Source organism: Oerskovia sp. 140933, assembly GCF_059651515.1.
In genome coordinates, this window is the sequence record NZ_JAMXIO010000020.1 from 1 (window position 1) to 57,671 (window position 57,671).

Below are 57,671 nucleotides of genomic sequence, written 5' to 3' on the forward strand. Positions count from 1 at the left end.
GGCTCAACCACTACAACCTGGAACGACCCCACCTCGGCATCGGCGGCCTACGACCCATCGACCGAATCAACAACGCAACGGGTCAGTACACCTAGAGCGCGGCCAACCGCTCGGCGAGGTCCGGCCCGTCCTTCTCGACGTCGAACGTGAAGTCCGAGTAGTAGGCGCTTCTCGACCAGGTACGTTTCCGCGGGACGTCAGCCGGGCAGTAGTAGTAGTGAAGGCTCCCCCCCTGGGCAGCGGCGATGAGGTATTCATTCATCGCGTCGTAGCCCTCGGGCGAGATCACGAACCGAGGGATATCGTCGCGCGCGAAGATCGAGGAGAGCATGCCGCTGCCTCCGTATCCAGCGATAGCCTCGGCCCCGGCGAAGAGCGCCGCCTGGTCAGGGATGCTCAACCGCTCGGGGAACACCTTGACGAAACCGTGCCTGGCGAAGAGCGCCTCGACCTCACGACCGTTGTGGCACTGCCGCGTGAGAGTCTCGGCCCGGCCGACGAAGAACCGGCGCGGCAGGTCCTGGCTGCTCGACCGCGTCAGCAGGCTGTCACGGAGATCGTGCCAGGTCCCGCGGATGTGGGGATGTACAACGCTCGGGTTCGAGAAGAGGGGGGTGACGCTCACGAGGCGCTCGACCCGGCGGGGTCGATCGAGCACCTCGATCCTGTCTTCGCCGATCCCGTAGGCGTCGAGCATGTCGACGAACCACCTCGGGAGCGTCGACGTGCCGTCGGACGGCGACACGAGGGCCTTGAGGTCGGGATGCTCGTCCAGGGCATCCCGCCAGCCCCAGAGCTTCGAGACCACCTCGGTAACGAGATGCCCGAAGACCTTCGAGACCTCGCTGTCCAGGTCGTAGTAGGTGCCAGCGAGGGGCTCGAGTTCGCCCATGCCACCCCGGAGCTGCACATACCGAGGGCTTGTGTCGAGGAGCTGATCCGACCGGATACGCGCATGACGATACAGACGAAATGTCTCGGGCAGGGCCAAGCCGTCGTGGACCCGCAGAAGCCGCGGCGCTGCTGCGACTCCTGCGTAGGTCCGCACGCGCCGCTCGGGAACCTGGATCGACCCGACGAAGTGTCGCCCTAGGTCGGGACGGTTGGTTGTCACGTTCACCCTGGTCTGGAAGTCGAAGGACTCCTCGACCCGACGTTCCTCGAGCCACCCCCCGCGCCGTCCGCGAACAATCGGCTCGAGGGGCGTGTCCTCGCGCACCTTGGCCAGGTGCTCGCCCTCCTTCGTCAGGAGCAGAAGTCTCGGGTAGAAGACGGACGCACGCATCGCCGCCGCGAGCGCTTCCGCGTCGCCACGAGGCGGGGTGTCGACCAAACTGAGGTCGACCTTGACTCGCTGGATCCGCTGCACCAAGCCGAGCACATCCTCGCCGGGGATGTCGACCATGGAATCGATCGTCAGTCCGTGGAGGTCCTCGACCGCGTACACGCCGCCGTCGGCCACCGCGAAGAGGCACTCGCGCAGCAGGCGCCTCTTCTCCGACTTCAGGTGGCGCCCGTCGTCGACGAGCAGGTCGATGTCGGCGATGCCCGCCAGCGCGTCGAGGACCCCGTCGACGTCCTCCACCGGCTGCACACGCAACGTCGCCGGGTCGCCGGGTCGCACGGCACCGGGCACGAAGCTCAGGACGTGCACGTCGGCCTGCGGATAGCGTCGGGCGAACGCGAGGCCGGTGGCCCGCGGGTGCCGACCCGCGACGACGACGATCGAGCGCGGCGACCTGCCCAGGTCCTCCAGGGCGGACTCGTAGTGCCTGAGGTGGTCGTGCCCGAGCGACGACTGGTCGAGGTCGAGCGCTCGACCGATCTCGTCGAGCGAAGGGGGCTTCGTCGGCACGGTCGGGCGCGACACGACCCTGCGCAGTGCCGCAGCGAGCCGGGTCACGCGGTGCGCTCGAATCGGCTCGGCAGGGGGAAGAGCTCGTCGAGCAGGTCGACCATGGATCGCTCCTTCGGTGATCCGACGGTGCCGTCGGTGTCGTTCAGGCAGAACACGTCGACGTCGCGGAGGCGGCGCAGGCGGTTGAAGGTCAGGACGGCCTCGGGGCGCGCGATGTCCTGGTAGACGTACGAGACGTCCCCCGGGACGGCCCGAGCCGTCGCGTAGGCGTAGTAGTGGTGGAGCGCCGAGGCGATCGAGTGGTCCTCCGGGTGACGGAACCTCGACGCGGAGGCGGCCTCGAAGATCTCCGGGAACCTCTCCTCCATCTCGTCCAGCACTGCCCTGCTCTGAGGGTGAGGGGTGTGCTTGAACTTCTGCGTGATGGTCCGTCCGAACGTCCGCTCGACGAGCTCTCGGTTCTGCTTGGCAGCCGACAGCACGGGCAGGTCTCGTGGGCCGGGCGGGTCCAGGTCGAGGACCGCGGTCGAGAGGAAGAACCGGGTCAGGCCGTCCCCCTCGAAGAAGAGCTCCGGTGACGTGGGACGCCCGAAGAAGATGTCGTCGTTCATGTACAGGTAGCGGTCCGACAAGCCGTCGATGTGATGGAGCTGGGACTCGATCGCATGCGAGTTGAAGACCGGGAGCCTGGTCGGGTCCGTGAAGATCTCCCGGTGGTCGACGACGCGCACGCGCGGGTTCGACGTGTCGAGCCAGGCGGGCACCTGCCGGTCCGTGACGATGTAGACGTTGCGGACCCAGCTCGCGTACATCTCGACCGACCGCAACGAGTACCTCAGCTCGTCCCGCGACGCGAAGCGCGAGTCCGACACCGCCGTCTCGTTGAGCTGCCCGGCCCCGACGCCGTGGAGCGCCCGGTCCTTCCGTGCGAGCCACTCGGGGTCGGCGCCGTCGACCCAGGTGTAGACGAGGTCGACGGGCCCCGCGACGTCCCCGAGCCGGGCCAGCTGCGAACCCGGCCACCGTCCGGGCGAGCTCTGAGCGGCGGCCCACCTGCTCGGCGTGAGGTACCGGACGACCGTGTTGCCCTCGGGAGCGATCCGGGTGCCCTCCACGTGCTCGCCACCGTCGGCACGGGCGAGGCCCGTGCTCGCGAGCTTCCACCCCTCGACGACGACCGCGGACGCGGCGTCGGTCAGGTCCCTGCCCGACGGGGCGCTCAGGACCCGGAACAGCGACAGCCTGCGGAGAGGTTCGCGAACGGACGTCCTGCGCAGGACCTTGGCCGCGTCGACCGTACCGCCGTCGGGCCCGACGGCCCGCCACGTCCCCGAGGAGACGAGCGTGCCCAGGGCCGAGAGCACGGCACCCGCGCTCTCCGCGGGCACGGCGATCTTCCGGTCGACCCCTCGGTGGTGCGGCAGCACGACGTGCTCGACGCCCGCGGCGACGAGAGCGGCGCTCACGAGTGCGACGTTCTCCTCGACCACCTCCCGGTGGTCGAAGCGGTCGACGACCTGCGACGCCCCGCCGCGGCCGGCGGCACGCACCTGCCACGTGAGCTCGCCGTGCAGCAGCCGCGAGAGGAAGAGCCGGGTCGAGATGGGGAGACGGTGCCCGATCGCGGTCCGAAGACTCATTCGATGAACTCGTTCGCGCGCACGAGGTCTTCCGAGAAGTCGATCTCGACCGCGTACAGGTCGCTGATGTCCACCGGGACGAACCTGAGGCCGTCGGCCGCGATCGCGACCTCGATGCCCCGCTCGAAATAGTCCGTGTCGTCGGCCTCGTCGAGGCGCGCGATCAGCGCCGCCTTCCCCGACGACGCGACGAAGTTGATGCCGACGGCCTCGCCCAGCCCGTCCACGACCTGCTTGGAGAGCTGAGCGACCCCGCCGGCCCCGTCGACCGTGTACTTGACCTCCTCGTCGCCCACCTGGGCCGTGTTCACGCACACGAACGAGGTCTGCTGCTCGACCAGCGGGATGACACGGCGGAGCACGTCCGGATGGAAGACGACGTCGCCGTTCATCCAGAGGACCGGTCGGCTGCCCGTGGCCTTCATGGCCTTGAGCAGGCTCTTCGACGTGTTGGTCCGGTCGTAGACCTCGTTGTAGGCGAAGGCCACGTCGGGGGCGGCCTCCATGAGGAGCTCGTGCTTGAACCCCACGACCAGCATGACCTGGGCGTCGGGTCCGAACGCCATGCGCACGTTCTCGAGCTGCTGCGCGAGGATCGTCCGACCGTCCCGCAGCGGGGTCAGCGGCTTGGGGGCTGCGCCGCCGAGCCTCGTCCCCATGCCTGCGGCGAGGACGACGACCTGGAGGTCGTCGCGCTCGGAGGGCGCCGTCAACGGCCTGCCCTCGCCAGGGCGATGCGATCCATCTCCTGGTCGCGGACCTCGATGAGGTGGTCGCAGGCCTCGACGAAGCGACGCGTCGAGGCTCCGGGAGTGATGTCACCGAGGTAGTACTCGGTGAGGCGCGCCCGCTCCGCCACGAGCGGGTCGTTCTCGAGCTGCTGCGTCAGCAGGTCCACGGCCGCGTCGACGTCCTGTGCCTCGAGCGAGGGCACGAGTTCCGTCAGGGGGGTGCGCGCGATGAGCGCTTCCTCTCCGACGGGCCGCGTGACGACGAGCGGCTTCCCCGACGGGAGCCAGTCCATGGCGACGCCTGAGACGTCGCACACCAGGACGTCCCCGGAGGCGAACGACGTGGCGACCTCGACGCCCACGTCGACGCGGTGCCCAGCGGTGGGCGACGCGTCGGCGGCAGCCTCGATCAGGGCCCGGATCGCACGGTCGGCGTCCCCGTAGGTCGACAGCCGGACCCCCGTGAGCGGGTGGGGGCGGTAGACGACGCGGTAGCGACCGTCCTCGAGCAGCGCGCGGACCAGCCCGGGGCCGTGCGACTCGACCGAGCCGTACGCCGCCGAGGGTTGCGCACCCTCCCACGTCGGGGCGTAGAGGACCGTCCTGCGAGAGCTGGTCTCGGCAGCGGCCATGACCGCCTGACGCTGCAGCGTCTGCTCGTCGACCTGAGGCCTCCCGACGGCGATGCACCGGCTCGCGGCGTCGTACAACGCCGAGTACGTGGCCATCCTGTCGATCGCGGCCTGGCCGGCGACGAAGGAGAAGTCGTAGGCCTTGGTCTGGTTGGAGACGGTGACCGTCTTGTCGCTGTCGCCGTGCATCAACGAGACGTGCACCAGCTGCCCGAACCGCAGGTTGGAGAAGTTCTCCGGGTTGTGGTTGACGTACAGGGCGAGCTTGACGGAGCTCCTGGACAGGAGGTCGTCGATCGTCGTGTAGCGGGCGACCACGATCACCGGGAGGTTGACCTTGGCACGGACGGCGCGTGCGGTCCGTGAGTCCTTGAGGACGATGACCACGGGGTGCTTCGCGTCGAGCGCCCGGAAGGTCGGGTACCACTGCTCGATCTGGTACAGGGCGTCCGGCGTGTCGGCGAAGTAGACCATGACGGTCTGCTCGAGCGTCGTCCCCAACAGCTCGTCGTCCTGTCCCAGGCCGTCGGGCATCCCTCCGGGGAGCAGTGCCAACCTGCGGACGATCTTTCCGCCGGCTCGTCGGACGGTGCGGCGAAGGCTCGTTCCTCGCGCCTTGGTGACCATGTCATTCCTTCGCTGGGGGTGCTGTCCGCAGGACGATGTACGGGAAGATGGTACCGACAGTCCGGTATTTCTCAGTGGCCCGAGGCCTGCTCGCCACGCGCCGCGTCACGTTCCCGGTGCTTGGCACGGATGAACTCCGCGTAGGCAGCCGTCACGTCGCCGACCGGCCCGTCCATGACGAGTCGCCCGTGGTCGAGCCACATCGCGCGCGTGCACATGCTCGCGACGGTGGCGATCGAGTGGCTCACGAGGAAGACCGTCGAGGCGTGGTCGCGGATCGCGTCCATGCGTTCCTTGCTCCGCTGCCGGAAGTCGGCGTCCCCCGTCGCGAGGGCCTCGTCGATCATGAGGATGTCCGGGGTCGCCGCGGCCGAGATCGCGAACCGGAGCCGTGCCGCCATCCCCGAGGAGTAGGTGCGCATCGGGAGGTACACGGAGTCGCCGATGCCCGAGAACTCGACGATGTCGTCGAACCGGGCGTTCACCTCCTTGGGGCTCAGCCCCATGGCCAGGCCGCCCACCATGATGTTGCGCTCGCCGCTGAGCTGGCTCATCAGGACGGCGTTGACACCGAGGAGCGACGGCGCGCCCACCGAGTACACCGACCCTCCGCTCGAGGGCACCAGGCCGGCGATCGCACGGAGCAGCGTGCTCTTGCCTGAGCCGTTGATCCCGAGGATCCCGATGGCCTCGCCCTGTCGCGCGACGAAGGACACGTTGCGGATGGCCTTGACCTCGTGCACCGCGCCGACGTGCTGGCGTCCCCGTCCCACGACGCGACGCAGGAGCGATCCCGCCGTCTCTGTGGGAGCGTGGCCCCCTCCGACGATCCGATAGGTGACCGAGAGATCGTCGACCACGAGCGACGGCTCGCCGACCTCCTTCTGCGTCGCGACCTGGTCGAGGTCCTCGGCATCGACCTCGAAATCGATCTCGTCAGTCACGTCCGTACCTCTCCTCTCCTCGCCAGAAGTACGTGAACCCGCCGACGAGCGCCACGAGCGCCCATCCGGCCCCGACGATCCACGTCACGGGGTCGGTCGTGATCGAGGGTTCGTTCAGGATCGCGGAACGCGCCAGGTCGAGGTACACGGCCACCGGCTGGTAGGTCAGGATCGCATACAGTGCTGGCGAGCTCTCCGACGAGACGTAGCTGTCGATGCTGAAGATGACGCCCGAGCCGTACATCACGAACCGCATGACGAACGGGATCACGTTCGCGACGTCGGGAGCGACGGCCACGAGGCGGCCGGCGATGAACGCGCAGCCTGTGCTGAACACCCACAGGAGGCCGACGGCCGGGGCGAGGAGCAGCCATCTCCATCCCAGGGGGACGGCTCCCATCCCCGGGACGAGCTGGCTCACCAGGACGACCACGCACATCACCACGAGCGCGGGCAGGAGGGTGGCCAGCTGCGCGAGGACCCCGGCGACTGGCAGCACGGCGCGGGGGAAGCGCAGCGACCGGACGAGGCTCGCGTTGCCCGTGATGGACCGGCTGCCCGCGCTGACGGACGCGTCGAAGAAGCGGAAGATGAACGTTCCCACGACGATGAACGCGATGACGTTCTCGGTGCCGGCGCGCGCCCCCATCAGGAACCCGAAGATCGCGATGTACACGATCGCGTTGAGCAACGGGTTGAGGATCGTCCAGAGCTGCCCGAGGTACGTCGTCTGGTTCTCGGCGTACGCCTTCGAGGTGGCGAGCACGCGGATGAAGGCCCGCTTGCCCCAGAGGTCGCGGACATAGGTCCTCAGAGGCGGTCTGGTGCCGACGGGCGCGAGCCCGTGCAGCGCCGCGTACCGGGGTGCGTCCGCCAAGCGGTTCTCCAACGGTGGCGGCACGAGCGCAGCCGAGGTCGGGCCCGCATCGGACCGGGTGGAACCCGACGGTGGAACGGTCATAGGACGTGCATTTCCTCTTCTGCTGTCGTCCAGCTCGTCATCGACCGTCGAGGACGGTGGAAGGTCTCGTCAGTGGGGCTGGGCGGTGAGGGGTCGGGCTTCCGCCTCGAGGAGGACGGGGATCCCGTCACGCACGGGGTAGGCCAGCGGTCGGTCGGGGTCCGTCGACCAGAGCTCCGGTCCCTGGTCCGGCCCGGTCCCGTCGACGAGCGTCGCGCCCGTCACGGGGCAGCGCAAGGACTCTCGCACCCACGCGTCGATCTGCACGCCCATGGCGTTCTCCTTCGGGTAGTGATCCGCGGTCCGGCCGCAGGCCGGTGCCAGTCTAGGCGCTCCGGGGAGCAGCACCGGCGCGCGGTGGCCGGATCCGGCAAGGCCTGCGGGTGGCGCGGTCGCGGGACGAGCGGTCCCGGGCGCACCGACGGCGGGTCGGGCGCCACGGGCCGGGCGTCGTCGAGACGGGCGCTCCTCCGCGCTCAGCCCTCGCGCACGAGCGACAGGACGTCGTCGCGCACCTTCTCCATGATGTCCTCGTCGGCGGCCTCGACGTTGAGCCGCAGGAGCGGCTCCGTGTTGGACGCACGCAGGTTGAACCACCACTGCGGGTGGGAGTCCCAGTGGGAGACCGTGAGGCCGTCGAGCTCGTCGACCTCGACCGGCCCGGCGCCCTGCTCGGTCACGTAGGCCTGGACCACGCGGGCGCGGGCGGCCGGGACGTCCTCGACCTCGGAGTTGATCTCCCCGCTCGCGGAGTAGGGCTCGTAGACCTCGCCGAGCGCCGACAGGGGGTGCTGCTGGCCGCCCAGGGCTGCGAGCACGTGCATGGCCGCCAGCATGCCCGTGTCGGCGAAGAAGAAGTCGCGGAAGTAGTAGTGGGCGCTGTGCTCGCCGCCGAACACCGCGTCGTGGTCGGCCATCTGCGCCTTGATGAAGGAGTGCCCCACGCGCGTCCGCACGACCTTCGCCCCCGCGGCGGACATGAAGTCCGGGACGGCGCGCGAGGTGATGAGGTTGTGGATGATCGTCGGGACGCGACCGGCGGCGAGCTCACGCTCGACCTCCCGCAGCCCCACGAGGGCGGTGATCGCGGACGGGGAGACGGGGTCGCCGTGCTCGTCGATCACGAAGCAGCGGTCGGCGTCGCCGTCGAACGCGAGCCCCAGGTCCGCGTCGTGCTCGACGACCGCGGCCTGCAGGTCCACCAGGTTCTTGGGGTCGAGCGGGTTGGCCTCGTGGTTCGGGAACGTCCCGTCCAGCTCGAAGTACAGGGGGACGATGTCGAGCGGCAGGGCCTCGAGCCCGGCCGCGGTCCCCAGCACGGCGGGGGCCGTGAGGCCGCCCATCCCGTTGCCCGCGTCGATCACGACCTTGAGGGGCCGGATGCCCCGCAGGTCGACGAGCGAGCGCAGGAACGCCGCGTAGTCCGCGAGCATGTCGCGCTCGGTGATCTCCCCGCGGTCGGCGACGGGTGCGGGGAGCTCGCCGTCGAGGTACTCCTGCGCCAGGTCGCGCACCGTGACGAGCCCGGAGTCCTGGCCCACGGGGCGGGCGCCCGCACGGCACAGCTTGATGCCGTTGTAGCGCGCGGGGTTGTGCGAGGCCGTGAACATCGCGCCCGGGACGCCCAGCGCACCCGACGCGTAGTAGAGCCCGTCGGTCGAGCACTGCCCGATCAGCAGCACGTCCACGCCGGCGTCGGCGAGCCCCTGGGCGAACGCGTCGACCAGTCCGGGTCCGCTGTCGCGCATGTCCCGCCCGACGGCGACGCGCGGGCGGGCGCCCGGCTCGCCCTCCGTCGCGGTCGCCTCGGGCAGCGCGACGACGCGTGCGAACGCCGCGCCGATCGCGCGGGCGACCTGCGGGTCGAGCTGGTCCGGGACCGTACCGCGGACGTCGTAGGCCTTGATGAGCTGGGTCAGGTCGATGGGCACGGTCTCAGCGTAGCCGCGTCGGCGGCCACGAGGACGCCGACGTCTGCCCTCGGGCTACTGCCCGGTGCGGGCGTAGCGCTCCTCGGTCGAGACCTTGGCAGGGCGCCACCACGCCTCGTTGGCGCGGTACCAGTCGACGGTCGAGGCCAGGCCGGCCGCGAGGTCGGTGAACCGGGGCTCCCACCCGAGCTCGGTGCGCAGCCGCGTCGAGTCGATCGCGTAGCGCAGGTCGTGCCCCGCGCGGTCGGCCACGAACTCGATCTCGTCCGCGCCGCGTCCGAAGATCGCGAGGAGGTCGCGGACCACGTCGAGGTTGGACCGTTCCCCGTCGGCGCCGATCAGGTAGGTCTCCCCCGGGGTGCCACGCTCGATGATGGTCCAGACGGCCTCGTTGTGGTCGTCCACGTGGATCCAGTCGCGCACGTTGAGACCGGCCCCGTAGACGCGCGGCGCCCGACCCTCGATGAGCTCGGTGATCTGGCGCGGGATGAACTTCTCGACGTGCTGGAACGGGCCGTAGTTGTTCGAGCAGTTCGAGATCGTGGCGTGCACGCCGAACGACCGCACCCAGGCCCGGACGAGGAGGTCGCTCGACGCCTTGGTGGCCGAGTACGGCGACGACGGCTCGTACGCCGTGGTCTCGGTGAAGCGGTTCGGGTCGTCCAGCGCGAGGTCGCCGTAGACCTCGTCGGTCGAGACGTGGTGCAACCGGGTGCCGTGCCGTCGCACGGCCTCGAGCAGCGTGAACGTGCCCACCACGTTGGTCCGGACGAAGGGCGACGGGTCGACGAGCGAGTTGTCGTTGTGCGACTCGGCGGCGAAGTGCACCACCACGTCGGCACGCGAGACCAGGTCGTCGACGAGGTCGGCGTCGGCGACGTCCCCCCGGACGAACGTGACGTCGTCGGACACGCTCGCCAGCGACGACAGGTCACCCGCGTACGTGAGGGCGTCGAGGACCGTGACCTGCGCGTCGGGGCGCCGGGCGACGGTCGACCTGACGAAACTCGAGCCGATGAAGCCCGCACCACCCGTCACCAGGACACGCACGAGGACCTCCAGGGTGGGCAGTCGGTGCCCGCGGGAGCGGGGCAGGACCACGCGGTCCCGTCGCGGGCCAGCCTAACCGGAGCCGCGGCCCGTCCTCGGGCAACCAGGCGATTTCACCCGCCAACGGGTGCACTCCGGCAAGGAGGCATGGGACTCTTCCGGGATGAAGGGGATCATTCTCGCCGGTGGATCGGGCACACGGCTGCACCCGATCACGCTCGGCACCAGCAAGCAGCTCCTGCCCGTGTACGACAAGCCCATGATCTACTACCCGCTCTCGACGCTCATGCTCGCGGGGATCACGGAGGTCCTCGTGATCACGACCCCGCACGAGGCCGAGCCGTTCCGGCGCCTCCTCGGCGACGGGTCGCAGTTCGGCATCTCGATCAGCTTCGCCGTCCAGCCGAGTCCCGACGGGCTCGCGCAGGCTCTCGTGATCGGCGCGGACTTCCTCGACGGGCAGCCGGTGGGCCTGGTGCTGGGCGACAACATCTTCTACGGGCCCGGCCTCGGCGACCAGCTCCAGCGGTTCGGCCAGGTCGACGGGGGCGCCATCTTCGCGTACCACGTGGCCGACCCGTCGGCCTACGGGGTCGTCGAGTTCGACGCCGACGGCCGTGCGGTCTCCCTCGTCGAGAAGCCCACCGCGCCGCGGAGCCACTTCGCGGTGCCGGGACTGTACTTCTACGACGCCGACGCCGTCTCGATCGCCGCCGGTCTGCGCCCCTCGGCGCGGGGGGAGTACGAGATCACCGACGTCAACCGGCACTACCTGGAGCAGGGCCGGCTCCACGTCGAGGTCCTGCCCCGCGGCACGGCCTGGCTCGACACCGGGACGTTCGACGCGCTCAACGACGCCGGCGACTACGTCCGGGCGATCGAGCAGCGCCAGGGGCTCAAGGTCGGGGCGCCCGAGGAGATCGCGTGGCGTCGAGGGCTCCTCTCCGACGACGACCTCGCGGCCCGCGGGCGGGCGCTCGAGAAGTCCGGCTACGGCCGCTACCTCCTGGACCTCCTCGCCGACCGGTGACGCCCCGCGCTCAGGAGGCGGTCAGGACCTCCGCAGCCGCCACCCGCCACCGGTCGCGCCAGTCCGCGATCGGCGCGATCCCCGACCGCTCGAGGTCGTCGTGGGCGAGCACCGACCATGCGGGCCGGGCCGCGGGGCGCGGGAACTCGCCGCTCGTGCAGGGGCGCACCCGGCCGTCGGGAAGCCCCGCCGAGCGCGCGACCTCCGCGGCGAACTCGAACCAGGAAGCCTTCCCGCTCGACGTCCCGTGATACGTGCCCGACGGAGCGCCGGCGTCGACGAGCCGAACCACGAGGTCCGCGAGGTCTCGTGTCCAGGTGGGCTGTCCGACCTGGTCGTCGACGACGTCCACGCGCTCCCGGTCCGCGGCGAGCGCCGCGATGGTGCGCGGGAAGCATCGTCCGTGGCGCCCGTACAGCCACCCCGTCCGGACGATCAGGTGGTCGTCGTGCGCGGCGCGGACGGCGCGCTCGCCCTGCTCCTTGGTCCGGCCGTAGGCGCTGCGGGGCGCGGTCGGCGCCGTCGTCGGGATCGGTCCGTCCTCCCGGGTGGACGCGCCGAACACGTAGTCCGTCGAGACGTGCACGAGGCGGGCGCCGACCTCGCGCGCGGCCGCCGCGAGCACCCCGGGAGCGGTGGCGTTGACGTCGGCCGCCCGGGCCTCGTCCGTCTCGGCCGCGTCGACGGCCGTGTAGGCCGCGCAGTTCACGATCACGTCGGCACCCTGGGAAGCACGCAGCACCGCCGCGGCGTCGGTGACGTCGAGCTCGTCCCGCGTGTACGCGACGACGTCGTCCTCCTCGCGGCCGGCGAGCCGCCCCACGAGCTCGGCGCCGAGCATCCCTCGCGCCCCCGTCACCACCCAGCGCACACGTGCCCCTCTCGATCCGTGGTCAGGCACGTCGACGACGTACCCTCGACGACGGACTACTCCGACGTCATCCTGCGGCCCGCCACCGGGCCGCGCCTGCCGAAAGGTTACCTGTGCTCGTACAAGAACTGACCGTCCCTGGTGCGTGGAGCCTGACTCCTGCACAGCACCGCGACGACCGCGGGTACTTCCTCGAGTGGTTCACCTCGGGTTCCTTCCAGGAGGCCACGGGCCACACCTTCGGGCTCGCCCAGGCCAACCTGTCGGTCTCGGACGCCGGTGTCCTGCGCGGCGTGCACTACGCGGACGTCCCCCCGGGGCAGGCCAAGTACGTGACGTGCCCGCGCGGAGCGGTGCTCGACGTGGTCGTCGACCTGCGCACGGGTTCGCCCACGTTCGGGCAGCACGACACGGTCCTGCTCGACGACGTCGACCACCGCGCGGTCTACCTCTCGGAGGGCCTCGGGCACGCCTTCATGTCGCTCGAGGACGGGTCGACCGTGATGTACCTGTGCTCCACGGGCTACGCACCGGACCGGGAGCACGGGATCGATCCCCTCGACCCGCTGCTCGACATCTCGTGGCCGACACTCGATCGCGCCGGGCAGCCGCTGACGCCGATCCTGTCGCCCAAGGACGAGCAGGCCCCCGGTCTGTCCGCCGCGCTCCGTGCCGGCGCGCTCCCCCGGTGGGAGACCACGCAGGCCTGGGTGGCCGCACTGCGCACCACCTGAGCGACGTCAGTCGCCCTCGGCGCGCAGCACGCGGAGGTGACCCCGACGGGCGACCTCCGTGACGGCGTCGGGCTCCGGGCCCGGGCGCGGACGACCCGCCTCGCGGACCGCCTCCGCGAGCGCCGAGAGGTCGTCGGCGCTCGGGCCGGTCTCGACGAAGTGCTGCGCGAGGCGCACGACCTCCCACCCGCGGGGCGCCGTGAGGCGTTCGGCGTGCTCGGCGCACAGGTCGTAGCTGTGGGGCTCGGCCAGGTGGGCCAGGGGCCCGAGCACGGCGGTCGAGTCCGCATAGACGTAGGTGAGGGTCGCCACCGAGGCACGGGTGCATGCGGTGCGCGAGCACTGTCTGACGGATCTCACGGGCTGACACTACGCCCTGAGCGGTGGTCACGGTGCCATACACGCCGTGCAGGTCGCCCGCAACGGGACGGGCGCGGGGTCCGGACACCCGTGCCCGGGTCCTCTAGGCTCGGAGACGTGCCCGGTCACTCGCCCTCCCCCGCCCCCCACGGCTCCCGTCGCCGCCCCGAGCGCGCCTCGACGGACGCCCCGGCGCCGCTCGTCGCGTCGTTGCGCATCCCGCCGCGCGGGCCCGACCTCAACGACGTCGGACCGCACCCCCGCCGGCGGGACCGCCGGGGCCGCGGCATCCGGGGCCCGCTGCTCCCGCCGTCGGCCCCCGCGAACCGGACCCGTGGCGAGAAGTTCGACGAGCACGTGATCGCGACGATCAGCCTGCTCGAGCGCGCATGGTCGCGCCAGCTCCACGGCACCGAGTTCGCGGTCGAGGACGTCCCGCCCTCCGACCCGGCCCCGTGGGAGGACGCCGGGGTGCCGCTGGGTCGCTACTTCCCGGCCGACGCAGGTCAGCCGGCCCGCATCGTCGTCTACCGTCGCCCCGTCGAGTCCCGGGCCTTCGACGACGACGACCTGGCCGACCTGGTGCGCGACGTCGTCGTCGAGCAGGTCGCGCACATGCTCGCGCGCACCCCCGAGGAGATCGACCCCCGGTACCAGGGCGGGCACTGAGGACTCAGCGGGGAAGCCCCGCGGTCCTCGTGGCGCGCACCTCCACCGTCCCCTGGCTCGCGGCAGGCGGGACCGGCAGGAGGACCGAGACCAACGTCCCGGGCGCGCCGTCACGAGCCCCCGACAGCGCGGGACCCGCGCTCGCGACGACCGACCACACCGGCACGGGCCCGTCCTGGCCGGGCCCCTCGGCCTCGTCCGTCGCGTCGAGCGTCAGGACGGCCGGCTCCTTCCCGTCACCGACCGTCCGCGCAGCGACGACAATCGTCGAGCCGGCCGGGACGTCGATCTCCCGCTCCCCGAGCAGGGCGCCGTCGGTCCCGTAGGCACGCAGGACGCCCCGGAAGCTCCCCGCGGGGTCCACCTCCTCGGAGCGCTCCACCGGCACCGCGCCGACACGGACCACGTTGGACGTGCCCGGCACGAGGGCGACCGTTCCCCGGTCGCGCGTCGCACCGGACGGTCCCGACGACGCAGGCTCCTCGTCGTCCTCGGGGGCCCCCAGCGCGGTCGCGGCGATCCAGGCCCGGTCGACCTGAGCATCCTCCGACAGCAGCTCCTCGGCAGGATCCCCCTCGCGCGACTCGACCGCGGCTGCCACGACCGGAACCGTCGCGTCCACCACGACCGTGTACGCCCCCGCCGGCAGCCCGCCGAGCGACTGGTCCGTCACCACACCGGGGGCCAGCTCGACCAGCTCGCCACCGCGGACCCGTACCCGTCCGTCCGCGCCGTAGACGGTCAAGGTCGCCGTGCCCGCCTCCGCACCGGGTGCGAGGAGCCTGACCTGCGGCGCGAGGTCGTCGTCGACCGCTTCTCCCGAGCTCGTGAAGCCCACCGCCAGACCACGGGCGGGAGCCGCACCCGGGACGACGTGGTCGATCCCGAGCGGCACCAGGCCCGCCAGGGTGCTGTGCTGGAGGTGGGCCGCGACCGTCCCTCCCGTCGACTCGACCCGTACCGTGAGCCGCCGCTGCTCGGGCGCGGCCGCCTCCACCAGCGTCACGACCTCCCCGCCGGGCGGCACCACGTACTGCCCACCGCCGCTAAGGACGACGGGGCCCCCGGGACCCCAGACGCTGAGCCGCACCGTCGCGGGTGTCCGACCAGGGTTCTGGAGCACGAGCTGCGCGCTGCTCCCCACCTCGGTGCTCCCGCCGACGAGCCACTGGTCGATGCCCGGGGCGGCGCAGCTCGCCGCCGCGAGCCCCCGCAGGTCGCCCGCGGTCGTGACCGACCCCACGGACGCCCCGACCCGGGTGTCGACCGGCATCCCCGCGCCGACCCGCAGGACCTGCCCCTCGGTCACGTCCGCCCACGAGACCACGGTGACGTCACCGTCCTGCTCGAGCGGGGCGGCGTCCAGCCCGTCGAGCCCCGTGAGCGTCACCGGCGTCCCCCCAGGCACGTCCGGGGCCTCTCCCGCCGCGACCAGCCCCGCGCGCAGCGCCGTCGTCGTCTCCACGGGGGCCGCCCCGAACTGCGCGTCCCCCACCTGCGTCGAGTCCGCCAGGCGGACGGGCGCCGGGCAGACGAGGACGCGCTCGGGGGTCGTCGCCTCGACCTGCTCGACGTCGGTCGCCGCCCCGGCGACGGTGCCGAAGCCGGCCGGCTGGCCGATCGCGGCGACCGCCCCCGTGAGAGCGACCGCGACCAGCCCGCCGCCGACCGTCGCGGCTCGCCGCAGCACGGAGCGGGGTCTCGATGTTCTGGTGGTCACGGGCACTACCTCGTTCCGGTCCGACGACGTCCCACCGGTACGGCGAGGAGCACGAAGATCAGCAGGGTCAGGCCGGCAGCCACGAGCCAGGGCAGCCGGTGGGCGGGCACGAAGTCGATGCGCACCGTGCCGCCGTCGGGGCCGAGGAGGAACGCCTGACGGCCCTCGACCTCGGCGCGCTCGAGCGCGCGGCCGTCCAACGTCGCGGTCCAGCCCGGGGCCGCGGTCTCGGCGAGCACGATCGCCCGCTCCGGACCGCCGGCCGCGACCCGGGTCGCGACCGACTTGTCCCGGGCAGGCAGGTATCCCTCGGCCACGACGGGCTCGTCCGCGTCCTCGGCCGTCCCGGCGGGCAGGCGGTCGACCACGCGCGCCCAGGCAGGCGCGTCGGACTCGTCGGGCCCCGGGGCCACCCGCCACAGCACCGACGACTGCCCCTCCGTCACGCGTTCGAGGCCCGGCACCATGTCCAGCCGCGCCACGAGCTCGGCGCGCTCGCGCCCGCTGTCGGCCGTGGCGCCGGCCGTCGTGACCGGGTCGGAGGGTACGGCGTCGGGGACCACTGCGTCGGTCTCCGAACCGTCCGGCGCGACCGGCGCCGGGAGGACGATCGCGCCGACCCCCAGGTCCGCGAGCTCCTTGGCGGCACCGGCCGAGCTCCCCGTCGCCATCCCGGCGACGATGGCGGGCAGGTCTGCCTGGGCGTAGGCGGGGTCGGTCATGGCCCGTCCCTGCACCACGCTCGACGCGTCGATCATCTGGGGCCCGTCGCCCCGGAGCATCGCGTACTCGAGCACGCCCTCGGGCGACAGGTCGAGCGACAGGACGCGCACCTCGCGCTCGGAGTCCTGCATCTGCTGCCCGACCTTCGCGACGACCGGTTCGGACACGACGACGAGCTCACCGACCGCCCCCGGCTGACCGGTCGCGGACAGCGTCCACGAGACGACGGACACGACGGGCACCGCGAGCCCGACCACTGCCAGCAGCGCGACCCCACCCAGGCGCCACCCGGCGGGCGCTCCACGGCGGTTCGTGCTCTCGTCGGCCGCCGGAGCGGCAGCTGCCGGACCGTCCGGCTCCACGGCCGGACCGACCCGACGGGGCGTGGACCGCAGCCCGGGCGCACCGAGCAGCGCGGCCCCCAGCAGCGCCAGGACGACGACCGAGACCGCCGCGCCGGGCCAGCCACGGACCGGCCCGTCCCCGGAGACGGCGACCTCGACCGCACCGGTCGTGACGGCCGCAGCCAGACCCAGCGCGGCGACGAACCAGGCGCAGGCCGCCCCGACAGCCCGAGCACGGAAGAGCGCGACCAGGGCGAGGACGACGATCAGCACCCCCGATGCCAGGGGCGCGAGGCGCGCGACCTGACCGAGCATCCCGTCCTCGAGACCGAACCAGGCGGCGTTCTCCTCCGGGGTGCCGAGGAGCTGCTGCCACGCCGGCGCCCCGTCCGACGCGAGGGGCACCCCGGGACTCGCCGCGAGGAGACGCCACCCACCGGCCGTCCAGGTCGTCGCCACGTGGTACCAGTACGGCGCGAGGAGCACGAGCGACGGGAGGAGCACCAGGAGCAGGTAGCGGCGGTGCTGGCGCGCGGCCACCGCCACCACGCCCAGCGCCACGACGACGACCGGGAACAGGACCGGTGCGCCGGAGACGGCGACGAGCAGGGCGAGCCCCGCGGCAGCCGCCGCGCCGACCGAACCCTGACGGCGACGGCGGAGCGCACCGCGCCCGTTCGGCAGCGCCGCGCCACGAGGCCGCAGCGCGGGCGCCAGCTCGTCGCGGGCATGCACCCCCAGCGCACGCAGGATCCCGAGCGCGACCCAGGGCAGCGCGGCGTGCGCGACGAGGGCACCCAGCCGCCCCTCGCCGAGAGCCGTCACGAACGACGGCGCGGCGATCCACACGAGCACGGCCCACGCTCGCAGCCAGACCGAGCGCGTCACGCCCCCTGCACCGAACCATGCCCCGGTTCCGGCGACCACGAACGACAGCACGACCAGGACGCCCACGGCCGGCTGCAACGCCCCGCCGCCGAGCACGGCCAGGGGCAGGAGGAACATCACGAACGGATCGGCCGGCGCGGCGGATCCCAACCCGTCCGCGACCCATCCGCCGGTCGCGGCCTGCCAGATGCCCGCCAGGTCGCCGCCGGCCGGCAGCAGCGCTCCCCCGACGAGACGTCCCCCGGCCGCGAGCGTCGCCAGGACGGAACCGAAGACCGCGGCCGTCAGCGCGAGCAGCCCGGCCACGAGCAGCGAGAGCATCGCCCGACGACGGCGCGCGAGCATCCGCAGCTCCGCCCGCTCGAGGTCCGTGGGCGCCGTCGAGGTCCGGTGCTCCTCCGCGTGGGCAAGCCGGTGGTCCCTGCGCTCGCCCAGCACGTCGCGCCACGTGCCCTGGAGGGGCGCCAGCGCACGGCGCGGCAGGACGCTCGTACGGCGCACCGACCTGCGCGACCGCGCCACCGCACGGACCCGGAGGATCGCCCAGAGCGGCGCCAGGAGCTCGTCCCGGGCCTGAGCCGGGCGCTTGATCGCGAGCCGGTACATGGCCTGGAACGGCGCCCACAGGATCATGGCGAGCACCGCGGGCACGAGCATCGGCGCGGCCACGCTCACGAGCCGGTAGTGCAGGTGGCTGCGCCTGCGCGCGCCGTAGGAGGCCTCGACGTCCGGGACACGGGCGTCGTCGGCCTCGCCCCGGGAGTCCTCCTCGCGCAGGTCGAGGAGCGACGCCTGCGCGTGGCGGACCACCGCGCGCGGCACCACCACGATCCGGTGCCCGGCCAGGCGTGCGCGCCGGCACAGGTCGAGCCCGTCACCGAACACCCCGTACTCCGGGTCCGTCCCGCCCAGCGTCGTCCAGACCGACGTACGCACCAGCGCTCCGGCGAGACCGACCGCGAAGACGTCCTCGCGCGCGTCGTGCTGGCCCTGGTCGATCTCGTGCTCGTCGATCCCGGTCATCCTGCGCCCGAGCGGGGAGATCGTGAAGCCGACCTCGAGCAGGAGCCCGTCGGAGTCGCCGTCGAGGTCCCAGCGCCGCTGCTTGGCACCCGCGATCGCCACGGCGGCGGAGTGCTCGACGGCGCGGAGCTGTTCGGCCAGCGCACCTGGCTCGGGGGCGGAGTCGTCGTGGAGGAGCCAGATCCAGGTCGGCGGAGCCTCGGTGCCACGGGAGGCGAGCGCGATGTCGACCGCCTGGCCGAAGGACCGCGCGTGGGGGGCGGCGAGGAACTTCGCCCCGCCGAGCTGGAGCTCGTGATACTCGCTCATGGCCTGCGACGCCGCGACGTCGACGACGACCACGGCATCGGGCACGACCGACTGGGAACGGACCGCCTCGAGCGTGTGCGGCAGGTAGCGCGTGCGCCCCTGGGTCACGACCACCGCGGTCACCGAGACGACCGCGGGCATCGATCCCGTCACCGCGGCCGCGACCTGCGGCGTCGCACCACGTGCGCGCTGCTGCGCCGCACCTGGCAGGTGGAAGGGACCGGTCACCGTGGTCGTGTCTGAAGAAGTCATCCTGGCCACATCATGACCCGCGCTCCGCGCAGATCGTGGGACCTCGACACGGCAGGTCGTCTGCCCGGGCTACAGTTCGCCCGCTCGCGGCAGCGAGGACCTGCCCCGGTCAGACCACCCGGCGCTTGAGCTTGCGACGCTCCCGCTCGGACAGACCGCCCCAGATCCCGAACCGCTCGTCGTGCTCGAGCGCGTACTCCAGGCACTCGGCCCTGACCTCGCACCCGGTGCAGACCTTCTTGGCCTCGCGGGTCGAGCCGCCCTTCTCGGGGAAGAACGCCTCGGGGTCCGTCTGCGCGCACAGCGCGCGCTCCTGCCACCCCATGAGCCCGTCGTCGACGACCTCGCCGAAGAGAGGCAGCACCGGTGCCACCGTCTCGACCGGTCGACCAGCATCCGAGGGAAAGCCCCCCAGATCATCACCCAGCACGTTCCACATGATGCGCCCCTTCATGCCGTTATTTGAAAACTGCATTGGAGAAATTACACGCGTGTCATCCGCGTCCGTCAAGCCGAAATGTGGTATCCGGGCGATTCCGTGGGTGAAATCACGAGCACCGAGCTCGTCGACGGGCCCTACCCTGAGCACATGACAGCCTTCTCCACCACCCCTATGCACGTCGCTGACCTGCAGTCGCTCATCACCCGAGAGCCCGGCCGGCCCCGCGTGACCTGGTACGGGGACGACGGCGAACGCGTCGAGCTGTCGGGAGCCGTCCTGCACAACTGGATCAACAAAACCGTGAACCTGCTCGTCGAAGAATTCGACGCCGCACCCGGGGTCCGCGTTCTCCTGGACCTTCCTCCGCACTGGCGCTCGATCGTCTGGGCGCTCGCCACATGGCGCACCGGGGCCACGCTCGTGCTCGCCCCGCAGACCGGGGGGAGCGACGCCGTCGGGCAGGACGACGGGGTGCCCGACGCCGGACGCGCACGCCCCGACCGGCCCGTGGACGTCGTGGTGACCTCGCACCCCTCGGCCTGGGACGGGACCGACGCACAGCTCGTCGCCGTGCCGCTGCCCGCCCTCGCACGCCGCTACGACGGCGACCTGCCGCACGGTGCGATCGACGCCGGCTCGGCCGTCATGACGTACGGCGACCAGATCGGCTGGGTCGAGGAGATCGACCCGGACGCCGTGGCGATCGATCACGGCGACGGGACCACGACCCCGCACGACGCGCTCTCGCGCTGGGCGACCGGGGCACGCCCGCCCCACGAGGGCGGCCGCCGCGGCCTGCTCGAGCCGACGTCGACGATCGACCTGCTGCGCGGCACCCTGGACCTGCTGGCGGGCGACGGCTCGGTCGTCGTGCTCTCGCCCACGACCTCCGCACGCCTCGCCCTGGACCCCGCCGCACGGGACCGCCTCAGGCAGAGCGAGCGGCTCTCGGACTGAGAAGCGACGGAGCGGGCGCCCGCTCGCGCGGTGCCCGCTCCGTGCCGTGCAGCGTCGTGCCGCGTCGAGAGGTGCCCCGACGCGCGGACGGTCCTCAGGAGGCCCGCATCTTGTCCACGAGCACGCGGGTGTCGCCGTCCGCCACCACGACCCCCTTCTCGAGCAGGATGCCCCGGTCGCACAGGTCCGCGACCATGTCGAGGTCGTGGCTCACGATGACCAGCGTGCGACCCTCGTCGCGCAGCTCACGGACCCGGTCCAGACACTTGCGCTGGAACGGCTCGTCACCGACGGCGAGCACCTCGTCGATCAGGAAGACCTCGGGGTCCGAGTGGACCGCGACCGAGAACGCCAGGCGGATGAACATCCCCGAGGAGTAGAACTTCACCTCGGTGTCGATGAACTTCTCGATCTCGCTGAAGGCCACGATCTCGTCGAACCGCTGCTCGACCTGCGTCTGGCTGAGACCGAGGATCGCCGCGTTGAGGTACACGTTCTCGCGCCCAGTCAGATCGGGGTGGAAGCCCGCACCGACCTCGATGAGGCCCGCGACCCGGCCGCGCGTGCCGATCGTCCCGGAGTCGGGACGGAGCACCCCGGAGATCAGCTTCAGGAGCGTGGACTTGCCCGACCCGTTGAACCCCAGGAGGGCGACCGTCTCCCCCTCCTGGACGTCGAACGAGACGTCGTCGAGCGCGAGGAAGGTGTCCGACAGGTCCTTCCCGCGCACCGCAGCGACCATCAGCTCCTTGAGCGAACGGTTGTGGCGGAGCGTGAAGCGCTTCTGCAGGTTCTTGACCTCGATGGACGTCGTCATCACAGCTCCTGGGCGAAGCGCCCCTCGAGGCGCCGGAAGACGGACTGGCCGATCAGCACGGTGCCGAGCGAGACCAGGACGGCGATGCCGGCGAACATCCACATGTTCGGTGGCATGAGGATCGGGGGCGAAGCGGCGGCCCCGGCCGTGGCCGGGAACCAGAAGCAGTAGTGGAACAGCTCGACTGCCGCCGTCAACGGATTCAGCTGGTAGAGCGTGAAGAGCCACCCCGGCAGGGCGCCCTGCACCATCTCCCACTGGTACAGCACCGGCGATGCCCACGTCGCGACCATGGCGATCAGGTCGACGAAGTTCTCGGCGTCCCGGAAGAACACGTTGATCGCGCCGAAGAGCAGCCCCAGCCCCAGAGAGAGGAGCGCCACGATCACGAACCCCAGGACCCCCGCCGCGAGCTCGACGAGCCCCGGGCGCCATCCGGCGATCAAGGTCCCCACGAGCAGGACGACGAGCTGCGGGAAGAAGTGCACCGCGGACACCCACAGCGAGGCCATGGGGAACAGCTCGCGCGGGAGGTAGATCTTCCGGACGAGTGGCGCGTTCCAGACGACGGACCGTGTCGCGTTGCCGAACCCCTCGCTGAAGAAGTTGATGACCACGATCCCCGAGAACAGGTAGATCGCGTAGTCCTCGATCCTCCCGCTGAGCTGCATGAAGATGCCCAGCGCGACGAAGTAGACCAAGAACTGCACGGCCGGCTTGACGTAGGACCACGCCATCCCGAGCACGGAGCCCCGATAGCGGACCCTCAGCTCCTTGCGGACGATGAGCCTCAGCAGGTACCGCCGCCGGAAGACGTCGAGGAGCCCGTGGCCGTACCCCGGAGTCGTCAGAGGAACCTCAGGGTTCACGACTCGTCCTGCTGGGTGCGTTCGAAGGTGCGCTTCCAGGCCTCCTGACCGACCAGGTCGTCGAGCGCCGACCTGTAGGAGGTCGACAACGTGGCCCACTCGCGCAGCATCTTCTCGTGCAGCGCGACGCTGCGCCCGAACAGGTCCTTGAAGACCGCAGGGTCCCGCTTGTACCAAGCGGCCCCCGAACCGTCCGACGTCGAGACCAGCGCGGAGTCGTACTGCGACAGGAGCCACCAGCGAGCGTCCATCGCCGCGATCTCGGCCTGAGGGTGGTCCTTGCTCATCGGGTCCGTCTGCCGGACGGCCTTCGCCAGGCCGAGCCCGGCCATGACCAGTGCCGTGACACGGTTCTCGGGGAGGACCACGTCGCGCCCCTTCTTGGTGCGCCGAGACCTCAGGGGAGGGAACGCCCCGGGGTCGCGTGCGACCCGTGAGTCGTCGAAGCGGGCGCGCGTCGCGCGGATCTCCGCCAGCTTGGTGTCGAGCGTCGCGTGCAGGTGCTCAGGGCCCGTCAGCAGGTCCTCGAGGGCCTGGAGACGGAGCTCCGCGACCGAGTACTGAGCAGCCAGCAGGTGCTTGATCTGGTGATACATGCTCTCGCGCACGAGGCGACCCCCGTGCTCGAACTGCGAGTGCAGCAGCGCCGCGAGGAAGCGGTTGCGCTCGTGGTAGTAGGCCTGCCAGTCGAGGCTGTCGTCCTTGTCGGTCCACGGCACGTGCCAGACCGCGGCGCCGGGCAGCGTGACGGTCGGCACGCCGGCCGCGCTCGCCCGGAGACCGTACTCGGCGTCGTCCCACTTGATGAAGACGGGCAACGACAGCCCGACCTTCCGCAGGACCGAGGTCGGGATGAGGGTCATCCACCACCCGTTGTAGTCCACGTCGATGCGTCGGTGCAGGTTGGGGGACGTCCGGAGCGCCGCCTCGTTGAGGTGGTGCCCGTTGGACCCGGAGATCGCGGGACCCCACCAGAAGCGCCACGGGTCGATCCGCTCGCCCATCGAGTGGAGGTAGGCCCGGTCGTACATCGAGAACATGTGTCCACCGACGATCGTCGGCTTCCGCGCGAAGTCGGCGAACGTCGCCGCTCGCAGGATGCCCTCCGGCTCGGTCCGGATGTCGTCGTCCGAGATGAGCACGTAGTCGCTCTCGTCGGCGTCGAGGACCTCGCTCATGCCGCGCGAGAAGCCGCCGGACCCACCGAGGTTCGTCTGGCGGATGATCCGCAGACGGCCCTCGAGCCCGCGCTCGGCCTTCTCGAACCCCGGGAGGTCCGTCACGTGCTGCGTGCCCTGGTCGACGACCAGGACGCGGTCGAGCACGTTCAGCAGCGCGTCGTCGGTCGCGAGCTGCTCGAGGAGCTGCCGGATGTCGTCGGGCCGGTTGAGAGTCGTGACGGAGATGGTCACGGTCCCCGTCGGGCGCTCGACCGGCGTCTCCCACTGGGCCGACGTGAGCGTCGCACCGGCGGCGTCGCCGTCCGCGACGACGTCGAACCAGTACCACCCTCCGTCGGCGAAGTTGGCGAGCGACAGCTCGAACGTGAACTCGTCCGTCGTCCGGGTCGAGAACGCGCGCGAGGCGACGCGGTAGATGTTCCCTCGGGCGTTGGACCGGTAGACGAACACCGACCCCGCCCCCTCGACCACGAGCCGCAGGGTGACCTCGTCGAGGACCGTCCAACGGCGCCAGTAGCTCGCAGGGAACGCGTTGAAGTAGGTGCCGAACGAGGTGCGCTCTCCGGGCTTGATGCGGTAGGAGCGGCGCGAGATGACCTGCGCGATGTCCTGGCGGTCGGCCGGACCGCTGTGCGAGACGCGCTCCTTGTCGTCCGAGCCGATGCTGATCACGGGCTGGCCCTGCGGGCCCTCGACGTACAGCGGCAGGATGTCCTGGTCGCCCTTCAGCGGCAGGACGACCCGCTGGAGAACCCGGGGTCCACCCGGTCCGGTGCTGCTCATGCGTCCACCCCGCCGCTCTGGAGAGACTCCCGACCACCGAAGTACGGAGCCAGCTTGTTGTCGACCATCGAGAGCGCGCCGCCGATCGCCATGTGCATGTCGAGGTACTTGTACGTGCCCAGGCGTCCTCCGAAGAGCACGTCCTTCTCCCCCGCGGCCAGGTCGCGGTAGGCGAGGAGCTTCTCGCGGTCCACGCTCGTGTTGACCGGGTAGTACGGCTCGTCGGACTTCTCGGCGAAGCGCGAGAACTCCCGCATGATGACCGTCCGGTCCGTGGGGTAGTCCCGCTCGGGGTGGAAGTGCCGGAACTCGTGGATCCGGGTGTACGGGACGTCGGCGTCCGCGTAGTTCATGACCGAGGTCCCCTGGAAGTCGCCGGTCGGGAGGACCTCCTGCTCGAAGTCGAGCGTGCGCCAGGACAGCGAGCCCTCGGCGTAGTCGAAGTAGCGGTCCACCGGTCCCGTGTACACGACCGGGACGTTCCCGACGACGTTCTTCTTGTTGACGGGCTGCGACTCGTCGAAGAAGTCGACCCCCAGCCGCACCTCGATGTTCTTGTGGTCGGCCATCCGCTCGATCCACGCCGTGTAGCCGTCGACCGGCAGCCCCTCGTGCGTGTCGTTGAAGTAGCGGTTGTCGTACGTGTAGCGCACGGGCAGTCGCGAGATGATGCTCGCGGGGAGCTCCGTCGGGTCCGTCTGCCACTGCTTGGCCGTGTAGTCACGGATGAAGGCCTCGTACAGCGGGCGACCGATCAGCGAGACCCCCTGCTCGTCGAGGTTCGTCGGCTTCTTGCCGCCGAGCTCCGCGGAGAGCTCGTTGACCAGCTCGCGCGCGGCGTCCGGTCCGTAGGACGACCGGAAGAACTGGTTGATGGTCCCGAGGTTGATGGGCATCGGGAACACCTCGCCCCGGTGGGTCGTGTAGACCCGGTGCACGTAGCTCGTGAACGCCGTGAACCGGTTCACGTACTCCCAGACGCGCTCGTTCGACGTGTGGAAGAGGTGCGCGCCGTAACGGTGGACCTCGATCCCCGTCGTCGGCTCGGCCTCGCTGTAGGCGTTCCCTCCGATGTGGGCCCGGCGGTCGATGACGAGCACCTTGCGCCCGTGCTCCTCCGCCAGTCGTTCTGCCACCGTCAGGCCGAAGAAGCCTGAACCAACAACCACAAGATCCGCGTCCACACATACTCCTTGATAGCGAAACAGCCGGTTCAGCCTAACGCGAGCGGAAGGGGCCTCGTCGGCCTGCGACGAGCCGGAGGACATCCCCACACAACGTTCACATCCCTCTTGCCCTTCGGTCAGTCACATGCCGTGATCCGGAGCAGCTCCGCGTCTCCCTCGGTCGCGACGACCTCGGCGACCCCCGACTCGACGAGCCCCTCGAGACCTCCGAAACGTGCGTCCCTGCCCGCCGGGTCCCCTCCCCACAGGGACGGTCCCATGTCCAGGACGTACCCGAGCCCGAGGTCCTCGACCGCCTCGCACACCGTGGGGTCCACGCGAGCCTCGTTGAGACGTTCGGCGACGACCGCGCGCGGGACGTCGAAGGACATGTTCAGGTGAGGGAAGACGGCCTCGCGCTCGGCGAGCGCCCAGACGAGCGCGCTCCCGTTCCACGGGTTCCCTGCGATCCGCACGCCTTCGGGGACGATCTCGTCGACCTCGTCGAGCAGTGCCTGCTCGTCCGCGTCGAGGAGCCCCACCGACGACTCGGCGTCAGGGTCCACCCTGTACGTCCAGGCCATCCAGCGGTCGGCGTCCTCCGTGGGCTGCATCCGTGAGACCAGCAGCGTGCCGACCAGCCCCGCGACGAGCCCGCAGGCCAGGAGGACCGCACCGGTGGGCCTCCACGACGGCCGGAACCGGGCCACGAGCAGCCGGGCCGCCTGGACGAGGGCGACGGCCCCCAGCGCCGCGAGGGGGACCGCCAGCACCGGCAGCAGGCCGGCGAGCCGGGGGGCGTCCCCGTACCAGTATCCCGTGAGCTCGGTGCGCAACCACGCGGGAGAGGCCCGGCTCACGACGTACAGGACCAGCAGGACGAGGTAGCCGAACGGGATCCATCGCCACGCCCGACGACGCAGCGCGGCGACCGTCCCGACGAGGACCAGGACCGCCATGATCCACGACGGCGCGATCACGGGATCGATGGACGAGAACGTGACCGCCGACCGCAGCGCACCGAGGAGGGAGAGCGTCTCCGGCCAGTCGACCTTCGACCGCATCGCCGCGATCGTCGAGACCCTCCCGGCCAGCGCGTAGGCCAGCGCCGCCGCCCCGAGCACGAGCACCCACACCGAGACGACGGTCGACCGCCGTCTGCCCCGGCGTCGCGCCTCCGTCGACCAGGCAGCGAGCGCGTGGAAGAGGAGCGGCACGAGGAGGAACATCAGCGCGAAGGCCGCACTCGTCTGCGCGAGCGCGAGCGCGCCCCAGCCCATCACCCCGAGCAGGAGGCCGAGGACCCGGGCACGTGGCCCGCGGGCATCGACCGCCAGCACGAACATCGCCAGGACGGCGGGCAGGAACGCGTAGGCGAGAAGGGTCGGGTAGAGGATGCCGAACGAGAGGAGCCGCACCGGGAACTGCGGCAGGAGCAGTGCGAACATCGCCGTGAGGCCCACGAGGAGCGGGCGCGCTCCGAAGAGAGCCCGGGCGAGCGCCGCGAGCGACACGGGCCAGACGACGAACGCCACCACGAGCGCGAGCACGTTGGTCGCCTGCGCCACGCCGACACCGCTGACCTGGACGATCAACGAGACGAGCCCGTGCCACATCGCCGGGTAGAACGAGACCGACTGCCCCGGATAGGCGAGCGTCATGTGCAGGGACGAGGCGTCGCCGGTCTCGAGCATCATCTGCACGGAGTTGAGGTGGAACGCGGTGTCGTACGTCTGGGCGACCCGGGAGGGGTCAGGAACGGCACCGACGAAGCGCGCGACCCCGAGCACGAACGAGACGGCGAGCCCCGCCGCGGTCGACAGCCCGACCGCCCACGACAACCGGCGGGGTGGCAGGCTCGACGGCAGGGTGGCCGGGCGCAGCCACAGGCGCACGAGCAGGGAGAGGAGAAGCACGACCCCCGTCGCACCGACGAGGGCCCACGCCGACCACCGGAGCCCGAGCGCGGGAGCCACCATCGCGGCCGCCGCCGCGATCGCACCGGTGACGACGGGCGCGATCCCCCAGCCGAGGACCCCGCGGACGCCGAGCACCCTGACGACGAGTCCTCCGGGGACCCACAGGACGAGGAGAGCACACAAGAACGCACCGGACACGGGGAGCCAGTCCGACAACGAACCTCACCTCGGATTCCACGAGAAAGCGGGCATGCTCGCACGGGACGAGCGAAGGGGGAAGAGCGCGCACAGCCTAGCTCAGCCCGGTGTCTCCTCTGCGAAGAGCGACCGGTAGGTCCGGCGGCGAAGCGCTTCCGGGACGAGCCGGTACGTCCCCCGGACCGCCAGGTTCCGGGCGAACTGGGTCCGTGTCGTGAAGCCGATCCTGCGCATGCGCCGCTGGAGCTCGAGCTCCGAGCGCAGGAGGTTCGCCCCGCCCCGCCGTGCGTAGGCGCCGGCGCCGACCCGGTACATGACCAGCGGCTCGGGCAGGTTCCTGCCCCTGGCGCCCTGGGCGATCATCCGCGCCCACAACCAGTAGTCCTCCATCAGCGGGAGGTCCTCGTACCCGCCTGCCGCACGGACGGCCTCCCGGCGGAAGACCACCGACGGATGGTTGAACGGCGAGCGGAACCGCGCCGACCGCTCGATCTCCTGGGGGGAACCGGGTGGCACCCGGACCGCCCCCGGCCGCCGCTCGTCCGCGAACTCCTGGATCGCGGACCCGACGATGTCATAGCCCTCCGCGATCAGGGCGAGCTGCTCGGCGAACCGCGCGGGGCGGGCGATGTCGTCAGCGTCCATGCGCGCGACCACGTCGAACGTGCACGCTGCCAGACCGGCGTCGAGCGCGCGGGCCAGACCGACGTTGTGCTCGAGCTGCAGGACCCGGACGGCGACCGTGGTCGAGTCGCGGAGGTGCGCGATCTCCTCGGCGAGCTCGGCACCCACGGGGCCGTCCTGCACCACGACGACCTCGTCGGGCTGCAACGACTGGTCGACCGTGACCGACTCGAAGGCGCGCCGCACGAAGGAGGGCGAGTCGCCGGCGTACACGGGCAGGAGCACCGAGAACGGCAAGGGCGTCACCGCGTCAGCCGCCATCGTGTCGGACCGGGGGCGAGACGACGTCCTGCACCTCGCTCGACGGCACGCCCGACCCCTCCAGGACCTGCGCCGTGGGGCGAGGAGACCGGAAGACCCCGTCGCGCACGCCCTTGAGCGCGGCCTTGCGCAGGACGTCCCGTCGCGTCGAGCCGGCGAACGTCCGGACCCACCGGCGCACGGACGCACCGGTGTACAGGATCCTCTCCTCGGGGCTCAGCGCCGACGACCTGGTGAGCATCCAGACCTTGTTCCGCACCTCGAAGTAGAACCGCTCCCCGGGGTCGGTGTCCGTCGCGCCGAACACCTTGGTCCGGTGCTCGACGACGCTGCTCGGCACGTACAGGCCGATCCCCCGCCGCAGGAGCCGCGCCGAGAACTCGAAGTCGTCGTTCCAGATGAAGTAGTCCGCGATCGGCAGACCGTGGTAGCGGATCGCCCGCGAGTCGACCAGCATCGAGACGAACGAGCTCGACCGCACGGGGACGGCGCCCACCTCCGCGGAGTCGGCGATCTCGTCCTTCGTCGCCCCGGGGCGGCGACGAGGAGTGTTCATCGGGTGGTCGCGACCGTCGTGCCACACGACCCGGCTGCCGAGGAGGGCGACCGGCTCCGGGTACTCCGCGCGTGCACGGAGCAGCTCGGCGAGCGCGGTCGGCGTCGGGATCGTGTCGTCGTCCATCAGCCAGACGCACTCGGGGTCGAACGTCGCCAGGGCGTGCGCGATGCCGGCGGCGAAGCCCCCCGCCCCGCCGGTGTTCCGGTTGAGCTCGAGGACCCGGGCCCCGATGGGGTGCTCCTCGGCCACGACTGCCGAGTCGTCGTCCGAGCGGTTGTCGATGACGACGACCCCTGCGAGCGCGTGGGTCTGAGCAGCGAGTGCGTCCAGCGCCTCGACGAGCAGGTCGCGGCGGTTGTAGGCGACGACGACCGCGACGACGCGGACGTCAGCGGTGTCCGAGACGCGCTCCAGGGTCATGCGTGCGAACCCTGACCGATCACGAGCCGAGGCGTGCCGGCCCAGCGGGCCGCGTCGGTGATGTTGCGCCCGTCGACCAGCAGCCGCACGCCCGGCACCTGCTCAGGACCGATCTCGCGATACTCGGCGTGGTCCGCCTGGACGATCACCACGTCCGTGCTCCGACCGTAGCGGTAGGGGGAGAACCCGAGACCGGTCAGCTCGTCGTCGTCGTACATCGGGTCGTGGACCATGACGTTGGCGCCCTGCTTGTGCAGCGCCTCGACCGTGGCGAAGACCCCCGAGAACGCGGTCTCCTTGACGCCACCGCGGTACGACGCGCCCAGCACGACGACGTCGAGACCGTCCAGGCTCCCGACCAGCTCGGCCGCCCTCGTGACGACCCTCTCGGGCATCGACGCGTTCACGCTGCGGGCGTCACGCACGATCGAGGCCTCAGGGTCCACCGAGAGGTAGAGGCGCGGGTAGACCGGGATGCAGTGGCCCCCGACGGCGATCCCCGGGCGGTGGATGTGGCTGTACGGCTGCGAGTTGCACGCCTCGATGACCGCGTACACGTCGATCCCGCTCTTGTCCGCGAACAGCGCGAACTGGTTCGCGAGACCGATGTTGACGTCCCGGTAGGTCGTCTCGGCCAGCTTGGCGAGCTCGGCCGCCTCGGGCGACCCCAGGTCCCAGACGCCGTTCGGGCGCGCGAGGTCCGGCCGCTCGTCGAAGGTCAGCACCGCCTCGTAGAACTCGATCGCGCGACGCGTCCCCTCCTCGCTCAGTCCACCGACGAGCTTGGGGTAGCGGCGCAGGTCGCTGAAGACCCGGCCCGTGAGGACCCGCTCGGGCGAGAACACCAGGTGGAAGTCGCTGCCCTCGGTGAGCCCCGACCCCTCCTCGAGCATGGGCTTCCACCGGTTGCGGGTGACGCCCACGGGGAGCGTCGTCTCGTAGGAGACGAGCGTGCCCGGCGTGAGGTGCGCGGAGAGGGAGCGCGTCGCCGTGTCCATCCAGCCGAAGTCGGGCTGCGCGGTCTCCTCGTCGACGAACAGCGGCACGACGACGACGACGGCGTCCGCCCCCGGGATCGCGTCGGCATAGTCGGTGGTCGCCCGGAGCCTGCCCGAAGGGACCACCTCCGCGAGCTTCTCGGCGAGGTGCGCTTCGCCCGGGAACGGCTCCCGGCCGGCGTTGACCTCTTCGACCAGGGCGACGTTGACGTCGACACCGACAACATCGTGACCCTGGTCGGCGAACTGGACAGCAAGGGGAAGGCCGATCTTGCCGAGAGCGACGACCGCGATACGCATCAGGAAGAACCTCAGAATCACTGGGAACAGGGCCACGGGACCGTGACCGGCGCGCCCTCTCCCGAGCGGCGCCCACGGACAGGATAGTGCGTGCTCAGCGCTGGGCCACAAGCGACGAGATCATGAAGCGGATCGGCGCCTCACGGTCGAGAAGACGGTGGGGCGCGCGGGTGAGCACGGTCTCCGGGCGCCCGAACCGACGCCGGGCCCGCGCACGCTCCACGAGCACGCTCGCAGGGACCCCGGGATCGAGGACGGCGTCGAGGAGGCGGCGGTCGGCCAGCGACAGGGGGGCTGCCGCGCCGGGCGCGACGGCAAGGACCGCGCGGACCTGGTCGCGCAGCGCGTCCCGCTCCTCGCGCGTCCACCACGACGGCTCCGGCCGGTTGAGCACCGCGCCGAACACCTGCACGCGCAGGAACTTGACCGCGTAGGCACGGCGGGCGGCGGCCGACCACGAGGCCGAGGCGGCGAGGACGGCGGGGAGGAAGGCGAACTCCGCGGCGACCGGCTTGCGCGAGAACGTCACCCGATCGCCCGCGTCGTCGTTGATGACGTACGCCGGACCACCACGGTCGAAGCTGATGCTCGCTCCCGAGAACCACAGCGCCAGGACGTACTCGATGTCCTCGCCGACCGCCACACCGGGCGTGAACCGCAGGTGCCCGAACCGCTCGCGCGACACCAGGCCCAGGGGTGCGGAACGGTACGCGAGGCGGTCACGGGCCCCGTCGAGGCGGGAACGGCGCCAGGGCCGCACCGGCGGCGTGGGCACGGCTCGTCCGCTCGCGTGCTCGAGACGCGTGATCACGACGTCGGCACCGTCCGCGCGCTGCCGGGCCAGCCACGAGTCGACGGCCCCGGGACGCAGCACGTCGTCGGAACCCATGACCGAGGTGAAGTCCGCGGACGCGAGCTCGAGGCCCTTGTTGAAGGGCCCGGCCGGCGACCGCACCCCGTCGAGGTGCTCCACCAGGCGGACCCGCGGGTCGTCGGCCAGCCCGGCGAGCCGGTGCCGGATGCCGTCGAGCGGGGTGTCGTGGCAGACGACCGTGACCCGCAGGTCGCACGTGTTGTGCCCGACGACGGACCCGACCGCCCTCTCGACCGGTCGCTCCGGGGTGTGGACCGCGACGACCACGTCCACGGCCGGTCGTACGACGGACCGCTGCTTCTCGTCACTCACCACGCGCGAGACGCTACCACCGGCCACCTCGCCCCCGACTCGTCCTAAGATCGAGCCCGTGAAGATTCTCAGCGTCGTCGGTGCCCGTCCGCAGTTCGTCAAGCTCGCCCCGATCTCGCGGGCCGCGACGGAGGCCGGGGTCGAGCACGTGATCGTGCACACCGGCCAGCACTACGACCCGCTCCTGTCCGACGTGTTCTTCTCGGACCTCGGCATCCCCGACCCCGACGTGCACCTGGGCGTCGGCTCCGGGAGCCACGGCGTGCAGACCGGGGCCATCCTCGGGGCGCTCGACGCCGTCCTGGACGAGCACCGTCCCGACTGGGTCCTGGCCTACGGCGACACCAACTCGACGCTCGCCGCGGCGGTCAGCGCGGTCAAGCTGCACCTTCGTGTCGCACACCTCGAGGCGGGCCTGCGTTCCTTCAACCGTCGTATGCCCGAGGAGCACAACCGTGTGCTCACCGACCACGCCGCAGACCTGTGCCTCGCCCCGACCGAGGTCGCGATGGGACACCTCGCCGCCGAAGGGCTCGGCGAGCGGTCGCTCCTGGTCGGTGACGTCATGACCGACGTCCTCCTCCAGGTGCGGGACACCGTCGCCGGTCGCCCGTCGGTCCTGCTCGACGAGCTCGGGCTCGACCACGGCGGCTACTACCTGGCGACCATCCACCGCGCGGAGAACACCGACGACCCGGAGCGCCTGCGCGGGATCGTCGAGTCGCTCGCGGGTCTCGACCGGCCCGTGGTGCTGCTCGCGCACCCCCGGGTCGCGGCCCGGGCCCTGGAGCAGGGCATCTCCCTGAGCACCGGGGCGCTCGTCGCGCACGCTCCCCTCGCGTACCCCGACCTCGTCTCGGCCGCGCTGTCCAGCGCGGGCGTCGTGACGGACTCGGGCGGCCTCCAGAAGGAGGCGTTCCTCCTCGGTGTGCCGTGCACGACCGTCCGCACCGAGACCGAGTGGGTCGAGACCGTCGAGCTCGGCTGGAACGTGCTGGCAGGGACCGCGGAGGAGATCAGCGCGGGCGTCCTGCGGCCGACGCCCGCCCGGACGGACGCCACCCCCTACGGTGACGGGCGTGCGGCTGCGCGCGCGATCGCGGCGATGGTCGAGCGCCCGTCCGCAGGCTGACCGCGGCGCTCGTCCGTCAGGCCTGGGCCCGGCGGACGAGCGCCGTGACGGCCTCGAGCCACGGCAGCGACTGGACCTCGGCCGAGAGCTCACGGGCCGAGGCCTCCGAGCTTTCGCGCCACGCGTCGACCTCCTCCCGCGAGAGCCCGTCGAGGGTCGCGACGAGCGACGCGACGGTGAAGTCGTCGGTCACGGCACCGAGCCCGCGGGCGCGGACGAGGTCGGCCATCTCGGGCGACGGACCGACGACGAGCCCGAGCCTCGCCTGGACGTAGTCGAAGAACTTGTTGGGCAACGCCCACTTGTTGTTGAAGTTCAGGGGCGGCAGCACGTGCACCCCGACGTCGTAGCGGTTGAGCGTCTCGACCAGGCGCGCATAGGGCACCGGGTCGAGCACCCTGACCCTCGTCGAGCCGGCCACCCGCGCCTTGAGCTCGTCGAGATAGACCTGGTCGTTCGGCATCAGGAGCAGGTCGAGCGAGACGGCGGTCGTCGATGCCTCCACAGCGTCGATCAACGTCTCCAGGCCCCTGCTGCGCTGGGCGTTCCCGCTGTGGACCAGCCGGACGGGGTCAGCGGTGGGACCCGCCGAGAGGTCCGCGAACGGCGTCGCGTTCATCACCACGCCGACCGGGACGCCGAGCTCCTTCTCGTAGCGTCGGGCGATCGCCGGACCGACCGTGGTGACTGACCCCGCCCTGGGGACGAACCGGCGGCAGAGCCACCGCAGGTACGGCGCGACGAAGAGCCGCCAGCGGAGCAGCTCGGTGTTCTGCCCCGGCGCGTACTCGTGCAGGTCGGCGTGGACCCCGCCGCGCGGGCGGAGGTCGAGGGCCAGGGGTACCGCCTCGACGTCGTCGGCGAGGACCGCGTCGAACGTGCCGACCGGAAGGTGCGCCCGTGCCCAGGCCACGGCCTCGTTGGTGCGGTAGACCCTCGAGTACTGCCGCAGGAGGAGCCAGCGGGGGTCCTTGCGCCAGGCCTGGAGGTCCGACGGCACCTCGACGTGCTCGACGACCCCGGGCGGCGTCGGGCCGTGCCCGCAGGTCGTGACGTCGAAGTCCTGGGACAGGAGGGTCACCTGCTTGAGGACACGAGCGTCCGTCGCGATCCGCGAGAAGGACAGGACGAGGACCTTGGGACGATCACTCATCACCGGGCTCCTTCCAGGAGTCGATCGACGGTCTGTGCCCAGATCGCGATCTGCGTGTCGGCCGCCAGGACGGGGGCGGCCTCGTGGGATCGGGCCTTGAAGGCCCGGACGGACTCGGGGGTCAGGTCGTCGAGCCGGGCCGTGAGCGCGTCCGCCGTGAAGTCGTCCGCGACCGCGCCGACCCCCCACCTCTGGACGTAGGCGGCCATCTCGGGGGACGGGCCGATCAGCAGCCCGAGCCTCGCCTGGACGTAGTCGAAGAACTTGTTGGGCAACGCCCACCTGTTGTTGAAGCTCGACGGCGGGAGCATGTGGACTCCCGTGTCGTAGTCGTTCAGCACGTGGATCAGCCGGTCGTACGGGACCGGGTCGTGCACGGTCACCCCCGGCAGGGTCTGCGCCCTCTCACGGAGCTCGGCGATGTATCCGGGGTCGTTCGCCGTGAGGAAGAGGTCCAGCGTCACGGGTGTCGTGGTCGCCGCGACGGCGTCGAGCATGAGCATGAGGTTCCGGTTCCGCAGACCGGCGCCGCTGTGGACGAGCCGGATCGGAGATCCGACGACCTGGGGCTCCAGGTCCGCGAACGGTGCCGCGTTGGTCACGACCTGCGGTCGGAAGCCGAACTGCTTCTCGTACTCGCGGGCAAGACCGTCGCTCACCGTGGTCGTCGCCCCGGCCCGCGAGACGAACCTGCGGCAGAGCCACGACAGGTACGGGCTGATGCGCCTCATCCACGCAGCGCTCTCCTCGTGGAGACGGGGTGAGAACTCGTGCAGGTCCGCGAGGACCCTCGACGCCGGGACGACGCCGAGCACGACCGGGACCGACTCGACGTCGTTCGCGATCGCGACGTCGAACCGGCGGGACCGCAGGAGCGCACGTGCCGCACGCACGGCCGGCACCCGGGCGTGGACGGCCCGGTAGGCGCGCAGGGTGATCAGCCTGCCGTCGAGCTCGACCCCTGCGGACGCCGGGATCTCCAGGTGCTCCACGTCCGGGTGGGGCGAGGGTCCGTACCCGCACGTCGTGACGTCGAAGAGCGGCGCGAAGTGTCGGATCTGCTTGAGGACGCGCGCGTCCCCCGCGAGGGGCGAGAACGACAGGATCAACATCCGTGGACGGGTAGTCACGAAGGACCTTTCGGGGTCGGGTACGGGTCACTCATCGCAGGCGATAGGTCAGGTAGCGGCGCAGGGTGCTCTCCCGGTCGAGGACGTGGCGGAGCCCGCGCGTGAGGATCTCGTCGCGGCGTCCGGCTGCTCGTCGACGCGCTGCGCCGTCGGCGAGGTCGTGGTCGTCGTGCGCCCCGACGACCACGTCGAGCAGGTCTCGGTCCGCACGGGCGAGCGGGTCGGGGGCGTGCGGTGCGAGGGCGAGCCAGCCGACGGTCTCGCGCGCGAGGTGCTCTCGCTCCCCCGGACCCCAGGACGCGGGCTCGGGACGTCGCAGCGCCGCCGCGAGCAGGTGGACCCGGAGGATCTTGACCGTCAGCGCGGTCCGCTGCTCCTCGGCGACCTCGGCGAGCCAGGACCGTCCGCGCAGGTCACGGACGGGCGCCAGCTCGATCTCGAGCGGCATCGCGGTGGTCGAGGTCCGCGACGAGGCGTCAGCACCGATCACGTACGCGGGGGCTCGGGACGCGAGGTCGACCCGGTGCCCGCCCGTCCAGAGCCGGGCGCTGAGCGCCAGGTCCTCGCCCGACCGCAGTCCCGGCGTGAACCGGAGCCCGCCGTCCTCGAGCACGCGACGACGCAGCAGGCCGAGGGGCGCGGTCCGGTAGGCCAACCGGTCGCGCACCATGTCCAGGTTCGAACGCCGCCACGGCCTCACGAGGGGCGCGTGCACGGCCTCGCCCGACTGGTGCCGCAGCCGCCCCAGGACGACCGCAGCGCCACGATCCGCGAGACGGGACCATGCCGCGAGGGCGCCGGGCTCGAGGAAGTCGTCCGACCCCATCACGCCGACGAGATCGGCGGTGGCCAGGTCGAGCCCGTGGTTGAAGGGACCGGCCGGGCTGGGCACCCCGTCCGCCAGCTCCACGACGCGGACGTCGTCGCCGAGGAGGCCTGCGTCGGCCAACCGGCGCTCGATGCCCTCCGCGCCGATCCCGTGGCAGACGACGGTCGTCCGCACCGGACCGCCCCGCACGGACGCGACGGCCCTCTCGATCGGTCTCGACGTGTCGTGAACCGCCACGACGAGATCGACGGCAGGCTTCACCGCGCTTCCGTCAGGCCGGCGAGCGAGGCCTGGATCGCGAACTCGGGGATGTCCCGGACCAGCTCGTCGAACGTCCCGCGAGCCTCGATCCGTGCGTCCTTCATGAAGCAGACCTGGTCGGCGTGACGGATCGTCGAGAGCCGGTGCGCCACCGAGATCACCGTCACCTCGCCCTGCAGCTCCTGGATGGCCCGCGTGACGTCGGACTCCGTCTTGGTGTCGAGCGCGCTCGTGGCCTCGTCGAGCACGAGGACGAGCGGGTCCACGTAGAGAGCACGGGCGATGCCCAGGCGCTGGCGCTGGCCACCGGACAGCGAGATGCCGCGGTCCCCGATCCGGGCGTGGATACCCCCCTCGCGCGACTCGACGAGCTCGAGCAGCTGTGCACGACGCAACGCCTCGCGCACCCGCTCGGGGTCGGCGTCGTCACCCCAGGTGAGGGCGACGTTCTGGGCGACGCTCGCGTCGAAGAGCGAGACGTCCTGGGGAACGTAGCCCACCCGAGACCGCCAGGCGGCCAGCACGTCGACCAGGGGCCGACCGTCCAGGGCGATGGACCCGTCGGAGGGGACGAGCAGGCCGAGCAGCAGGTCCACCAACGTCGACTTGCCCGCTCCTGACGACCCGACCAGGGCGAGCGAGCTGCCGATCGGGATGGTGAGGTCCACGTCGCGGAGCGCCGGAGTCGTCGCGCCCGGGTACGTGAACGAGACGTCCCGCAGCTCGAGGACCTGGGGCTCGGCGTCGAGCGGTGCCCGACCGACGGTCTCGGCGTCCGCGACGTAACGCTCGGCGGCCGCGATGTCGGCGAGGACGGCGGTCACGTGGGGGGCCGACGACGACGTCTGCGTGATGACGGACTGGAACGCCGTGATCGAGGGAACCATGCGGAAGCCGGCGACCCCGAACAGGGCGACCGCCGCGAGAGCTCCCTCGGAACCACCGGTGAGGTAGGCGAACCCACCCACCACGACGAAGCCCCCCACGAGCGCCGACTCCAGGACGTACCGCGGGACCGCACCCAGGAAGGAGATGTTCGATCGCGCCCGCGTCGAGAACTTGCGCTCGTCGTGGACGACGCGGGCCACCTCGGTCGCCTTGTCACGGAGCGTGATCTCCTTGAGCGCGCCGACCATCTCCGTCATGAGGCTCGCGACCCGGAACGACACGTCGCGGTTGACCCGGCCCGCCTGCACCGCTCGCTTCGAGACGCCGAAGTACAGGAGGGCGCCCACCAGCCCGAGGTACAGCAGCGTGATGGCTGCGGTCGCCGGCTGGGCGACGACGAGCACCCCGAGCACCGCGACGAACGTCACGATCTGCGCCGGGAGGCTCACGACGGGCAGGAGGAAGCCCGCCGTCACGTTGGCGATGCCGACGTCGGCCAGCCGCACGAGCTGGGCCGTGCTGCGCTTGAGCCGCTCGGTCCACGGAGCCCTGATGTAGGCGTCGAACAGGCGGTCGCCGATCTCGAGCTCGTACTCGGCGAAACGGCGCGTGGCGGCCCACTGCAGCAGCACGGCGAGGACGCCCTTGAGGACGATCAGGCCCGAGGCCACGAGAAGGACCGGGACGAAACCTCCCTCGCCGACCGTGCCGACCAACGGGATCTCCATGTCCTTGCCGGAGATCATCGGGGTCAGGGTCAGCGCCAGGAGCCCGATCGCCATGATGTCCAGCAGCGCCAGCGCGCTCGTGACGATCACGTACAGCAGGAGGAATCGACGTCCTCTCGGCGGGAGCAGCGGGAGGAGATTGCGCAGAGTGCGCACGATGAGTTTCACGTACAGTCCCGTTCGCGTCGAAGGCCGGGTCCTATCTTGCCACGCGGCGTGTGCCCGACCGACCGTCCCGGGAGCGAACCCGGCTGCTAGGGTCTGCACCCGTGACCTCACGCCCGCCCCTGCCGCCGGTCCTCGAACGGATGCCGCGGGTCAGCTCGCTCACCGGGCTGCGGTGGTGGGCCGCGTTCGTCGTCTTCCTCTATCACATGGCGGTGTTCGCACCGATCCCGCTCGAACCGGTCCTGCGCTACGGCCACTACGGCGTCACGTTCTTCTTCGTCCTCTCGGGATTCGTCCTCACCTGGTCGTGGTCGCCCACGGTGGGCGCCACCACGTTCTGGTGGCGCCGGTTCGCGCGGATCTATCCGTCGCACATCGTCGCTCTCGCGCTCGCGGTCCCCGTCTTCTACAGCTTCGCCCCGGACCCCGCGCAGTGGTGGGTCAAGCCTGTCGACGTCGGGGTCCTCCTGCTGTCCGTGCTGCTGCTCCAGGGCTGGTCCCGCGATCCCGCCGTCCTGTTCTCCGGCAACCCTGCGGCCTGGACGTTGACCTGCGAGGCGTTCTTCTACGCCATGCACCCGCCGATCCAGCGGGTGCTGGCCCGATGGGGTCGTCGCGGAGCGCTGGTCCTGGCGGCCGGCACGGCAGCCCTCGCGCTCACCTACCGGCTCCTGGCCCTCACCTGGCCGACCCAGTGGTGGGCTGCCCTGCCCTGGCCGATCACCCGCCTCACCGAGTTCGTGCTCGGCATGGCGCTCGCCTGGGCCTTCCGCAAGGCATGGCGTCCGCGGGTCGCTGCCTCGGTCGGGTACCTCGCCGTCGCCGCGGTCGTGGGAGCGGTCGTCCTCGGGGTCCGTCACCCCGAGGTCCCCGGGGTCCGCCTGCTCCTGGGGTCGGCGAACGAGCTCGTCATGCTCGCCTGCGCGGTGGCCATCGTCGCCGTCGCGGCCCGTGACCTGCGCGGGGGCAGGTCGTTGCTCCGCAAGCGATGGCTCGTCACGCTCGGAGAGTGGTCCTACACCTTCTACCTCGTCCACGCGACGATCATCTACGTCCTGCTGGCCCAGTTCGGGCGCCAGGCGCTGTCGTGGAACAACCTCTGGTGGTACGCGGCGGCCTTCGTGGTGGCCCTGGCGGCCTCTGCGCTCATGCACCGACTGGTCGAGCGGCCTGCCGAGCGTCGCATGCGTGGGTGGTGGGACGCCCGCCTCGCCGCGCGGGAAGAACGCGCGGCCGCCCCGGCGCCGGTCGCCTCGCCCGAGCGCTGATCAGACCTGCGCGGGAACGCCCAGGAAGTCCGCGAGGGCGCGGGCCGACGCCCGACCGTCGTGCACGTCCCGGACGAACCCCGGCCCGCGCGCCGCCACCTCCCGCGCACCCTCACGATCCTCGAGCAACCCCAGGATCACACCCTCCAGCGTCTCGACCGTCGCCTCGACGATCGGCACCTCACCCCCCGTGACCCCGCGCACATGACCACGCACCTGCTCGTCCACGTGCGAGACCACCACGCGTCCCGCAGCCATCGCCTCGCACGCGGCGACCCCATAGCTCCCGATCCGGAACTGGTCGAGCACGATGTCCGCACCCCGATAGATGGCCGGCATCTCTGCGGAGGGGACACCGTGAACGGCGCGGTACTCGATCAACCCACGGCTCTCGAGGTCCGCCAGGACGGGCTCGATGAGCGACGTGCCCTTGATGACGCCGCTGCTCGGCACGTGGACGACGACCGGGACCGGCCGTTCCAGCGGAGGCTCGTCCGTCGCCCACACGGCAGGCTCGACGACCACGGGGAGCCAGGTCGCCCACGGTACGTCGAGCAGCAGGTCAGGGGTCGAGACGAACACGGGCAGCCCCGACGCCTCCAGACCTTCCCTGTTCCGGCGCGCGAGCGCCTCCAGGGCAGGCACGTCCTTCCACCCGTCGTCGCGGAAGGGTGACCACGGTGCCGCGGCCGCGTGCCGGCTCGGCAACCGGACCTCGCTCCCGTGGCACACCATCGCGACCGAGACGCCGTGCGAGGCCAGGTCCCGCGCCTCGGAGAACGCCGAACCGTCACCCGACCGAGGGAACAGCGGGCGACAGGCCTCGATCAGGACGTGCGAGAACCGCTCGACGGACCGCCGCTGCTCCTGCTGCCACGACCTCGACGAGGAGTACACGAACTGGGGCACCGCGTAGTCGACCGGGAACGCGAACCCCCCTGCGGGGAGGACCGCCGCCATGTTCACCGCCGCCACCCCGGGCAGCCGCTCCGCGGCACGGGCCCACCGGTATCCCTGTCCCGCGTAGTTGGCCGGGGCGATGTACAGCCGGACGTCGGCGTGGGGCACCTGCAACGGTCCAGGGCGCCGCGCGGCGGTACCGAGGACGAGGACGGCGAGATGCTCGCCGATCGCCGCTGGCAGGTGCTCCATGAGCCACGTGACCGCGCGACGGCCCCGTGCCGGCATCCTCTGGTAGAGGCCGACCGCGCCCCGGACCAGCGCGCCACGCGCGGTAGCCACGTTCACGGCGCGTCGACCTCCGTCGCGGGAACGCCGAGGAAGTCCGCGAGGGCGCGGGCCGACGCCCGACCGTCGTGCACGTCCCGGACGAACCCCGGACCACGCGCCGCCACCTCCCGCGCACCCTCACGATCCTCGAGCAACCCCAGGATCACACCCTCCAGCGTCTCGACCGTCGCCTCGACGATCGGCACCTCACCCCCCGTGACCCCCCGCACATGACCACGCACCTGCTCGTCCACGTGCGAGACCACCACGCGTCCCGCAGCCATCGCCTCGCACGCGGCGACCCCATAGCTCCCGATCCGGAACTGGTCGAGCACGATGTCCGCACCCCGATAGATGGCCGGCATCTCCTTCGACGCCACCCCGGTCACCTGCCGATAGGCGATCAGACCGCGGTCGTCCATGTCTCGCAGCACGGGTTCGATCAGAGCCGTCCCCTTGATCACGGGATGCGAGGGTACGTGGACGACGACCGGGACCGGCCGTTCCAGCGGAGGCTCGTCCGTCGCCCACACGGCAGGCTCGACGACCACGGGAAGCCAGGTCGCCCACGGTACGTCGAGCAGCAGGTCAGGGGTCGAGACGAGCACGGGCAGCCCCGACGCCTCGATACCCGCACGGTTGCGTCGCGCCTGCTCCTCGAGAAAGGCGACGTCCGGCCAGTCGGTCTCGAGGAAGGGGGACCACCGGGACGCGGCCGCGTGCCGGCTCGGCAACCGGACCTCGCTCCCGTGGCACACCATCGCTACCGAGACGCCGTGCGAGGCCAGGTCCCGCGCCTCGGAGAACGCCGAACCGTCACCCGACCGAGGGAACAGCGGGCGACAGGCCTCGATCAGGACGTGCGAGAAGCCCCGCCGGACCGCCTTGCGTTGGGTGTGCGCCCAGGTCGCCGAGGCGGAGTAGACGTCCTGCGCGACCACGTGGTCGGCCGGGAAGGCGAACGCCCCGTGCGAGACGGTCGCCATGCTCACCGCCGCCACCCCGGGCAGCCGCTCCGCGGCACGGGCCCACCGTGTCCCCTGTCCCGCGGAGTTGGCCGGGCCGACGTAGAGCCGGACGGGCGCGACGGGGGCGGCCACGGGAGGGGGCACGGCGGCCCCCACCCCCGGCAGGGACGCGGCCAGGGCCGTCTGCCACGTCGTCGGCAGACCGTCACGGAGCACCTCGATCGGGCGGCGGACGCTTCGCGGCAAGGACGCATAGCCCTGCACCATCGATTCACCGAGTGCCCGGCGCGCGCGGGCGAGCCCGGTCATGCCACAACCCCGTCGGGTACGGTGCGTCGGCCGACCGCTGCCAGCACGACGTCGGCCGCGGCCCGGCCGGTGCTCTCGGCAGAGGCGTTCTGCACGGCCCACGACGCGAGCCTGTGCCGCGTGCCGGCCGTGGGCTCCTGGCGGAGCAGCTCGATCATCTCGTCGGCCACCTCGTCGACGTCGTAGTCCGTGGACACGCCGAGGGCGTGCTGCGACAACGCCTCGCGCACCGGCCCGGGCCCCGCGAAGAGGACCGGCGTCCCCGACGCCACCCCCGCGAAGACCTTCGTCGGGAAGGCGAAGTCGTACCCCTGCTCGGGGCGCATGCTCACCAGGCAGGCCCGGGCTCCACGGAGCCACTGGGCGGCCACCGCAGGCGGGGCGACCGGCAGGAACCTGACACGTTCACCCCCGTCCGGCAAGGACGCGGCCACCTCCTGGAGCGCCTCCCAGGCGCTGCCCTGCCCGAGGAAGACCAGGTTCGCATCGGGCACGGCCGCCTGGACACGCGGCATCGCCCGGACGAAGATGTCGGCTCCCTGCCACTCCGAGGTGGTGCCGGCGTACACCGCGTAGGGGCCCGTCGGCGCGTCCTGGTGCGGCGTACCGGCATCGGTGAAGACACCTGTGTCGATTCCGTTGCGGACCACGGCCACGTCCCGCGCACCGAGCGCACGCACCCGTCCCGCCACACCGTCGTTGATCGCGATGACCCGGCGGGCGCCGGACAGGGCCCACTTCTCGAGCCGCCGGAGGACCGAGACCACGGGTCCGGAAGCCCCCGTCGACGTCGCAGCATCCGACCAGACGTCGGCCGCGTAGTAGACGTAGGGCACCCGACGGATCGCGCAGACCACGCGCGTCACGACACCCGTCGTGGGTGGCGGCTCCGCGACGACGACGTCCGGCCGCCGGCACAGGAGGAGGCGGAAGAAGAGCGGGAGGTCGAAGCTCATGTACTGGACGTACCCCCGGACGTAGCCCGTCCGGTCGCGCAGCACCGGCCAACGGCGCACCCGGGCCCCCGGCGTCGAGCGGCCGGACGCCGCCGACGAGCCCCGGTGAGGGCGGACGGTGAGGACCGTGACGTCGGCACCGCGGTCGTCCAGAGCCTTGACGAGAGCGGACAACCTGAACGAGGCGGCGGCAGGCTCCGGGGCGAAGATCCGGCTGACGACCGTGACCCGTGGCGTGCGAGCGCTCATACGAAGGGCGCCAGGTTGGGCTTGTCGGGGCTCTCCTGGATGTCGAGCTGCAACGACGAGACGAGCATCTGGACGCCCAGGACGAACGGGGTGACGGCGAGCAGCACCGTCCCGGCGGTCGCCGGCGTCGAGTTCCAGGTCGCCGCGATCGTCCAGACGCCGGCGGCGACGCCCACGAACGTCAGGAACATCCCCATGAAGAGAAGCAGGGCGACCGGGGAGAACGACCACAGGACGTAGCGGTACCACAGCCGGTACCAGTAGCCCCGGAAGAGGAGGCTCATCAGCTCGGGGACGACCTTGCCCAACCTGATGCTCGACACCTCGTTCCCGTAGACCGCAGGGATGGGCACGTCGACCGCCGAGGTACCCGCGACGTTCAGGTGGATGAGCAGGTCGTTCTCGAAGCTGTACCGCTCCGAGACGCGGTCCAGGTCGATCTTCTCGAGCACCGACGTCCGGACCGCGGTGTAGCCGTTCTGCGGGTCGAACAGGTGCCAGTACCCGGACGCGAACTTCGTCATGAACGAGAGCACGACGTTGCCGAAGACACGGTGCCGTGGCATGCCGACGTAGGAGTCGGGACGGAAGAAGCGGTTGGCCTTGGCGAACCCGAAGCCGCCCGAGGTCACCTGGTCGAGCAGGTCGGGCAGGTAGGAAGGATCCATCTGTGCGTCACCGGCCATGACGACGTCGACGTCCGCCCCCCTCTCCATGGCGGCCCGGTGCCCCGTGATGATCGCCCCGCCCACGCCCTTGTTGACCTCGTGCCTGATGAGCACGACCCGGGGGTCGTCCGACGACTTCGCCGCCTCGGACGTCCCGTCCGGGCTGCAGTCGTCGACGATCACGATGTGGTCGACGAAGTCGGGCATGGTGTCGATGACCGTACGGATCATCGACTCCTCCTTGTAGGCCGGGACCACTGCCGCGATCCTCGCTCCCTTGTACATTCTCAGTTCTCCTCGGTGGTCGGCCGGGTAGTTTCGTGGTCCGCCTCGGGAGGGGGGGCCGGGGCAGGGTCGCGGGGGGCTGCGAAGACCCAGTGGCGGTACGCGAGATAGTTCCAGAACGTCTGGGCCACCGTCACGACGATCTTGCCCGCGGCGAAGCCCCAGCCCATCCGCTCGAAGGCCTCGACGAACACGATGTTCACGAGCGAGTTGACGGCGAGAAGCATGCAGTAGCGCAGGAGGGCCCGACCGGTCGGTGTCTGACCACCGAAGGCGAACCGTCGTTGCAGAGTGAAGTTGAACGCGAAGCTTCCCCAGAACCCGCAGGCGGTCGCGAGCCACAGCGGCGCTCCGAACCCACGGTAGAACAGCGTCAGCAGCCCCAGGTCGAGGAGCAGCGCCGACCCGCCGACCAGGAGGTACCGCGTCGCGGAGTGGTCGAGGACTCGCCGCACACCGGACTGACGTGCCATCTGTTCGCATACCTCTCTATGGCTACCTTGGTCGCCCGCACCCACCGCTCCGTGCGCAACGCCCGGGCAAGAGTACTCGTTCCCTGCGGTCGTCCAAGCACCGACGTAGCCTGAAGTCGGACCGAATCGAGGAGTCTCGCATGATATCGATACCCCGTCTGCCCGCAGTGGCGACGTGCCTCACCCTGGCGCTCACGCTGGCGGTGGGCCATGCCCCGCAGGCGACGGCCGCACCCGTGTCGACGGTCGAGCGCGTCACCCTCCCCGGCACCGGGACGATCACGATCGCCGGGCGCGGGTACGGCCACGGGCGGGGCATGTCGCAGTACGGAGCCCGTGCCGCGGCCAGCCAGGGGGTGGGGTACCAGCAGATCCTCGACTTCTACTACCCGGGGACCACCTCCGTGGCCCAGGCCGACGAACCGATCCGTGTGCTGATCTCGGCGGACTCGGACAACGACGTCAGGATCCTCGCGGTCCCGGGCATGACGGCCTCGGACAGCGTCAACCGCAACACCCCGATCGGCTTCCCGGGTCAGACGGTGACCCAGTGGCGCATCACCCGCAGCGGGTCCGGGCTGTACCTCGACGGGCTCGTCGGGGGCTCCTGGAAGAGATGGTCGCAGGGGGCCTCGCCCGGCTTCCTGAGCATCGCGGCCCCGTCCGGGTTCATCCGCCTCATCGGGCCGACCGGGACGCAGAAGGACTACCGGGGAACGGTCCGGGCGGTGATCGACGGCGCCTCACCGCGGATCAGGACCGTCAACGAGGTGCGCATGGACGACTACCTGCGTTCCGTGGTCCCGGCGGAGTCGCCGTCGTCCTGGCCCGCGGACGCGCTGCGCGCCCAGAGCGTCGCCGCCCGGACCTACGCGTCCTTCGAGCGGGCGCAGGCTCCCGGGGCCGCCTGGCACACCTGCGACACGACCCAGTGCCAGGTCTACGCCGGGCACAAGTCGTTCACCTCCGCCGGCGTCCAGACGGCGCTGCACGAGGCCGCGACGACCGACGCAGCGATCACGTCGACGGCCAACCAGGTCCGCCACTCCGGCGGGCGTCCCGCCTTCACGCAGTTCAGCGCGTCGAACGGTGGCTGGACCGCCGCCGGGAGCCAGCCCTACCTCGTCGCACGAGCCGACCCGTGGGACGGTACGGGCAACCCCGTGCACCGGTGGTCGGTGAAGCTCACTGCTGCCCAGCTGCGCTCGGCGTTCCCGTCGGTCGGCACGGTGCGGAGCATCACGGTCCAGTCACGCACGGGGAACGGCGAGTGGGGCGGGCGTGTCGAGCGCGTCGTCGTCGCAGGGTCGACGGGCTCGACGACGGTCACGGGGTCCGCCTTCCGATCTGCCCTGGGTCTGCGGAGCGACTGGTGGAAGCTCACCGCGTCGTCACGGATCGACTCCGACTTCACCGCCGACGGACGCCCCGACCTCCTCGCCCAGATCCCCGGCGGCGGCCTGCGGGCCTACGAGGGCAACGGGACGGGCGGGTTCCTCCGGCAGACGACCGTGGGGTCGGGCTGGTCCGGCATGCGCCTCGTGATCCGCGCCGGCGACCTCACGGGCAGCGGCAACCCGGACGTCCTCGCGGTCAGCGCTCAGGGGACCCTGTACCGGTACCCCTCCGACGGCGCAGGCCGTTTCGGCCCTCGCTCCGTCGTCGGCCCGGGGTGGAGCTCCATGTCGACGATCCTGGCTCCGGGGGACGTCGACCGCGACGGCGACGCAGACCTCCTGGCGATCGACACCTCCGGGTCCATGTGGCTGTACCCCGGGAACGGCACGGGCGGGTTCGGGGCGAGACGCTTCGTCGGGCCGGGCTGGTCGAGCATGACCGCGGTCCTCGGCGCGGGCGACTGGAACGGTGACGGCACGGCGGACCTCCTGGCCCGGTCGCAGACCGGAGACCTCCTCCTCTACCGCGGCAACGGCACCGGCGGCTTCAGCCCGGTCCGCATCGGCAACGGCTGGAGCGGGATGCGCCTGCTCCTCCCGGTCGACGACTGGGACGGCGACGGCGTCCCGGACCTGCTCGCGTCGGACAGCACGGGCAGGATGTACCTCTACCCGTGGTCGGGAAGCTCGTTCCAGGCGCGTCGCCAGGTCGGCACGGGATGGAGCTCGATCGAACGCATCTTCTGACGCGCACCCGGCTCAGATGCACACGGCGTTCTGGTCCTCGAGGGGTGCAGGGTCGAGCGACTGCCAGATGCCGGGCACGCCGGGGCGTCTCTCCTGGGACGCCGCGGCCTCGGCGAGCAGCGTCTCGCTGCCGGGGACGCGGTCCCAGTCGATCTCGTAGACCCGCGCCACCTCGTTCTCGGCGACCTTCTCGAGGGCCTCGACCTGGTCGAGGTCCTCGAGGCCCGCCGGACGAGGGAGATAGCCCCTGACCCGTCCGTCGCTCACGTAGACGTGGGTGATGCCCAGCTCGGCCGCGGCCTGCTGCACCTCGGGGTCGGTGTCGAACTGGTTGAAACGGTTGAGCAGCAGGAGCTGACGGTCCGTCGGGACGATCTCGAAGTGCCGGATCATGGGCATCCGGTCGGCGAGGGCGAACATCCAGACCGAACCGTCGCACGCGTCGTTGAGCACCTGTCCCTCGGGCGGCACGATCGCCGTCAAGGACTCCATCATCTGCCGCTCGGCCGCCGTCACGGTGCTTCCTTCCCGGTAGCCGCGCTGCAGGGTCCAGACGTTGCGCGCGACGTCGGCGCGCACCACGAGGCTCAGCAGGAGGGCTGCCAGGACCGCCGACGCGACGACGCCCACCCTTCGGAACCTGGTCCCACGCCACGCCTGCACCACGGCGTCCGCGACCCGCTGACCGCCCATCCCGATCACGGGCACGGCGAGGAGCGTGGCGAACCCGACGAGTCGCCACGAGTCGTTGTAGACGAAGGCGGTCAACGAGGTGATGAGCTCCCCGTCCGACCCGGCGGTCATGGCCGCGACCGCGACCGCGACGAGGAAGGCGAACAGGTACCAGCGCACGCGGGCGGACCTGAGCATCGCGAAGCACCCCACGACGAGCAGGATCGCCCAGCCCCACTGCGCCATCGTGTTCCCGTGCGAGAGGAACAGGACCTCCCCGAACGCCTGCGGCACCGTCTCGTACGCGGGCCAGGTGATCTCCGACACCCGACCGGACTCCCGCAGCATCTCCAGGACGAGGGGACCTGCGAGCACCGCGGCGATCACCCCGATCGTCACGAGCCCCAGGCCACGCCGGGCGAAGGCCCGGGGTGTTGCCGGGACCGCCAGGGCGAACCACGCGACGAGCACGACGACCGCGACGACCGCGATGCTGGCGTGGGCCCCGAACAGCCCGACGGCGCCGATACCCGCCACGAGCCGCCAGCGCCACGCGAGGTGCTGGTCGGACCGGGCCGCCGCGACGACGAACGGGCCGAGCAGCGCCAGGCCCGCGACGAGAGGGATCAGCGGCCCGCGGAACAGCAGGTCGTAGGGGAAGGAGCTGAGCATGGTGGCCGCCAGCGCGGCGAGCGCGGTCGCCCCGCTGCGGCGCGTCAGGTGCCAGGTCAGCGCTGCCGCGGACAACGGGAGCTGCACCGCCACGATCATCATCTGGAACAGCCCCAGGAACTGCGGCACGGCGAGTCCCGAGCCGGGCCAGGCGAGCGCCGCGATGGCGTGGAAGGCGATCGGGTAGTTCCTGATCGGTGCGTCCTCGACGACGGTGTCGTAGTACGCGAAGTTCCCCGCGAGGGAGGTCGTCCACTCCTCGGCCTCCGCGATCAGGCGGATCATGTTGGCGTGCCACGGGATGTCCCAGTCCTGGTTCATGAGGACCAGGCCGTCGGTGCCCCGCCACCAGATCACGGCGCCGACCACGACCCCCAGGAGGACGCCGACCGCGACGACGGCGAGCGCCCTTCCTTCGAGGCGCGGTGTGCCGTCCCCTGGTTCGACGCCCGTCGTCCCCGACCCCGCGGCGGGGTCTGCCCGGTCTGCGACGGCCGGCGTCGAGCGCCGACGTCGTTCGAGAAGGAGACGCACTGCCAGCGTGATCGCCGCGAGGACGACGACGGCGACCGAGGCCCGGGCGAGGTTCCACGGCAGCCCGACGACCCCGGACCAGACGCCGACGGCAGTCAGCACCCCGACGCTGATGAGTGGTGCGACCCCGACGAGCGCGCGCCAGCCGAGGCCGAGGGCGGCCCCGACCAGGAGTCCTGGCCCCCACCAGAGCGCCAGGATCAGCGCGAGCCCAGGGATCAGTTCCATCACGTTCACCAGCGTTCCACCAGCCTTCGGACGTCAGAGCCCTCTGCGGCTCCGTGCAGTGAACGACCCTACGCGGTCCGCCCGACCGCACGAGCACGACGGGACGGGCCGTCCGGCAGCGCGGAGGCTGCGGACGACCCGTCCCGTCGACGGTCCCCCAGAGGCCGTCAGGAGGCCGTGGTCCCTGCGGGTACGCTCCCGAAGACACGGGACGACAGGAACCCCGACGCACCGTTCCCCGGGTAGAGGTAGACCTTCTGGTCGGCGCCCACCGCGAGGATGTCTGGCTTCCCGTCGCCGTCCGCGTCACCCGAGCCGACGATCGCCGAGAACGAGGCCCACCCCGTACCGATCAGTGTCGGCGCCCCGAGGGTCGCTCCCCCGTTCCCCCGACGCAGGTGCAGCCGTCCCGTCCCCCGTTCGCGCGTGACGAGGTCCGGTGCCATCGCTCCGGCCCACTGGCCGACGCTGACGATCATGTCGACCGAGGAGGCACCCGACGCGAGCTGGAGCGGCACGCCGAACCCTCCCCTGCCGTCTCCCGGGTACAACCAGATGCGACCCGTCGACCGGTTGAGCGCGACCAGGCCGGGCACGCCCGTCCCGAGCCAGTCACCGGCGGCGACGACCTGGCTCATCACGTTCCAGCCGGTGCCGATCTGCCGCCCCGCCTTGTCGAACCCGCCCCCCGACAGCCCTGCGTGGAGGTAGAGGGCTCCGTTGGTCCGTCTCGTCAGCAGGTCGGGGCGCCCGTCGCCGTTCCAGTCCCCGGGTGCGATCGCCTCGGCGACGCCGGACGAGGAGATCCCCGTCGCGACCGTCCGGTCGATGGCCCCGCTCCCCTGGTAGACGTACCGGTAGAGAGCACCACCGGCCGCGATCGCGTAGAAGTCCTGCCCGGGTCCAGCACGCCCGGCGGCCAGGACAGCGGTGAACCCCTGCCACCCCGTGCCGATGCGCGACCGACCCAGGTAGCCCCCCGCTCCGTCCCCCGCGTAGGTCCACAGGTTGCCGGCCGAGTCCCGCACGGCGAGGTCCGCGTTCCCGTCGCCGTTGAGGTCTCCTGCTCCGATGATCGCCGTCATGGCGTTCCACCCGGTACCCAGCGTGAGCACCTTGCCCGAGAACCCTCCCTTGCCGTCGCCGACGTAGGTGCGGAGGACGCCGTCCGCGCCCCTCGCGGCCAGCGCCGGGCGTCCGTCGCGCAGGTCACCCGCCATCGAGAGGGACGTCATGCCGTTCCACCCGACGCCGATCTTCCGTGCCGCGCCGAACCGCCCCTGGCCTGCCGACGGGTAGAGCCAGAGCGAACCGTCGCGGGCCTGCCTGGCCAGCAGGTCGGGCCTCCCGTCGCCGTTCCAGTCGTGCCCCCCGATGATCAGGTTCATCGTCTGCCAGCCGGTGCCGATCACCCGCTTGGCACCCCAGCCCCCGGCGGCGGTCCCGGGGTACAGCCAGAGCCGGCCGTCCGTGCCGAGCAGCATGAGGTCGGGCACCTTGTCACCGTCCCAGTCACCGGGCGCGATGGTCTTGGGGCCGGTCCACCCGCTGCCGACGAGCGCGGCGGGGCGCCACCCCGAGGCGCTCGCGGTACCGAGCGACACGCCGGCCGCTCCGCGCAGCACGAGGTCCGGTGCCGAGCCTCCGGTCAGGTCGTGCGTCGGGCCGCGGTCGAGCACGGTCCCCTGGAGCGACGTCGCCGAGGCACGGATGCTCCCGAGCAGCGGGTAGAGGTACGCCCCCGGGCAGCTCGTCTGACCGACGTCGCGGTGCCCCACGACGACCGGGCGCCGGACGCCACCGACCACCGCGGTCCCGTCGGGACGGACCCCGTGGAGGGCGAGCTTCCAGGCGACGACCCGGCTCACCGAGTTGACGGCCGCCTGCGGGACCGCGACCTCCTGGTAGTTCCCGAGCACCGAGACTCCGAAGAGCTCGGAGTTGAAGCCCACGGCGTGCGCCCCGATCACCGCCCGGTCGATCCCGCCGCTGCGGCCCTCCCAGATCCCGCCGAACTTGTCGACCAGGAAGTTGTACCCGATGTCCCCCCAACCGCGCGACGACGCGTGGTAGGTGTAGATGCCCCGCAGGATCGAGGGCACGTTCGCAGCCGTGTAGTTGTTCGACCCGGCGGTGTGGTGGATCACGGCTCCCTTGACGACGCCGATCTGGGGCGTCCACTTCATGAGCGACTCGTCGGCACCCCACTGAGCGCGCGACCGGATCGCCGGGACGGGGGCGCTCACCGCTGAGGGGAGCGCAGCCGTCGCCGACAACGCGGTCGTCGGCTCGGCGAGGTCCACCGCGGACGCGACGGACAGCGCGGACGCGTCGAGCGAGGAGACCGCGCCGGCCTCGGGGACCCCCGTCGTCGGACGGTTCGCGACGAGCTGGACGCCGCCGAGGTCGTCGACGTCGGCCGTACCGTCGGCCGTCCCACCGGCCGCGGACGCATCCGGCGCCCCGGAGGTGGTGTCGCTCCCAGGATCGATGATGACCAGCTCGGGGTTGACCGGGAGGTCGTCACCCACCCCACGGACGACCGCCTGGACCTCGTCGACGACGCCGACGAGCAGGGGCTCGGTGCCGTCGCGCGGTGCGGGCCCGTCCGTCGGGCCGGACGGCGCGGGGTCACCGGGCGCGCTCAGGCCCTCGAGCTCGAGCGGGACCCAGTCGCTCCACGTCTCGCCCTCGCGGGTACGGACCGCGACGTCGACCCCGTCCGGTGCCGTCCCTGCGTCCCAGGTGACCCCGACCGTCGCGTAGCCCGCACCCGGACCAGCGGCTGACAGCAGGGCGTCCTGGACGGCCAGAGCCCGCGCTCCGGGCGCTGCAGCCGCCGGTGGCACAGCCTGGGGCGTGCTCTCGTCGACCAGCGGGTCCGAGCTCGAGGCCGCCTGGTCGGCGATCTCGTCGGCCAGCGCGGGGTCCTCCTCCAGGGTGAACGTCGCCTCGGCCGCGGCGACGCCCGTGTCGTCGTCCACCGTGACCGCCGTGCCGACGCCCTGCTCGGTCGCCTGGACGGGCGCGACCGCAGCGACGCTGCTCAGCACGAGCACCGTCCCGAACGCCAGCCCTCTTCTGTCGCGTCGATTCCTCATGCCTGTCGCCCCTCGTCTCACGTCTTGGCGCGCACTCCGCTCACCGACCATACGTGGCCCTATGTGCGTCGGGGCGACGACAGCCCTCACGGTCCCCCGGGCGCGTCGCGACCATTCGGACGTTCCCGACGAAGAGTCAGGTGGTGACGGCGACGACCCCGGAGACGAGTCCGGCGACGAGGCCCGTGTCGGACATCACCGCCATCCCCAGCGCCACGACGGCGAGCAGCACCATCGGCCACCGGCCGAGACGCATGCCGCGCGCCAGCGCGAGCAGAGACGCCGCCCCGGCCCCGGCGAGCAGCGAACCGCTCACACCGAGGCACGCCACGAACACGGTGGCGGGCGGCAGCGACGTCCACGCGGCGTATCCCAGGTACGGGATCCAGGGGGACGACGCGAGGACGTAGAGCACGCCGAGCACGACGTGGACGGCGGGCAGGACCAGCCACCGTCGCCCGAGGACCAACCAGACCACCCCGCACACGACCAGCGCACCACCGAGCCAGGCCGGGGGCAGCCGCAGCGCGGTACCGAGCAGGACCTCGCCGGCCGCCTGTGCAGGGGTCTCGGGCGTCGCCGGGCCAGGAGCACGCGACGCCACGCCGGACAGCACGACCGCGACGGCCACGGCCAGGGCAGGTCCCGCGACCAGCTCCACGACGCGTCGGGCACCACGACGGGTCCGACCGTCGAGGAACAGCCCGACGGCCACGGGCAGGAAGGAGACGGCCACGACGTCCCGCGGCGGCAGGGTCGTCAGGGTCAGCCAGGGGTACCAACCGACCGCGAGGACCGCGAGCGTCGCCCACGCCTGGCTCCAGGGGTCGTCCCCGAGGAGTCGCCGCAGGACGAACCACTGCCCGACGGGCCAGACGAGACAGACCGACAGCGCGACGATCACGAAGGTCGACGTCGGCAGGACCACCGCACCGGAGTCCTGGGCGGCCAGGAGCCGGACGAGCTGTGCCCCTGCCGTGACGACGACAGCGAGGGGCACCAGCGCACGACGCGCCGGGTGCCCCTCGCTCAGGACGTCAGAGCTCAACCGTGACGCCACGTGCCGCCGAGTCGAGGACTGCTTCGGCCACCCTCAGCGTCCGCAGCCCCTCCTCCATCGTGACCACGTCGTCGCTGACCCCGAGCACCGCGTCGCGGAACGCCTCGTGCTCGACACGCAGCGGCTCACGCTTGGCGATCGCGTAGCGGACGATGTCGCCCTCGGAGACACCGCGGAACGCGGTGATCGACTCCCACTCGGTCGGGATGACACCGTTGGCGTAGAACGTCAGGTCGGCGCTCGCGGTGTCCGCGACGTAGGCCCCGCGCTCGCCGGTCACCATCGTGAGCCGCTCCTTCATGGGAGAGAGCCAGTTCACGATGTGGTTGACGATCACGCCGTTCTGCAGCTGTCCCGTCGCGAGGACCATGTCCTCGTGCGGGCGGCCGCTCCGGTGAGCCGTCTTCGCCGTGATCGACTGGTACGGGCTCTGCGCCACCCACGCGGTCAGGTCGATGTCGTGGGTCCCGAGGTCCTTGACCACGCCGACGTCGGCGATGCGCGCCGGGAACGGGCCCTGGCGACGGGTAGCGATCTGGTAGACCTCACCGAGCTCGCCGGCCTCCATGCGCCGACGCATCTCCTGCAGCGCAGGGTTGAAACGCTCGATGTGTCCGACGCACCCCACGAGACCGGCGTCCTTGAACGCCTGCGCGACGCGCGCGCCCGCCTCGCCGTTCTCGGCGATGGGCTTCTCGACCATGGTGTGGACCCCTGCGGCGGCGAGCGCGAGCCCGACCTCCTCGTGGAGCCGTGTCGGCACCGCGACGACCGCGATGTCGATCCGTGCGGCGATCAGCTCGTCGACGGTGCGCAGGAGCTCGAGGTCACCCGCGACGCCGTACGGGTCGCCGCCCGGGTCCGCGATCGCGACGAGGTCCACGCCGGGGAGCTCACGCAGCACGCGTGCGTGGTGGCGCCCCATCGCTCCGATGCCGATGAGTCCGGCCCTGAGGTTCGCCATCATGCACCTGCCTTGACGACGGCGTTGACGCCGGTCACGATGCGGTCGAGGTCCTCGGCCGACAGCGACGGGTGCACGGGCAGCGAGATGACCTCTGCCGCGGCCTTCTCGGTCTCCGCGAGCTCCAGGCCCGGAGCGAAGTGCTTGAGGCTCTCGAGACGGTGGTTCGGGATCGGGTAGTAGACCCCCGACCCCACGCCGTGCTCCTCGCGCAGAGCGGTCACGACCCGGTCACGGTCCTCGGAGACGCGGATCGTGTACTGGTGGTAGACGTGCACGGCGCCGTCGGCGACGCGCGGGGTGACGACCCCCTCGAGGTGCGCGTCGAGGAAGGCCGCGTTGCGCTGGCGGTCAGCGGTCCAGCCACCGACCTTGGTGAGCTGCACGCGACCGATCGCCGCGTGGACGTCGGTCATGCGGGCGTTGAAGCCCACGACCTCGTTGGCGTACTGCTTCTCCATGCCCTGGTTGCGCAGCAGGCGGACGTTGCGCGCGATCTCGTCGGTCGCGCACGAGACCATGCCGCCCTCGCCCGACGTCATGTTCTTGGTCGGGTAGAGGCTGAACATCGCGAACGCGCCGAAGCTGCCGACGGGGCGCCCGCCGAGCGAGGCCCCGTGCGCCTGGGCGGCGTCCTCGAAGAGGAGCAGGTCGTGCTCGTCCGCGATCGCCTGGAGCGCCGGCATGTCGGCGGGGTGGCCGTAGAGGTGGACCGGCATGATCGCCTTGGTCCGCTCGGTCACCGCGGCCCGGACGGCGTCAGGGGCGAGGCAGAAGTACTCGGGCTCGATGTCGGCGAAGACCGGGGTCGCCCCCGTGAGCGCGACCGAGTTCGCCGTGGCGGCGAACGTGAAGGACGGGACGATGACCTCGTCGCCGGGACCGATTCCCGCAGCCAGGAGCCCGAGGTGCAGACCCGAGGTGCCCGAGTTCACGGCGACCGAGGTGCGGCCGCCCACCAGGACGTCACCGAACTCCTTCTCGAAGGCCGCGACCTCCGGGCCCTGGGCGATCATCCCGCTGCGTAGGACACGGTCGACCGCCTCTCGCTCCTCGTCGCCGACGATCGGCTTGGCTGCTGGGATAAGCGCCTGGCTCATGGGGCCACTACCTCTCTGATGGAGTTCTCGTGCTCTTCGAAACGGGTGCCGTTCACCGGGCAGACCCAGTGGTCCCCCTGTCGTTCGAGCGGCTGACCCGCGTACCCGACCCACCCCACCTGCCGCGCCGGCACACCGACGACGATCGCGTGGGGAGGGACATCTCTGGTGACGACGGCACCGGCAGCCACGGTTGCCCAGGCTCCGACCGTCACAGGCGCCACGCAGACGGCACGTGCTCCGATGGACGCGCCCTTCTCGATCGTCACACCGACCGCGTGCCAGTCGTCAGCGCTCTTCAGCGAGCCGTCAGGATTGATAGCACGGGGGTAGGTGTCATTCGTGAGGACTGCGGCCGGGCCGATGAAGACTCCGTCAGCCAGGGTCGCCGGCTCATAGACGAGTGCGTAGTTCTGGATCTTGCAGTGTCGACCCACCTGGACTCCGGTGCCGATGTAGGCGCCTCGTCCGACCACGCATGATTCGCCCAGTCTGACGCCCTCTCGCACCTGAGCGAGATGCCAGATCTGGCTGCCCTCACCGATGCTCGCGTCGTCGGAGACATCGGCGCTGGGGGCGATGCGAATGGTCATGAAAAATCCCTTCGAGATCTCAGTAGCCCAGGAACACTCTAGACGGCGCGCACAGTGACATCGACCACGGTCACGGCGTGCATCACGACGTCACCGGGCGGTGCGACCGGGGCACCACCGCACGGTCGTGACATCGACCGGTCAGGTCGGCCTGCAAGAATACGTGCCATGGAATCCCCTGAGGCGCCCGGCCTCACCGAGTCGACCCTCGTCGCCCCTTCGCCGGACCGTCGGACGCTCGACGACGTCTGGCTCGTGGTCCCGCTGTACAACGAGGCCGAGGTGGTGGGCGACGTCGTCCGTGCGGCCCTGCGGACGTTCCCGCACATCGTCTGCGTCGACGACGGCAGCTCGGACGAGTCGGCCGCCCGCGCCCGGGAGGCCGGCGCGACGGTCCTGCGGCACGCCGTGAACCTCGGCCAGGGTGCAGCGCTGCAGACAGGCATCGAGTACGCGCGGAGCCGGCCCGGTGCCGCCTACGTCGTGACGTTCGACGCGGACGGGCAGCACCAGGTGGAGGACGCCGTCTCGATGGTCGAGAGGGCCCGCTCCGAGGACCTGGCCATCGTGTTCGGGTCACGCTTCCTCGACGACCGGACGCGGCCGGGGCTGCTCAAGCGGGCCGTGCTCCGCACGGCGGTCTGGTTCACCAACCGCAGCACGGGACTGAGGCTCACGGACGCCCACAACGGTCTGCGCGTCCTGCGGGTCGACGCGGCGCGCACGGTGGACCTCCACCAGGACCGCATGGCCCACGCCAGCGAGATCGTGCTCCAGCTCGGGCGCACCGGCCTCCCGTGGGGAGAGCACCCGGTCCACGTCCTGTACACGGACTACTCGCGCGGCAAGGGACAGTCGCTCTGGAACTCCGTCAACATCCTCGTCGACCTGGTCTTCAAGTAGACCGGAAGGGCTCCTCATGCTGATTCAGGTCATCCTCCTCGCAGCGATCGCCGTCGTCGCCGTCCTCCTCACGCGGTCGACCGCCGACGCACGCCACCAGGCCATCCGCAGGCTGCTGCTCGCGGGCTTCGTGGTCGCGTCCGTCGCCGCCATCGTCTTCCCTCAGGCCCTGTCGTACCTCGCCAACCTCATCGGGGTCGGCCGTGGGACCGACCTCCTGCTCTACGCGCTCGTGATCGCGTTCGTCAGCTACATCGCGACGAGCCATCGGCGGGCGAACCAGCTCTCGCGCAAGATCACGCTCCTGACGCGGGAGCTGAGCCTCGCCGAGGCACGGATCGAGTCCGTGGCCAAGCCGGAGGACACTCCCCCTCCCGCGGCCTGATCTGCACAAGTCCTCCACCCGAAGCGCTCCGCCCGCTTGCCGGTCCTCACCCGTGCCGCAATAGGCTCTAGCCGTGACGTCTCCTCGGCCCTCCCTCTCCGCCACCGGCACTGCCGCAGGTCAGCGGCCCTCGTGGCGCCAGAGCTGCCCCTCCCCGTCCGCAGAGACCGGCCTGCACACGCGGTCGGTCCAGGTCGACGTGCGCCGCGACGACGGCGCACGGGTCGGCGGCTGAGGTCATCATGTCCCGTGACGAGATCCCGTCGGACCGGACCCGTCCGCCCAGCTTCACGCCTCAGCCGGGCCGCACGGAACGCCCGCCCAGCGCGGACGACGCCATCCCGGTCGGCTCGAACGGTTCCGCGCGGCGTCGGCCCGTCGAACCGATCGCCCCGGACGTCCAGGTCCCGCCGGCGGGCGAGCCGCGGATCCGGCGTCAGTCGTCACGCCGAGACCCTGCGCCGCAGGCCCGTCCGGGGACGCCGCCGTCGGCGATCCCCGCACGGGGAGTCGGTCGCCAGCGGACGGGTGCGGGCGACAGCACCCCACGACGCTCCGTGAACGGCGCCGAACCACCACCGTC

Annotated in this window: 47 protein-coding genes; 9 read left to right on the top strand and 38 right to left on the bottom strand. The window is 71.5% G+C overall.

What is annotated here, in order from left to right; all coding sequences use genetic code 11:
- Positions 1-91: 91 nt before the first annotated feature.
- The 9 genes from NHG27_RS11700 to rfbB form a co-directional block, all read right to left on the bottom strand.
- Positions 92-1,585 (bottom strand): glycosyltransferase family 61 protein, encoded by a 1,494-nt coding sequence (locus NHG27_RS11700; RefSeq protein WP_497016413.1) that lies wholly within the window; start codon positions 1,583-1,585, stop codon positions 92-94.
- A gap of 314 nt (positions 1,586-1,899) precedes the next feature.
- Positions 1,900-3,498: a stealth family protein gene (locus tag NHG27_RS11705; RefSeq protein WP_497016414.1), complete on the bottom strand. Its 1,599-nt coding sequence runs from the start codon at positions 3,496-3,498 to the stop codon at positions 1,900-1,902.
- Positions 3,495-4,211 (bottom strand): phosphocholine cytidylyltransferase family protein, encoded by a 717-nt coding sequence (locus NHG27_RS11710; protein ID WP_497016415.1) that lies wholly within the window; start codon positions 4,209-4,211, stop codon positions 3,495-3,497. The genes NHG27_RS11705 and NHG27_RS11710 overlap by 4 nt, the downstream gene beginning before the upstream one ends.
- Positions 4,208-5,416 carry a CDP-glycerol glycerophosphotransferase family protein gene (locus tag NHG27_RS11715; RefSeq protein WP_193718826.1) on the bottom strand — a complete coding sequence of 403 codons (1,209 nt, stop codon included), beginning with the start codon at positions 5,414-5,416 and terminating at the stop codon, positions 4,208-4,210. Before NHG27_RS11715 ends, NHG27_RS11710 begins: the two co-directional genes overlap by 4 nt.
- Before the next feature lie 143 nt (positions 5,417-5,559).
- Complete coding sequence (locus NHG27_RS11720; RefSeq protein ID WP_497016416.1) at positions 5,560-6,432, bottom strand: ABC transporter ATP-binding protein; 873 nt, start codon at positions 6,430-6,432, stop codon at positions 5,560-5,562.
- Complete coding sequence (locus NHG27_RS11725) at positions 6,425-7,309, bottom strand: ABC transporter permease (protein ID WP_227748171.1); 885 nt, start codon at positions 7,307-7,309, stop codon at positions 6,425-6,427. The genes NHG27_RS11720 and NHG27_RS11725 overlap by 8 nt, the downstream gene beginning before the upstream one ends.
- Before the next feature lie 153 nt (positions 7,310-7,462).
- On the bottom strand, positions 7,463-7,666 hold the full coding sequence (locus NHG27_RS11730; RefSeq protein WP_193718829.1) for a Trm112 family protein: 204 nt from the start codon (positions 7,664-7,666) through the stop codon (positions 7,463-7,465).
- Positions 7,667-7,869: 203 nt separating this feature from the next.
- Complete coding sequence (locus NHG27_RS11735; protein WP_193718830.1) at positions 7,870-9,324, bottom strand: phosphomannomutase/phosphoglucomutase; 1,455 nt, start codon at positions 9,322-9,324, stop codon at positions 7,870-7,872.
- Positions 9,325-9,378: 54 nt separating this feature from the next.
- Positions 9,379-10,374, bottom strand: coding sequence for a dTDP-glucose 4,6-dehydratase (gene rfbB / locus NHG27_RS11740; RefSeq protein WP_193719012.1), 996 nt, complete (start codon positions 10,372-10,374; stop codon positions 9,379-9,381).
- A 163-nt stretch (positions 10,375-10,537) separates the two neighbouring features.
- Between rfbB and rfbA the strand changes: the two genes are divergently transcribed.
- A complete protein-coding gene (gene rfbA, locus NHG27_RS11745) occupies positions 10,538-11,404 on the top strand; it encodes a glucose-1-phosphate thymidylyltransferase RfbA (protein ID WP_193718831.1) in 867 nt (288 codons plus the stop codon).
- A 10-nt stretch (positions 11,405-11,414) separates the two neighbouring features.
- On the opposite strand, the gene rfbD is transcribed toward rfbA, so the two are convergent.
- Positions 11,415-12,275 (bottom strand): dTDP-4-dehydrorhamnose reductase, encoded by an 861-nt coding sequence (rfbD, locus tag NHG27_RS11750; protein WP_497016417.1) that lies wholly within the window; start codon positions 12,273-12,275, stop codon positions 11,415-11,417.
- Between the two features lie 113 nt (positions 12,276-12,388).
- On the opposite strand from rfbD, the gene NHG27_RS11755 reads away from it, so the two are divergent.
- Positions 12,389-13,009 (top strand): dTDP-4-dehydrorhamnose 3,5-epimerase family protein, encoded by a 621-nt coding sequence (locus tag NHG27_RS11755; protein ID WP_193718833.1) that lies wholly within the window; start codon positions 12,389-12,391, stop codon positions 13,007-13,009.
- A gap of 6 nt (positions 13,010-13,015) precedes the next feature.
- Here the strand turns inward: NHG27_RS11755 and NHG27_RS11760 are convergent, their stop codons facing one another.
- Positions 13,016-13,369, bottom strand: coding sequence for a DUF3499 domain-containing protein (locus NHG27_RS11760; protein ID WP_193718834.1), 354 nt, complete (start codon positions 13,367-13,369; stop codon positions 13,016-13,018).
- A gap of 117 nt (positions 13,370-13,486) precedes the next feature.
- Here NHG27_RS11760 and NHG27_RS11765 point away from each other — a divergent pair, with 117 nt between their 5' ends.
- The gene (locus NHG27_RS11765) at positions 13,487-14,038 is read left to right on the top strand and encodes a metallopeptidase family protein (RefSeq protein ID WP_497016418.1); all 552 of its coding nucleotides are present in this window, start codon (positions 13,487-13,489) and stop codon (positions 14,036-14,038) included.
- A gap of 4 nt (positions 14,039-14,042) precedes the next feature.
- Here the strand turns inward: NHG27_RS11765 and NHG27_RS11770 are convergent, their stop codons facing one another.
- The 3 genes from NHG27_RS11770 to NHG27_RS11780 form a co-directional block, all read right to left on the bottom strand.
- On the bottom strand, positions 14,043-15,758 hold the full coding sequence (locus tag NHG27_RS11770; protein ID WP_497016419.1) for a DUF5719 family protein: 1,716 nt from the start codon (positions 15,756-15,758) through the stop codon (positions 14,043-14,045).
- 5 nt (positions 15,759-15,763) lie between these two features.
- Positions 15,764-19,297 carry a glycosyltransferase gene (locus NHG27_RS11775; RefSeq protein ID WP_497016420.1) on the bottom strand — a complete coding sequence of 1,178 codons (3,534 nt, stop codon included), beginning with the start codon at positions 19,295-19,297 and terminating at the stop codon, positions 15,764-15,766.
- Positions 19,298-19,406: 109 nt separating this feature from the next.
- Positions 19,407-19,736: a WhiB family transcriptional regulator gene (locus NHG27_RS11780; protein WP_497016441.1), complete on the bottom strand. Its 330-nt coding sequence runs from the start codon at positions 19,734-19,736 to the stop codon at positions 19,407-19,409.
- Between the two features lie 150 nt (positions 19,737-19,886).
- Here NHG27_RS11780 and NHG27_RS11785 point away from each other — a divergent pair, with 150 nt between their 5' ends.
- Complete coding sequence (locus tag NHG27_RS11785; protein WP_497016421.1) at positions 19,887-20,696, top strand: TIGR03089 family protein; 810 nt, start codon at positions 19,887-19,889, stop codon at positions 20,694-20,696.
- A gap of 94 nt (positions 20,697-20,790) precedes the next feature.
- On the opposite strand, the gene NHG27_RS11790 is transcribed toward NHG27_RS11785, so the two are convergent.
- From NHG27_RS11790 to NHG27_RS11830, 9 genes are all read right to left on the bottom strand, one after another.
- Positions 20,791-21,513 (bottom strand): ABC transporter ATP-binding protein, encoded by a 723-nt coding sequence (locus NHG27_RS11790; RefSeq protein ID WP_193718837.1) that lies wholly within the window; start codon positions 21,511-21,513, stop codon positions 20,791-20,793.
- Positions 21,513-22,382: an ABC transporter permease gene (locus NHG27_RS11795; RefSeq protein ID WP_193718838.1), complete on the bottom strand. Its 870-nt coding sequence runs from the start codon at positions 22,380-22,382 to the stop codon at positions 21,513-21,515. Before NHG27_RS11795 ends, NHG27_RS11790 begins: the two co-directional genes overlap by 1 nt.
- Positions 22,379-24,346, bottom strand: coding sequence for a glycosyltransferase (locus tag NHG27_RS11800; protein WP_497016422.1), 1,968 nt, complete (start codon positions 24,344-24,346; stop codon positions 22,379-22,381). Before NHG27_RS11800 ends, NHG27_RS11795 begins: the two co-directional genes overlap by 4 nt.
- Positions 24,343-25,530, bottom strand: a complete 1,188-nt coding sequence (glf, locus tag NHG27_RS11805) for a UDP-galactopyranose mutase (protein ID WP_497016423.1) — start codon at positions 25,528-25,530, stop codon at positions 24,343-24,345. Before glf ends, NHG27_RS11800 begins: the two co-directional genes overlap by 4 nt.
- 119 nt (positions 25,531-25,649) lie before the next feature.
- The gene (locus tag NHG27_RS11810) at positions 25,650-27,647 is read right to left on the bottom strand and encodes a DUF6541 family protein (RefSeq protein ID WP_497016424.1); all 1,998 of its coding nucleotides are present in this window, start codon (positions 27,645-27,647) and stop codon (positions 25,650-25,652) included.
- Positions 27,648-27,728: 81 nt separating this feature from the next.
- Positions 27,729-28,559 (bottom strand): glycosyltransferase, encoded by an 831-nt coding sequence (locus NHG27_RS11815; RefSeq protein ID WP_321575278.1) that lies wholly within the window; start codon positions 28,557-28,559, stop codon positions 27,729-27,731.
- Between the two features lie 4 nt (positions 28,560-28,563).
- Positions 28,564-29,553, bottom strand: a complete 990-nt coding sequence (locus NHG27_RS11820) for a glycosyltransferase (protein WP_497016425.1) — start codon at positions 29,551-29,553, stop codon at positions 28,564-28,566.
- Positions 29,550-30,851 carry a nucleotide sugar dehydrogenase gene (locus NHG27_RS11825; RefSeq protein WP_193718844.1) on the bottom strand — a complete coding sequence of 434 codons (1,302 nt, stop codon included), beginning with the start codon at positions 30,849-30,851 and terminating at the stop codon, positions 29,550-29,552. The genes NHG27_RS11820 and NHG27_RS11825 overlap by 4 nt, the downstream gene beginning before the upstream one ends.
- Before the next feature lie 94 nt (positions 30,852-30,945).
- The gene (locus NHG27_RS11830) at positions 30,946-32,037 is read right to left on the bottom strand and encodes a glycosyltransferase (RefSeq protein WP_497016426.1); all 1,092 of its coding nucleotides are present in this window, start codon (positions 32,035-32,037) and stop codon (positions 30,946-30,948) included.
- Positions 32,038-32,095: 58 nt separating this feature from the next.
- Here NHG27_RS11830 and wecB point away from each other — a divergent pair, with 58 nt between their 5' ends.
- Positions 32,096-33,169: a non-hydrolyzing UDP-N-acetylglucosamine 2-epimerase gene (gene wecB / locus NHG27_RS11835; protein ID WP_497016427.1), complete on the top strand. Its 1,074-nt coding sequence runs from the start codon at positions 32,096-32,098 to the stop codon at positions 33,167-33,169.
- 16 nt (positions 33,170-33,185) lie between these two features.
- Here the strand turns inward: wecB and NHG27_RS11840 are convergent, their stop codons facing one another.
- The 4 genes from NHG27_RS11840 to NHG27_RS11855 are packed head-to-tail and all read right to left on the bottom strand — an operon-like array spanning position 33,186 to position 38,326.
- Positions 33,186-34,322, bottom strand: coding sequence for a glycosyltransferase family protein (locus NHG27_RS11840; protein WP_193718847.1), 1,137 nt, complete (start codon positions 34,320-34,322; stop codon positions 33,186-33,188).
- Positions 34,322-35,434 (bottom strand): glycosyltransferase, encoded by a 1,113-nt coding sequence (locus NHG27_RS11845; protein WP_497016428.1) that lies wholly within the window; start codon positions 35,432-35,434, stop codon positions 34,322-34,324. Before NHG27_RS11845 ends, NHG27_RS11840 begins: the two co-directional genes overlap by 1 nt.
- A 49-nt stretch (positions 35,435-35,483) precedes the next feature.
- On the bottom strand, positions 35,484-36,518 hold the full coding sequence (locus NHG27_RS11850; protein WP_497016429.1) for a glycosyltransferase: 1,035 nt from the start codon (positions 36,516-36,518) through the stop codon (positions 35,484-35,486).
- A gap of 20 nt (positions 36,519-36,538) precedes the next feature.
- On the bottom strand, positions 36,539-38,326 hold the full coding sequence (locus NHG27_RS11855; RefSeq protein ID WP_193718850.1) for an ABC transporter ATP-binding protein: 1,788 nt from the start codon (positions 38,324-38,326) through the stop codon (positions 36,539-36,541).
- Between the two features lie 101 nt (positions 38,327-38,427).
- Between NHG27_RS11855 and NHG27_RS11860 the strand changes: the two genes are divergently transcribed.
- Positions 38,428-39,594, top strand: a complete 1,167-nt coding sequence (locus NHG27_RS11860; RefSeq protein WP_321575279.1) for an acyltransferase family protein — start codon at positions 38,428-38,430, stop codon at positions 39,592-39,594.
- Here NHG27_RS11860 and NHG27_RS11865 read toward each other — a convergent pair whose 3' ends face one another.
- The 5 genes from NHG27_RS11865 to NHG27_RS11885 are packed head-to-tail and all read right to left on the bottom strand — an operon-like array spanning position 39,595 to position 44,732.
- Positions 39,595-40,836 (bottom strand): hypothetical protein, encoded by a 1,242-nt coding sequence (locus NHG27_RS11865; RefSeq protein ID WP_497016430.1) that lies wholly within the window; start codon positions 40,834-40,836, stop codon positions 39,595-39,597.
- 2 nt (positions 40,837-40,838) lie between these two features.
- Complete coding sequence (locus NHG27_RS11870) at positions 40,839-42,101, bottom strand: hypothetical protein (RefSeq protein ID WP_497016431.1); 1,263 nt, start codon at positions 42,099-42,101, stop codon at positions 40,839-40,841.
- Complete coding sequence (locus tag NHG27_RS11875) at positions 42,098-43,306, bottom strand: glycosyltransferase family 4 protein (RefSeq protein WP_193718853.1); 1,209 nt, start codon at positions 43,304-43,306, stop codon at positions 42,098-42,100. Before NHG27_RS11875 ends, NHG27_RS11870 begins: the two co-directional genes overlap by 4 nt.
- Positions 43,303-44,259, bottom strand: coding sequence for a glycosyltransferase family 2 protein (locus NHG27_RS11880; protein ID WP_193718854.1), 957 nt, complete (start codon positions 44,257-44,259; stop codon positions 43,303-43,305). The genes NHG27_RS11875 and NHG27_RS11880 overlap by 4 nt, the downstream gene beginning before the upstream one ends.
- A 2-nt stretch (positions 44,260-44,261) precedes the next feature.
- Complete coding sequence (locus NHG27_RS11885) at positions 44,262-44,732, bottom strand: GtrA family protein (RefSeq protein WP_193718855.1); 471 nt, start codon at positions 44,730-44,732, stop codon at positions 44,262-44,264.
- 140 nt (positions 44,733-44,872) lie between these two features.
- Between NHG27_RS11885 and NHG27_RS11890 the strand changes: the two genes are divergently transcribed.
- Positions 44,873-46,876 (top strand): SpoIID/LytB domain-containing protein, encoded by a 2,004-nt coding sequence (locus NHG27_RS11890; protein WP_497016432.1) that lies wholly within the window; start codon positions 44,873-44,875, stop codon positions 46,874-46,876.
- 12 nt (positions 46,877-46,888) lie between these two features.
- Here the strand turns inward: NHG27_RS11890 and NHG27_RS11895 are convergent, their stop codons facing one another.
- From NHG27_RS11895 to NHG27_RS11920, 6 genes are all read right to left on the bottom strand, one after another.
- Entirely contained in the window at positions 46,889-48,982 is a 2,094-nt protein-coding gene (locus NHG27_RS11895; RefSeq protein WP_193718857.1) for a DUF6541 family protein, read from the bottom strand.
- Between the two features lie 167 nt (positions 48,983-49,149).
- A complete protein-coding gene (locus NHG27_RS11900) occupies positions 49,150-52,083 on the bottom strand; it encodes an FG-GAP-like repeat-containing protein (RefSeq protein WP_497016433.1) in 2,934 nt (977 codons plus the stop codon).
- 136 nt (positions 52,084-52,219) lie between these two features.
- Entirely contained in the window at positions 52,220-53,131 is a 912-nt protein-coding gene (locus NHG27_RS11905) for a hypothetical protein (protein ID WP_497016434.1), read from the bottom strand.
- Complete coding sequence (locus NHG27_RS11910) at positions 53,121-54,107, bottom strand: Gfo/Idh/MocA family protein (RefSeq protein ID WP_193719016.1); 987 nt, start codon at positions 54,105-54,107, stop codon at positions 53,121-53,123. Before NHG27_RS11910 ends, NHG27_RS11905 begins: the two co-directional genes overlap by 11 nt.
- A complete protein-coding gene (locus NHG27_RS11915) occupies positions 54,107-55,207 on the bottom strand; it encodes a DegT/DnrJ/EryC1/StrS family aminotransferase (RefSeq protein WP_193718860.1) in 1,101 nt (366 codons plus the stop codon). Before NHG27_RS11915 ends, NHG27_RS11910 begins: the two co-directional genes overlap by 1 nt.
- Positions 55,204-55,800 (bottom strand): acyltransferase, encoded by a 597-nt coding sequence (locus tag NHG27_RS11920; protein WP_193718861.1) that lies wholly within the window; start codon positions 55,798-55,800, stop codon positions 55,204-55,206. The genes NHG27_RS11915 and NHG27_RS11920 overlap by 4 nt, the downstream gene beginning before the upstream one ends.
- A gap of 168 nt (positions 55,801-55,968) precedes the next feature.
- Here NHG27_RS11920 and NHG27_RS11925 point away from each other — a divergent pair, with 168 nt between their 5' ends.
- Positions 55,969-56,703, top strand: a complete 735-nt coding sequence (locus tag NHG27_RS11925) for a glycosyltransferase family 2 protein (RefSeq protein WP_193718862.1) — start codon at positions 55,969-55,971, stop codon at positions 56,701-56,703.
- A gap of 16 nt (positions 56,704-56,719) precedes the next feature.
- Complete coding sequence (locus tag NHG27_RS11930) at positions 56,720-57,088, top strand: DUF2304 domain-containing protein (protein WP_193718863.1); 369 nt, start codon at positions 56,720-56,722, stop codon at positions 57,086-57,088.
- Positions 57,089-57,671 lie beyond the last annotated feature (583 nt).

Coding starts and splice junctions, on each gene's coding strand:
- NHG27_RS11785 (WP_497016421.1), top strand. CDS start 19,887: ATGACAGCCTTCTCCACCACCCCTATGCACGTCGCTGACCTGCAGTCG.
- rfbA (WP_193718831.1), top strand. CDS start 10,538: ATGAAGGGGATCATTCTCGCCGGTGGATCGGGCACACGGCTGCACCCG.
- NHG27_RS11875 (WP_193718853.1), bottom strand. CDS start 43,306: ATGAGCGCTCGCACGCCACGGGTCACGGTCGTCAGCCGGATCTTCGCC.
- NHG27_RS11930 (WP_193718863.1), top strand. CDS start 56,720: ATGCTGATTCAGGTCATCCTCCTCGCAGCGATCGCCGTCGTCGCCGTC.
- NHG27_RS11880 (WP_193718854.1), bottom strand. CDS start 44,259: ATGTACAAGGGAGCGAGGATCGCGGCAGTGGTCCCGGCCTACAAGGAG.
- NHG27_RS11925 (WP_193718862.1), top strand. CDS start 55,969: ATGGAATCCCCTGAGGCGCCCGGCCTCACCGAGTCGACCCTCGTCGCC.
- NHG27_RS11885 (WP_193718855.1), bottom strand. CDS start 44,732: ATGGCACGTCAGTCCGGTGTGCGGCGAGTCCTCGACCACTCCGCGACG.
- NHG27_RS11890 (WP_497016432.1), top strand. CDS start 44,873: ATGATATCGATACCCCGTCTGCCCGCAGTGGCGACGTGCCTCACCCTG.
- NHG27_RS11870 (WP_497016431.1), bottom strand. CDS start 42,101: ATGACCGGGCTCGCCCGCGCGCGCCGGGCACTCGGTGAATCGATGGTG.
- NHG27_RS11840 (WP_193718847.1), bottom strand. CDS start 34,322: ATGAGTGATCGTCCCAAGGTCCTCGTCCTGTCCTTCTCGCGGATCGCG.
- NHG27_RS11920 (WP_193718861.1), bottom strand. CDS start 55,800: ATGACCATTCGCATCGCCCCCAGCGCCGATGTCTCCGACGACGCGAGC.
- NHG27_RS11845 (WP_497016428.1), bottom strand. CDS start 35,434: ATGTTGATCCTGTCGTTCTCGCCCCTCGCGGGGGACGCGCGCGTCCTC.
- NHG27_RS11800 (WP_497016422.1), bottom strand. CDS start 24,346: ATGAGCAGCACCGGACCGGGTGGACCCCGGGTTCTCCAGCGGGTCGTC.
- NHG27_RS11705 (WP_497016414.1), bottom strand. CDS start 3,498: ATGAGTCTTCGGACCGCGATCGGGCACCGTCTCCCCATCTCGACCCGG.
- NHG27_RS11730 (WP_193718829.1), bottom strand. CDS start 7,666: ATGGGCGTGCAGATCGACGCGTGGGTGCGAGAGTCCTTGCGCTGCCCC.
- NHG27_RS11910 (WP_193719016.1), bottom strand. CDS start 54,107: ATGGCGAACCTCAGGGCCGGACTCATCGGCATCGGAGCGATGGGGCGC.
- NHG27_RS11790 (WP_193718837.1), bottom strand. CDS start 21,513: ATGACGACGTCCATCGAGGTCAAGAACCTGCAGAAGCGCTTCACGCTC.
- NHG27_RS11825 (WP_193718844.1), bottom strand. CDS start 30,851: ATGCGTATCGCGGTCGTCGCTCTCGGCAAGATCGGCCTTCCCCTTGCT.
- NHG27_RS11900 (WP_497016433.1), bottom strand. CDS start 52,083: ATGAGGAATCGACGCGACAGAAGAGGGCTGGCGTTCGGGACGGTGCTC.
- NHG27_RS11775 (WP_497016420.1), bottom strand. CDS start 19,297: ATGACTTCTTCAGACACGACCACGGTGACCGGTCCCTTCCACCTGCCA.
- NHG27_RS11915 (WP_193718860.1), bottom strand. CDS start 55,207: ATGAGCCAGGCGCTTATCCCAGCAGCCAAGCCGATCGTCGGCGACGAG.
- NHG27_RS11820 (WP_497016425.1), bottom strand. CDS start 29,553: ATGACCCTGGAGCGCGTCTCGGACACCGCTGACGTCCGCGTCGTCGCG.
- NHG27_RS11780 (WP_497016441.1), bottom strand. CDS start 19,736: ATGTGGAACGTGCTGGGTGATGATCTGGGGGGCTTTCCCTCGGATGCT.
- NHG27_RS11895 (WP_193718857.1), bottom strand. CDS start 48,982: ATGGAACTGATCCCTGGGCTCGCGCTGATCCTGGCGCTCTGGTGGGGG.